This window comes from Picosynechococcus sp. PCC 73109 (assembly GCF_001521855.1).
In the GTDB taxonomy this organism is placed as follows: Bacteria; Cyanobacteriota; Cyanobacteriia; order Cyanobacteriales; family MRBY01; genus MRBY01.
In genome coordinates this window covers 57,672-111,227 of the sequence record NZ_CP013998.1, presented here as the reverse complement: position 1 = coordinate 111,227, position 53,556 = coordinate 57,672, and the positions used below count along the sequence as shown (strand labels likewise).

General features: G+C 48.8%; 71 protein-coding genes (2 of these 71 running past the window's edge). 41 read left to right on the top strand and 30 right to left on the bottom strand.

Annotation, left to right across the window (positions count from 1 at the left end):
- Both AWQ23_RS00600 and thrB read left to right on the top strand, forming a co-directional pair.
- Window positions 1-394: the end of a hypothetical protein gene (locus AWQ23_RS00600; protein ID WP_157072171.1), read on the top strand. 410 nt of this gene lie to the left of the window's left edge; 394 of the gene's 804 nt are visible here — the last part of the coding sequence; its start codon lies beyond the left edge, outside the window; the stop codon is at window positions 392-394.
- Between the two features lie 21 nt (window positions 395-415).
- Window positions 416-1,333 (top strand): homoserine kinase, encoded by a 918-nt coding sequence (gene thrB, locus AWQ23_RS00595; protein WP_062431681.1) that lies wholly within the window; start codon window positions 416-418, stop codon window positions 1,331-1,333.
- 43 nt (window positions 1,334-1,376) lie between these two features.
- Here thrB and AWQ23_RS00590 read toward each other — a convergent pair whose 3' ends face one another.
- The 4 genes from AWQ23_RS00590 to AWQ23_RS00575 are packed head-to-tail and all read right to left on the bottom strand — an operon-like array spanning window position 1,377 to window position 4,069.
- The gene (locus tag AWQ23_RS00590; RefSeq protein ID WP_157072170.1) at window positions 1,377-1,916 is read right to left on the bottom strand and encodes a Uma2 family endonuclease; all 540 of its coding nucleotides are present in this window, start codon (window positions 1,914-1,916) and stop codon (window positions 1,377-1,379) included.
- 39 nt (window positions 1,917-1,955) lie between these two features.
- Entirely contained in the window at window positions 1,956-2,453 is a 498-nt protein-coding gene (locus AWQ23_RS00585) for a 2TM domain-containing protein (protein WP_062431679.1), read from the bottom strand.
- Window positions 2,454-2,484: 31 nt separating this feature from the next.
- Complete coding sequence (locus tag AWQ23_RS00580) at window positions 2,485-2,787, bottom strand: hypothetical protein (RefSeq protein WP_030006757.1); 303 nt, start codon at window positions 2,785-2,787, stop codon at window positions 2,485-2,487.
- Window positions 2,788-2,815: 28 nt separating this feature from the next.
- Window positions 2,816-4,069: an MFS transporter gene (locus AWQ23_RS00575; protein WP_071884886.1), complete on the bottom strand. Its 1,254-nt coding sequence runs from the start codon at window positions 4,067-4,069 to the stop codon at window positions 2,816-2,818.
- A gap of 146 nt (window positions 4,070-4,215) precedes the next feature.
- Here AWQ23_RS00575 and msrP point away from each other — a divergent pair, with 146 nt between their 5' ends.
- Entirely contained in the window at window positions 4,216-5,193 is a 978-nt protein-coding gene (msrP, locus tag AWQ23_RS00570) for a protein-methionine-sulfoxide reductase catalytic subunit MsrP (protein WP_062431677.1), read from the top strand.
- Window positions 5,194-5,210: 17 nt separating this feature from the next.
- Here msrP and AWQ23_RS00565 read toward each other — a convergent pair whose 3' ends face one another.
- Window positions 5,211-5,876, bottom strand: a complete 666-nt coding sequence (locus AWQ23_RS00565) for an SDR family oxidoreductase (protein WP_062431675.1) — start codon at window positions 5,874-5,876, stop codon at window positions 5,211-5,213.
- Window positions 5,877-5,956: 80 nt separating this feature from the next.
- Window positions 5,957-6,730 carry a biotin--[acetyl-CoA-carboxylase] ligase gene (locus AWQ23_RS00560; RefSeq protein WP_062431673.1) on the bottom strand — a complete coding sequence of 258 codons (774 nt, stop codon included), beginning with the start codon at window positions 6,728-6,730 and terminating at the stop codon, window positions 5,957-5,959.
- Window positions 6,731-6,845: 115 nt separating this feature from the next.
- On the opposite strand from AWQ23_RS00560, the gene AWQ23_RS00555 reads away from it, so the two are divergent.
- The 7 genes from AWQ23_RS00555 (at window position 6,846) to AWQ23_RS00525 (ending at window position 11,398) form a co-directional block, all read left to right on the top strand.
- On the top strand, window positions 6,846-8,135 hold the full coding sequence (locus tag AWQ23_RS00555) for a pitrilysin family protein (protein WP_062431671.1): 1,290 nt from the start codon (window positions 6,846-6,848) through the stop codon (window positions 8,133-8,135).
- 38 nt (window positions 8,136-8,173) lie between these two features.
- Window positions 8,174-8,851: a peptidoglycan-binding protein gene (locus tag AWQ23_RS00550; protein ID WP_232308929.1), complete on the top strand. Its 678-nt coding sequence runs from the start codon at window positions 8,174-8,176 to the stop codon at window positions 8,849-8,851.
- Between the two features lie 22 nt (window positions 8,852-8,873).
- Window positions 8,874-9,422, top strand: a complete 549-nt coding sequence (locus tag AWQ23_RS00545; protein WP_062431667.1) for a cold shock domain-containing protein — start codon at window positions 8,874-8,876, stop codon at window positions 9,420-9,422.
- A 24-nt stretch (window positions 9,423-9,446) separates the two neighbouring features.
- Complete coding sequence (locus AWQ23_RS00540; protein WP_012305721.1) at window positions 9,447-9,641, top strand: heavy-metal-associated domain-containing protein; 195 nt, start codon at window positions 9,447-9,449, stop codon at window positions 9,639-9,641.
- Window positions 9,642-9,654: 13 nt separating this feature from the next.
- The gene (locus AWQ23_RS00535) at window positions 9,655-10,455 is read left to right on the top strand and encodes an ion transporter (protein ID WP_062431665.1); all 801 of its coding nucleotides are present in this window, start codon (window positions 9,655-9,657) and stop codon (window positions 10,453-10,455) included.
- Between the two features lie 103 nt (window positions 10,456-10,558).
- A complete protein-coding gene (locus AWQ23_RS00530) occupies window positions 10,559-10,906 on the top strand; it encodes a hypothetical protein (protein WP_030006765.1) in 348 nt (115 codons plus the stop codon).
- 102 nt (window positions 10,907-11,008) lie between these two features.
- Window positions 11,009-11,398: a hypothetical protein gene (locus AWQ23_RS00525; RefSeq protein ID WP_062431663.1), complete on the top strand. Its 390-nt coding sequence runs from the start codon at window positions 11,009-11,011 to the stop codon at window positions 11,396-11,398.
- Window positions 11,399-11,517: 119 nt separating this feature from the next.
- Here the strand turns inward: AWQ23_RS00525 and AWQ23_RS00520 are convergent, their stop codons facing one another.
- From AWQ23_RS00520 to rbfA, 4 genes are all read right to left on the bottom strand, one after another.
- A complete protein-coding gene (locus tag AWQ23_RS00520) occupies window positions 11,518-11,760 on the bottom strand; it encodes a DUF4327 family protein (RefSeq protein WP_012305718.1) in 243 nt (80 codons plus the stop codon).
- Window positions 11,761-11,827: 67 nt separating this feature from the next.
- Window positions 11,828-12,076 carry a DUF4327 family protein gene (locus AWQ23_RS00515; protein WP_012305717.1) on the bottom strand — a complete coding sequence of 83 codons (249 nt, stop codon included), beginning with the start codon at window positions 12,074-12,076 and terminating at the stop codon, window positions 11,828-11,830.
- Window positions 12,077-12,262: 186 nt separating this feature from the next.
- A complete protein-coding gene (locus tag AWQ23_RS00510) occupies window positions 12,263-13,855 on the bottom strand; it encodes a glycoside hydrolase family 3 N-terminal domain-containing protein (RefSeq protein WP_062431661.1) in 1,593 nt (530 codons plus the stop codon).
- An 11-nt stretch (window positions 13,856-13,866) separates the two neighbouring features.
- Entirely contained in the window at window positions 13,867-14,262 is a 396-nt protein-coding gene (gene rbfA / locus AWQ23_RS00505) for a 30S ribosome-binding factor RbfA (protein WP_012305715.1), read from the bottom strand.
- A 74-nt stretch (window positions 14,263-14,336) separates the two neighbouring features.
- On the opposite strand from rbfA, the gene AWQ23_RS16110 reads away from it, so the two are divergent.
- The 4 genes from AWQ23_RS16110 to AWQ23_RS00490 all read left to right on the top strand — a co-directional run bounded on the left by AWQ23_RS16110 (window position 14,337) and on the right by AWQ23_RS00490 (window position 17,266).
- On the top strand, window positions 14,337-14,540 hold the full coding sequence (locus tag AWQ23_RS16110; protein WP_198158674.1) for a hypothetical protein: 204 nt from the start codon (window positions 14,337-14,339) through the stop codon (window positions 14,538-14,540).
- A 102-nt stretch (window positions 14,541-14,642) separates the two neighbouring features.
- Window positions 14,643-15,935, top strand: coding sequence for a phosphopyruvate hydratase (gene eno, locus AWQ23_RS00500; RefSeq protein ID WP_012305714.1), 1,293 nt, complete (start codon window positions 14,643-14,645; stop codon window positions 15,933-15,935).
- A gap of 180 nt (window positions 15,936-16,115) precedes the next feature.
- A complete protein-coding gene (ylqF, locus tag AWQ23_RS00495) occupies window positions 16,116-16,952 on the top strand; it encodes a ribosome biogenesis GTPase YlqF (protein WP_062431659.1) in 837 nt (278 codons plus the stop codon).
- Between the two features lie 56 nt (window positions 16,953-17,008).
- Window positions 17,009-17,266, top strand: coding sequence for a TIGR03643 family protein (locus tag AWQ23_RS00490; protein WP_062431657.1), 258 nt, complete (start codon window positions 17,009-17,011; stop codon window positions 17,264-17,266).
- 108 nt (window positions 17,267-17,374) lie between these two features.
- Here AWQ23_RS00490 and AWQ23_RS00485 read toward each other — a convergent pair whose 3' ends face one another.
- The 9 genes from AWQ23_RS00485 to AWQ23_RS00440 form a co-directional block, all read right to left on the bottom strand.
- Window positions 17,375-17,593: a hypothetical protein gene (locus AWQ23_RS00485; protein ID WP_062431656.1), complete on the bottom strand. Its 219-nt coding sequence runs from the start codon at window positions 17,591-17,593 to the stop codon at window positions 17,375-17,377.
- The gene (locus tag AWQ23_RS00480) at window positions 17,583-18,293 is read right to left on the bottom strand and encodes a lysozyme (RefSeq protein WP_062431654.1); all 711 of its coding nucleotides are present in this window, start codon (window positions 18,291-18,293) and stop codon (window positions 17,583-17,585) included. Before AWQ23_RS00480 ends, AWQ23_RS00485 begins: the two co-directional genes overlap by 11 nt.
- A 791-nt stretch (window positions 18,294-19,084) precedes the next feature.
- Entirely contained in the window at window positions 19,085-19,363 is a 279-nt protein-coding gene (locus AWQ23_RS00470; RefSeq protein ID WP_062431650.1) for a hypothetical protein, read from the bottom strand.
- 3 nt (window positions 19,364-19,366) lie between these two features.
- Window positions 19,367-19,732, bottom strand: a complete 366-nt coding sequence (locus AWQ23_RS00465) for a hypothetical protein (protein WP_198158673.1) — start codon at window positions 19,730-19,732, stop codon at window positions 19,367-19,369.
- On the bottom strand, window positions 19,732-20,091 hold the full coding sequence (locus AWQ23_RS00460; RefSeq protein WP_062431646.1) for a hypothetical protein: 360 nt from the start codon (window positions 20,089-20,091) through the stop codon (window positions 19,732-19,734). Before AWQ23_RS00460 ends, AWQ23_RS00465 begins: the two co-directional genes overlap by 1 nt.
- Before the next feature lie 41 nt (window positions 20,092-20,132).
- Window positions 20,133-20,486 (bottom strand): hypothetical protein, encoded by a 354-nt coding sequence (locus AWQ23_RS00455; protein WP_157072168.1) that lies wholly within the window; start codon window positions 20,484-20,486, stop codon window positions 20,133-20,135.
- Between the two features lie 117 nt (window positions 20,487-20,603).
- Entirely contained in the window at window positions 20,604-21,401 is a 798-nt protein-coding gene (locus tag AWQ23_RS00450; RefSeq protein ID WP_062431642.1) for a hypothetical protein, read from the bottom strand.
- A gap of 2 nt (window positions 21,402-21,403) precedes the next feature.
- On the bottom strand, window positions 21,404-23,194 hold the full coding sequence (locus AWQ23_RS16280; RefSeq protein WP_157072167.1) for a hypothetical protein: 1,791 nt from the start codon (window positions 23,192-23,194) through the stop codon (window positions 21,404-21,406).
- A 194-nt stretch (window positions 23,195-23,388) separates the two neighbouring features.
- Entirely contained in the window at window positions 23,389-23,757 is a 369-nt protein-coding gene (locus tag AWQ23_RS00440; RefSeq protein ID WP_062431638.1) for a hypothetical protein, read from the bottom strand.
- 214 nt (window positions 23,758-23,971) lie between these two features.
- On the opposite strand from AWQ23_RS00440, the gene AWQ23_RS00435 reads away from it, so the two are divergent.
- Window positions 23,972-24,562 (top strand): site-specific integrase, encoded by a 591-nt coding sequence (locus AWQ23_RS00435; RefSeq protein WP_062431635.1) that lies wholly within the window; start codon window positions 23,972-23,974, stop codon window positions 24,560-24,562.
- Here AWQ23_RS00435 and AWQ23_RS00430 read toward each other — a convergent pair.
- From AWQ23_RS00430 to AWQ23_RS00415, 4 genes are all read right to left on the bottom strand, one after another.
- The gene (locus tag AWQ23_RS00430; protein ID WP_062431633.1) at window positions 24,551-24,832 is read right to left on the bottom strand and encodes a hypothetical protein; all 282 of its coding nucleotides are present in this window, start codon (window positions 24,830-24,832) and stop codon (window positions 24,551-24,553) included. The genes AWQ23_RS00435 and AWQ23_RS00430 overlap by 12 nt on opposite strands.
- A gap of 56 nt (window positions 24,833-24,888) precedes the next feature.
- Window positions 24,889-25,185: a hypothetical protein gene (locus AWQ23_RS00425; RefSeq protein WP_062431631.1), complete on the bottom strand. Its 297-nt coding sequence runs from the start codon at window positions 25,183-25,185 to the stop codon at window positions 24,889-24,891.
- Window positions 25,176-25,433: a hypothetical protein gene (locus AWQ23_RS00420; protein ID WP_062431629.1), complete on the bottom strand. Its 258-nt coding sequence runs from the start codon at window positions 25,431-25,433 to the stop codon at window positions 25,176-25,178. Before AWQ23_RS00420 ends, AWQ23_RS00425 begins: the two co-directional genes overlap by 10 nt.
- Before the next feature lie 105 nt (window positions 25,434-25,538).
- Entirely contained in the window at window positions 25,539-25,784 is a 246-nt protein-coding gene (locus tag AWQ23_RS00415) for a helix-turn-helix transcriptional regulator (protein WP_062431627.1), read from the bottom strand.
- 139 nt (window positions 25,785-25,923) lie between these two features.
- Between AWQ23_RS00415 and AWQ23_RS00410 the strand changes: the two genes are divergently transcribed.
- The 8 genes from AWQ23_RS00410 (at window position 25,924) to lpxB (ending at window position 31,674) form a co-directional block, all read left to right on the top strand.
- Window positions 25,924-26,814 (top strand): hypothetical protein, encoded by an 891-nt coding sequence (locus tag AWQ23_RS00410; RefSeq protein ID WP_062431625.1) that lies wholly within the window; start codon window positions 25,924-25,926, stop codon window positions 26,812-26,814.
- A complete protein-coding gene (locus tag AWQ23_RS15930) occupies window positions 26,786-26,941 on the top strand; it encodes a hypothetical protein (protein ID WP_198158671.1) in 156 nt (51 codons plus the stop codon). Before AWQ23_RS00410 ends, AWQ23_RS15930 begins: the two co-directional genes overlap by 29 nt.
- A complete protein-coding gene (locus AWQ23_RS00405; RefSeq protein ID WP_062431623.1) occupies window positions 26,931-27,164 on the top strand; it encodes a hypothetical protein in 234 nt (77 codons plus the stop codon). The genes AWQ23_RS15930 and AWQ23_RS00405 overlap by 11 nt, the downstream gene beginning before the upstream one ends.
- On the top strand, window positions 27,154-27,429 hold the full coding sequence (locus AWQ23_RS00400; protein WP_062431621.1) for a hypothetical protein: 276 nt from the start codon (window positions 27,154-27,156) through the stop codon (window positions 27,427-27,429). The genes AWQ23_RS00405 and AWQ23_RS00400 overlap by 11 nt, the downstream gene beginning before the upstream one ends.
- A gap of 291 nt (window positions 27,430-27,720) precedes the next feature.
- Complete coding sequence (locus tag AWQ23_RS00395; RefSeq protein WP_062431619.1) at window positions 27,721-29,061, top strand: transposase; 1,341 nt, start codon at window positions 27,721-27,723, stop codon at window positions 29,059-29,061.
- Between the two features lie 119 nt (window positions 29,062-29,180).
- Window positions 29,181-29,648 carry a 3-hydroxyacyl-ACP dehydratase FabZ gene (fabZ, locus tag AWQ23_RS00390; RefSeq protein WP_062431617.1) on the top strand — a complete coding sequence of 156 codons (468 nt, stop codon included), beginning with the start codon at window positions 29,181-29,183 and terminating at the stop codon, window positions 29,646-29,648.
- A gap of 43 nt (window positions 29,649-29,691) precedes the next feature.
- Window positions 29,692-30,495, top strand: coding sequence for an acyl-ACP--UDP-N-acetylglucosamine O-acyltransferase (lpxA, locus tag AWQ23_RS00385; protein ID WP_315862069.1), 804 nt, complete (start codon window positions 29,692-29,694; stop codon window positions 30,493-30,495).
- A 6-nt stretch (window positions 30,496-30,501) separates the two neighbouring features.
- Window positions 30,502-31,674, top strand: coding sequence for a lipid-A-disaccharide synthase (gene lpxB, locus AWQ23_RS00380; protein WP_062431615.1), 1,173 nt, complete (start codon window positions 30,502-30,504; stop codon window positions 31,672-31,674).
- 2 nt (window positions 31,675-31,676) lie between these two features.
- On the opposite strand, the gene AWQ23_RS00375 is transcribed toward lpxB, so the two are convergent.
- Complete coding sequence (locus AWQ23_RS00375; protein WP_062431613.1) at window positions 31,677-31,856, bottom strand: PCP reductase family protein; 180 nt, start codon at window positions 31,854-31,856, stop codon at window positions 31,677-31,679.
- 283 nt (window positions 31,857-32,139) lie between these two features.
- Between AWQ23_RS00375 and AWQ23_RS00370 the strand changes: the two genes are divergently transcribed.
- The 6 genes from AWQ23_RS00370 to AWQ23_RS00345 all read left to right on the top strand — a co-directional run bounded on the left by AWQ23_RS00370 (window position 32,140) and on the right by AWQ23_RS00345 (window position 36,427).
- Window positions 32,140-34,566 carry a dynamin-like GTPase family protein gene (locus tag AWQ23_RS00370; protein ID WP_062431611.1) on the top strand — a complete coding sequence of 809 codons (2,427 nt, stop codon included), beginning with the start codon at window positions 32,140-32,142 and terminating at the stop codon, window positions 34,564-34,566.
- Between the two features lie 83 nt (window positions 34,567-34,649).
- Entirely contained in the window at window positions 34,650-35,051 is a 402-nt protein-coding gene (locus AWQ23_RS00365) for a KGK domain-containing protein (protein WP_062431609.1), read from the top strand.
- A 1-nt stretch (window position 35,052) separates the two neighbouring features.
- Window positions 35,053-35,403 (top strand): KGK domain-containing protein, encoded by a 351-nt coding sequence (locus tag AWQ23_RS00360; RefSeq protein ID WP_062431607.1) that lies wholly within the window; start codon window positions 35,053-35,055, stop codon window positions 35,401-35,403.
- Between the two features lie 21 nt (window positions 35,404-35,424).
- Window positions 35,425-35,781, top strand: coding sequence for a KGK domain-containing protein (locus AWQ23_RS00355; protein ID WP_062431605.1), 357 nt, complete (start codon window positions 35,425-35,427; stop codon window positions 35,779-35,781).
- Between the two features lie 8 nt (window positions 35,782-35,789).
- Window positions 35,790-36,185 (top strand): KGK domain-containing protein, encoded by a 396-nt coding sequence (locus AWQ23_RS00350; RefSeq protein ID WP_062431603.1) that lies wholly within the window; start codon window positions 35,790-35,792, stop codon window positions 36,183-36,185.
- A complete protein-coding gene (locus AWQ23_RS00345; RefSeq protein WP_062431601.1) occupies window positions 36,185-36,427 on the top strand; it encodes an HNH endonuclease in 243 nt (80 codons plus the stop codon). Before AWQ23_RS00350 ends, AWQ23_RS00345 begins: the two co-directional genes overlap by 1 nt.
- Before the next feature lie 6 nt (window positions 36,428-36,433).
- Here the strand turns inward: AWQ23_RS00345 and AWQ23_RS00340 are convergent, their stop codons facing one another.
- A complete protein-coding gene (locus tag AWQ23_RS00340) occupies window positions 36,434-37,864 on the bottom strand; it encodes a YdiU family protein (protein ID WP_083500667.1) in 1,431 nt (476 codons plus the stop codon).
- 37 nt (window positions 37,865-37,901) lie between these two features.
- On the opposite strand from AWQ23_RS00340, the gene AWQ23_RS00335 reads away from it, so the two are divergent.
- Complete coding sequence (locus tag AWQ23_RS00335; protein WP_062436418.1) at window positions 37,902-38,156, top strand: chlororespiratory reduction protein 7; 255 nt, start codon at window positions 37,902-37,904, stop codon at window positions 38,154-38,156.
- An 86-nt stretch (window positions 38,157-38,242) separates the two neighbouring features.
- Here the strand turns inward: AWQ23_RS00335 and AWQ23_RS00330 are convergent, their stop codons facing one another.
- The 3 genes from AWQ23_RS00330 to AWQ23_RS00320 all read right to left on the bottom strand — a co-directional run bounded on the left by AWQ23_RS00330 (window position 38,243) and on the right by AWQ23_RS00320 (window position 43,403).
- Entirely contained in the window at window positions 38,243-39,751 is a 1,509-nt protein-coding gene (locus AWQ23_RS00330; RefSeq protein WP_062431599.1) for a bifunctional UDP-sugar hydrolase/5'-nucleotidase, read from the bottom strand.
- 105 nt (window positions 39,752-39,856) lie between these two features.
- A complete protein-coding gene (locus tag AWQ23_RS00325) occupies window positions 39,857-42,859 on the bottom strand; it encodes a UPF0182 family protein (protein WP_062431597.1) in 3,003 nt (1,000 codons plus the stop codon).
- A 43-nt stretch (window positions 42,860-42,902) separates the two neighbouring features.
- Window positions 42,903-43,403 (bottom strand): hypothetical protein, encoded by a 501-nt coding sequence (locus AWQ23_RS00320; protein ID WP_062431595.1) that lies wholly within the window; start codon window positions 43,401-43,403, stop codon window positions 42,903-42,905.
- Window positions 43,404-43,492: 89 nt separating this feature from the next.
- Here AWQ23_RS00320 and rnc point away from each other — a divergent pair, with 89 nt between their 5' ends.
- Window positions 43,493-44,218, top strand: a complete 726-nt coding sequence (rnc, locus tag AWQ23_RS00315) for a ribonuclease III (protein WP_062431593.1) — start codon at window positions 43,493-43,495, stop codon at window positions 44,216-44,218.
- A 107-nt stretch (window positions 44,219-44,325) separates the two neighbouring features.
- Here the strand turns inward: rnc and mutT are convergent, their stop codons facing one another.
- The gene (gene mutT, locus AWQ23_RS00310) at window positions 44,326-44,724 is read right to left on the bottom strand and encodes an 8-oxo-dGTP diphosphatase MutT (protein ID WP_062431591.1); all 399 of its coding nucleotides are present in this window, start codon (window positions 44,722-44,724) and stop codon (window positions 44,326-44,328) included.
- A gap of 151 nt (window positions 44,725-44,875) precedes the next feature.
- Here mutT and AWQ23_RS00305 point away from each other — a divergent pair, with 151 nt between their 5' ends.
- The 10 genes from AWQ23_RS00305 (at window position 44,876) to AWQ23_RS00260 (ending at window position 51,030) form a co-directional block, all read left to right on the top strand.
- Window positions 44,876-45,085, top strand: coding sequence for a hypothetical protein (locus tag AWQ23_RS00305; protein ID WP_012305700.1), 210 nt, complete (start codon window positions 44,876-44,878; stop codon window positions 45,083-45,085).
- A 26-nt stretch (window positions 45,086-45,111) separates the two neighbouring features.
- Window positions 45,112-46,071, top strand: coding sequence for an acetyl-CoA carboxylase, carboxyltransferase subunit beta (gene accD, locus AWQ23_RS00300; protein ID WP_062431589.1), 960 nt, complete (start codon window positions 45,112-45,114; stop codon window positions 46,069-46,071).
- A 217-nt stretch (window positions 46,072-46,288) separates the two neighbouring features.
- Window positions 46,289-47,188, top strand: a complete 900-nt coding sequence (locus AWQ23_RS00295; RefSeq protein ID WP_232308926.1) for a hypothetical protein — start codon at window positions 46,289-46,291, stop codon at window positions 47,186-47,188.
- 96 nt (window positions 47,189-47,284) lie between these two features.
- A complete protein-coding gene (locus tag AWQ23_RS00290; RefSeq protein ID WP_012305697.1) occupies window positions 47,285-47,524 on the top strand; it encodes a FitA-like ribbon-helix-helix domain-containing protein in 240 nt (79 codons plus the stop codon).
- Window positions 47,525-47,527: 3 nt separating this feature from the next.
- Window positions 47,528-47,950: a type II toxin-antitoxin system VapC family toxin gene (locus tag AWQ23_RS00285; RefSeq protein ID WP_232308925.1), complete on the top strand. Its 423-nt coding sequence runs from the start codon at window positions 47,528-47,530 to the stop codon at window positions 47,948-47,950.
- Complete coding sequence (locus tag AWQ23_RS00280; RefSeq protein ID WP_062431585.1) at window positions 47,947-48,639, top strand: ComF family protein; 693 nt, start codon at window positions 47,947-47,949, stop codon at window positions 48,637-48,639. The genes AWQ23_RS00285 and AWQ23_RS00280 overlap by 4 nt, the downstream gene beginning before the upstream one ends.
- A gap of 68 nt (window positions 48,640-48,707) precedes the next feature.
- Complete coding sequence (gene efp, locus AWQ23_RS00275; RefSeq protein WP_012305694.1) at window positions 48,708-49,265, top strand: elongation factor P; 558 nt, start codon at window positions 48,708-48,710, stop codon at window positions 49,263-49,265.
- 85 nt (window positions 49,266-49,350) lie between these two features.
- Window positions 49,351-49,848, top strand: a complete 498-nt coding sequence (gene accB / locus AWQ23_RS00270; protein ID WP_062431583.1) for an acetyl-CoA carboxylase biotin carboxyl carrier protein — start codon at window positions 49,351-49,353, stop codon at window positions 49,846-49,848.
- 63 nt (window positions 49,849-49,911) lie between these two features.
- On the top strand, window positions 49,912-50,259 hold the full coding sequence (locus AWQ23_RS00265) for a helix-turn-helix transcriptional regulator (RefSeq protein ID WP_012305692.1): 348 nt from the start codon (window positions 49,912-49,914) through the stop codon (window positions 50,257-50,259).
- Between the two features lie 117 nt (window positions 50,260-50,376).
- The gene (locus AWQ23_RS00260) at window positions 50,377-51,030 is read left to right on the top strand and encodes a DUF3318 domain-containing protein (RefSeq protein WP_012305691.1); all 654 of its coding nucleotides are present in this window, start codon (window positions 50,377-50,379) and stop codon (window positions 51,028-51,030) included.
- A 12-nt stretch (window positions 51,031-51,042) separates the two neighbouring features.
- On the opposite strand, the gene AWQ23_RS00255 is transcribed toward AWQ23_RS00260, so the two are convergent.
- Window positions 51,043-53,556 carry the 3' portion of a hybrid sensor histidine kinase/response regulator gene (locus tag AWQ23_RS00255; RefSeq protein WP_062431581.1) on the bottom strand. 621 nt of this gene lie beyond the right edge of the window, so 2,514 of the gene's 3,135 nt are visible here — the last part of the coding sequence; its start codon lies beyond the right edge, outside the window — the gene reads right to left on this strand; the stop codon is at window positions 51,043-51,045.

Sequence of the window (53,556 nt, the reverse complement as noted above, 5' to 3'; positions counted from 1 at the left end):
AACGGCGATCGCCCCCGATCTGGTGGTCGAAACGACCGAGACACCAACCCGTAACGTTGCTTTGCCCCCGGCCCAGCCCCAGGCAGAAACAAAATCGACGCCTCCCCCCGCAACCCAAGGACCGACTAATTTCCGACCCCAAGGACTCCGGGGGGGATTTGGGGTGCTGGTAGAATACGGCGGGAATTTGGCGATCGCCAATCAGTTGCAGCGTTTAATGGGGCAAAATATTGGCTTGGTCGCCTACGGGGGACGCGGTTATCTGCTGGCGGCCCACACCGCAGATTCTGCCCGGATCACCGAATTGTTAAATCGTCTCAATCAAAATGGCCTCGGGGCGATCGCCGTTCCAGCCGATCAAGTCATTTTGCTGAAGGCCGACATTAGCCTTTGATTTGTTTTTTTGAAAAAGTTTATGACCTCTATCCACGTCCAAGTCCCTGCTACCACTGCCAATATTGGCGCTGGGTTTGACTGCTTAGGCGCTGCCCTTAGTCTCCATAACCAGTTCCAATTTCGCCTTGCGGGGGAAAGGGAGCCATTTTTCAGCCTCGAACTCGTCGGTGCGGATGTGGAAACCCAGAAGCTCGAAGCCACAGCCGACAATCTGCTCTACCGTGCCTTTGCGAAAGTGTTTGCAAGCCTCGGCCAGCCAGTCCCCCATGTAAATATTGCCATTGATCTCAAAGTGCCTTTGTCCCGTGGGTTGGGCAGTTCCGCGACGGCAATTGTGGGCGGCTTAGTGGGGGCCAATGCCCTGGCCGGATCTCCTCTGAGCCAGCAAGAAATTATGAACCTCGCCATCGAAATGGAGGGCCACCCCGATAATGTGGTGCCTGCCCTACTGGGGGGCTGTCAACTGTCGGTGAAACATCAGCAGGATTGGGTAATTTGCCCTTGGGTTTGGCATAAAAATGTGGTGCCTGTGGTGGCGATCCCTGATTTTGAGCTGTCCACGGAAGAAGCTCGCGCCGTTTTGCCCCAACAGTACGCCCGTGCCCAGGCGATTTTCAATGCGTCGCGGTTGGGTTTGTTGCCCCACGGGTTAGCCCAAAATAATCCTGAATATTTAACAGTGGCTTTGGATGATCAAATTCATCAGCCCTACCGAAAAAACCTGATTAAAGGCTATGACCTAGTGCAACAAGCTGCGATCGCCGCTGGGGCCTATGGCATGGTAATCAGTGGCGCTGGCCCGACGTTATTAGCGCTTGCTACACCAGAAAATGCCCCCAAAGTCGCAACGGCGATGCAAACCGCTTGGGAAGGGATTGGTGTAAAGGCGATCGCCCATGTGTTAGACATTGACCAACAGGGCACGGTCATCCTTTAGAGAGTGGATTACGAGGCTCGACAATTAACGGGAAAATTCAGGTTTAACGCTGCTGGGTCATGGCGATCACTGTTGCAACCGTCAGATTTTTGATTTCCCCTAGAGTCGGTAAAACGTTATCGCCAGCATAAATAATGGGTAGCTCATCCTGTTCCCAAACCCAAACCCGTTCCCGCTGAATATCAATTAACCAAGCCAATTCTGTTCCTTGCCCCAAACAATGCAGAATTTTGTTTTGGAGATCGAGGGTGCTCTGGTCGAGGGAGCGAATTTCAATTAGCCAGTCCGGTGCTCCCTGTAATGGGCCATCTTCTGTTAATCTCTCTGTTTTGGCGACCACAATATCCGGCACAGGCGACAGGGGCGGCACAAGACAACGCAACTCCTGAATCGCTTCATACTGGGTAGTCTGCTGGTTAATGGCATTTACCAAATTGCGCTGGAGACGGGAGTGGAACAGAGACGGCATCGGCTTTTGTTTTGCAGACCCAAACAGAAATTCCCAAGCAGGGGAAGCTTCGATATTTTTCTGACGTAAAAAATCCTCTAATTCAGTCGCGATGGGTTTAGGGATCTGGGTCATGGGCTTGGGTTAGCAAAAATGACTGGATTAAATGTGGCGCTAAGAAATGCCCTTAAGGAATTCCTGGGTTTTTTGCCAGAGGGTTTGGACAGATTCTTTGAGTTGCATTTTGCGGTCCCATTTCTGAAATTCTGTTTCGTAATCAGTGCCGCTGGTTTGCCACAGTCGCCAACTGCGTAGGGTAAAAAACAGCCCCCACAGCAGCAGCACATAGAGAGACCAGGAGGGATGTCCGGTATCAAGGGTATCTAAGCCAACGAGGAAGCTGTTGACGATACCAAAGCGAATCACGCGGTTTTTGAGGCGTTGACGGCGATATAAATTGAATTCTTGCTTTTTGCTGGTTTCAACCTTGAGGTCGAGCCAAGTCTGTTCGGCAGCGACGAGGTCGGTTTGGGGAATGCCCAGGTCAGCAGCAATTTCTTCGAGTTGGCTGCGGGTCAGTTCGCCATCGGTATCCCGGCGGGCGATCGCCAATTGGAGAATGGCTTGGATATCTTCAACTTGATAGGTGTCGGGCCCTTGGGGTGCGCTCATCGATGCATCGCAACGGAATGGTTTTCTTCCATTATGCCGAATGATTTTCTTCTGCGACGGGGGCGATCGCCCCAAATTCGGCTAACAGCGTTTGGGCTTGGCTTGGATTGCAATAGATCAATTCCAATAATTCATCGGGACTGATCTTGAGCAATTTGGCATAGAAGCCCACTTCTCCCATCACACGCGCTTCCCCCTGGCGCAGGTACATAGATAGGCAGTGGTGAGCTTGGGTTTCCACGGCCCGGCCTGTCCGAAAAAAAGCAAGGGCATGGAGCAAACGGTCTTCGTAGGGGGCGAGGGGAGGTAGGGAAAGAGGTTCGGGATGTTTCATCTTGAACTGTGCGAATAATTAGCCGATTTTAAAATTTTTGGGCATAGCGATCGCCTGTGCGTCCCAAGGCAAATTTGAGGGATGTACCAATTTTGGCATTTCCTTGGGTGAGAAAAATAAAGAAAGAAAACAGAGCCAACCCAGCGGCGATCGCAAAAATTCCTTGATAACCGACGGTCTGGGTCACGGTGCCAAGCAATAAACCCGCCAGGGCGATCCCCACATCAAAGCCGCCAATACAAATAGAATAAACCTTTCCCCGTTCCGCACTGGAGGAACGATCCGACATCAGGGCAATCATCATCGGCACCAGCGTACCCGCCCCCAAACCTTCCACTGCCCCTGCCAGGACAAACCAATTCGTCCCGCTGGCATTGGTGAGGATCAGCATCGTTGCGGCGTAACAGAGCAGACTGCCGCTAATAAACAAACCCCGCCCCAAGGTATCCGACGCCCGACCCACGAGGATACGACTGCTAAAACTGGAAATGGCTGCCGCCCCATAGAACAGTCCGGTATTGAAATTTAAGCCCAGTTCCCGAATGTACAGGGGGAGAAACGTCACTAACACGCCGAATACCAAGCCAATACAGAGCATAATCAAGGAGGGAATGTAGAGTCCCTTATGGCGAAACAGTTCCGGGTAATCGCGGTTGGTTTCCCCTTGGTTGGGCGTCAGGAGATTTTTAGCAACGGCGATCGCCTGGGGATTAGATTCTTTAGTTTGACTAGCCAGGAGCAAAGCCCCCACCCCACACAGACCAGACACCGCAAAGATCCACGGGTAATCGACGACGCCCAGGAGATAACCCCCCAAAACTGGCCCAATGGACATCCCCACCGGAATCGCCAAACTCATGTAACTGATCACCTCACCCCGGTTTCGTTCTGGGGCCAAATCCACTACTAGAGCACTGTAACCCGTCGTAAAAGCGGCGATACTAATTCCATGGAAGGCTCGCCACACCATCATCTGGGGAATCGAATTTAAAAAGATATATCCCCACGGGGCGATCGCCACCACCACAGCACCAATGAGAATTACCCGTTTGCGACCCTGCTCATCGACCATTTTACCGAGGCGAGTGCGGGCCAAAAGCAGACCGATGGCAAAGCAACCCATCACAAAGCCCACCTGCTGATCCGTTGCCCCCAAATCTTGGATATAGGCCGGGAGCACCGGCAATAAACTGGTCATACTCAACCAAAATCCCAGGGCCGCTAAAAATAACAAGCCCAAATTCCAGCGCATTTCCGACTGGAGCTGCAAAAAAACCTTCACCTAAATTTCCCTAACAATTGCTTGAATACATGACATATCTTTTCAAATTGTAAAGGGATGTTAACGAAGTTGGGGCCGGAGACCCTTGGCAAAATGCGTTAGATTTTTAAAACGTATAACCCTACTCGTCCTCTGCAAAACCCGCCATGGTGCTGTTTAAAGTCCCCCCCAGCTATACCCTTTCCGAAAATCTCGTCACCACCGAAAGCGTCTATTGGAACCGCCGCAAATTTATCAAAACTCTCCTTGGGGCTGGGGTCGGCATTGGTTTAGCGAGTTGTCAGTCCCAGGATCAGCAGTACAGCGCCCTCCGTGAAACTTTAGATTTGCCCAAACTAGACGCGATTAAAAATCCCAACTTCCGGAAAATTGGCGATCGCCCCATCACCAAAGAACTCTTTGCGGGTCAGTACAATAATTTCTACGAATTTGGCGGCACCAAAGGCATCTGGCAAAACGCCCAAAATCTCCCCACTAAGCCCTGGCAAGTAGAAGTGGGCGGCCTCGTGAACAACCCCCAAACCTATGACATCGACGACCTGAAAACAAAATTTCCCCTCGAAGAACGCATCTACCGCTTCCGCTGCGTCGAAGCCTGGTCGATGGTGCTGCCCTGGATTGGCTTCCCCATGCGCGAATTAATCAAAGCCGTCGAACCCAAGACCCAAGCAAAATTTGTCCGCTTCACCAGCTATTACGACGAAAATGTTATCTATGGCCCCAGTTTCCACTTGGGGAATTTGCCCTGGCCCTATACCGAGGGACTGCGCATCGAAGAAATGAATAACGAACTCGCTTTCTTTGCCCTAGGAATCTATGGCCACGATTTGCCGAAACAGCATGGTGCGCCTCTGCGGATGGTCATTCCCTGGAAATACGGCTTTAAGGGGGCAAAATCTATCGTTAAAATTGAATTTCTCGCGGAACAACCTGCCACCTACTGGAACACCATTGACGGCCACGAGTACAAATTTGAAGCCAACGTCGAGCCAAATGTGCCCCATCCCCGCTGGTCTCAGGCCACCGAAAAATTTATTGGCAATACCCCAGAATTTAGCTGGGAAATGAAGGAAACCCTACCCTACAATGGCTACGGGGAATACGTCGCCAGCCTCTACAGTTAGAAAAAATGACGCACCACTTACCAGGGCAAAATCTCCCCATTGGCGTGCCAAAACGTGCCTGTATTATCGAGATTTAGTGCTTCAATGCGGGCCAGTAACCCTTCGACTGCCACCGTGGGGCTAATGCCATCTTCCCGGAAATTAATCATGCGGGTTTTCACGAGGCCTGGGTGCACAATACCCACCGCAATTCCCCTGGGTTTGAGATCGATCGACAGGGATTTTCCGGCCATGGAAAGGGCGACTTTTGACATCCGATAGCCATAGGAACCGCCGGAGGTATTGTCATCGATGGAACCCATGCGACTGGTCATCAGGATAATTTTTGAACCAGATTTAAGATTCGCTAAAAGGGCTTGGGTGAAACGCAGCGGGGCGATCGCATTGACTTCAAATTGACGGCGAATACTGTCAACATCTAGTTGATCCAAATCGACCCGTTCTAAAGTCCCGGCGTTGTTAATCAAGACATCAATGGTTTCCCCCTGGAGATCTTGGGCAAGCTGTTTGACGGCATCGGGATTCGTCAGATCCACGTCCGCTTTTACCGTTACACCCAGTTGCAGCAGTTCCTCAGAAGGCGTCCGACAAACAGCAATCACGCGATCGCCTTGGGCGTTGAGTTGACGGCAATATTCCAGGCCAATGCCCCGGTTTGCGCCAGTAACGAGATAGGTTGACATATTCTTGAGTATTTGTTCTGAGACAACGATTTGCAGTGTGGCAAGCTCTATTGGGAAAGTCAAATTTAAAACGAGATTCTCTACAAATAGCCGAGGGAAATTTGACCAGGGGGAATTTTTACAATGCTACTGGCACCAGGAGCGCTAAGTTTAACCAGTAGTTCGCCCTTTTGATTGACCCCGGTAATGATTCCTTGATGGCCTTCGTAGGTGATTATTTCGCCTAGGTTTTTGAGATGTTTTAAATAGCCCGGCAATATATGTTCAATTGAATTTCGAGCTAGTTTTTGCGTCCCCTCTAGAATTCCGGCAATAACCAACGCAGCAAGGCGATCGCCTTTAATTTTTAGCTCCCCTTGCCAGAATTGTTCGAGGTTAATGCCCGTCGGGGGAACCGGATTTTGGTAGTTAATGCCGACCCCGACTACTGCGGCGCTAATTTTCCCCTGGGAGACTTTTGTTTCGGTTTTAATGCCACCTAGTTTCTTGCTCTGTAAAAGAAGATCATTGGGCCATTTAATTTGTGCGGGAAGCCCTTGCGCTTGCAACATTTCGACAATGCCCCAAACGCTGGCCAGGGTTAAGCCATAGGCGAATTGAGGGTCTAATTTTATGGGCAACAAGACCGACAAATATAATCCCCCTGGTGCGGAAATCCAGGTGCGTCCCCACTGGCCCCGCCCCGCTGTCTGGGTTAAGGCGATCGCCACCCTAGGCATCATGCATTGTGCTTGATACCGTTGCCACAGGAGCGCGTTGGTCGAGTCAAGCTCCGGGAAAACTTCGATGGGAAGTGTCGTTTCACAGGCAAGAAGATCGCTTAAGGCCCCTTGAATCGCGTCAGGATGAAACACAGTCAGTAAATATTTTTATCGCTTTTCTCAAATAGCGTACCTTGCAGCGTTCCTCACCCCAGGAATTTGCTAAAGTGAAACGCCAGCGTTCTTTTTCGGAAAGTTTCATCTGCCCATGGTTGCTAGCCCCACGTCTCCCCAAATGACCCACCGCACCGTCCTCAAAAATGGCATTACCCTAATTGTGACGGAAAATCCTGTGGCAGACTTGGTGGCAGCGCGCTTATTTTTTCCCCAGGCGGGCGGACGGTGGGAATCCCTCGACCAAGCGGGGCTATTTCATCTCTTGGCAGCAGTGATTACGAAGGGAACAAGCCGTTACAGTGCCGTTGAAATTGCCGAACAAATCGAATCTATCGGCGCGAGTCTCGGCGCGAGTGCGTCCAACGATTATGTGGCCCTGAGTCTCAAGACAGTCACAAAAGATTTCTACACTATTTTTAAGCTAGCAGCAGAAATCCTCCGGGAACCGACTTTTCCCCCCGAAGAGGTGGAGCTAGAGCGCAAAATTACCCTACAAAATATCCGTTCCCAAATGGAGCAGCCCTTTAATGTGGCCTATGACCTCCTCCGGAGCCAGATGTATCCCCAGCATCCCTACGGCCAATCTATTTTAGGGACGGCAGAAACGGTGGCGCGATTTACGGCTGCAGATTTACAACAGGCCCACCAAACCCATTTCCGGCCAGACAATTTGGTGATTAGCCTCTCCGGTCGGCTGACCCTCGAACAGGCAGAAGCAATCGTGGAACAAACCTTGGGGGATTGGCAAAACCCGACAACGCCGCTACCAAGCTTAGAAATTGCGCCCCTACAGCCCCAGGGAGGGGTTTGGACAAAGGAAAAAGAAAGTCAACAGGCGATCATTATCTTGGGTTATCTGACGGGAACGGTGGCCGATGATGATTTTTTTGCACTGAAACTCCTCAGCACCTATCTGGGCAATGGTTTATCGAGTCGGCTATTTGTGGAGTTGCGAGAAAAACAAGGGCTTGCCTATGACGTGTCGGCGTTTTTTCCCACGCGCTTGAGTCAATCCCAATTTATTACCTATATCGGTACAGCCCCCCAAAATACGGCGATCGCCTTGAATGGATTACACCAAGAAATCCAACGGCTGGTGACGGCTCCCCTGTCGGAAGCGGATTTGCAAATTGCGAAGAATAAACTCCTCGGCCAGTACGCCCTGGGGAAACAGACCAATGCTGAATTGGCACAAATTTTTGGCTGGTATGAGAGCATTGGTCTCGGCATCGACTTTGATCAAGCTTTCCAGCACCACGTCGAAAAGATCACAACGACGGAAACCCACCAGGCGGCCCAACGTCATTTTCACCATCCCTATGTGTCGGTGGTGGGCTCCCAAACGGCCCTTTCCCTGATCGAAGATCTTCAGCTATCGTAAAAGGCGATCGCCCCCTAAACATCATGAAGAAAATCGTCATGTCTGCGCGTCAAACCGTTTTAAATTTAGGTCTATCGACGGCTCTGATTTTAGCAAGTAGCCTCGGCCTTAGCCCTCTAGTCAGCGCCCAATCTCCCCGACCAGAATTGCGCATTGGCAGTACGGGGACTGTAGTTCAGGAGCTACAAACCACCCTCCGGTTGCTAGGCTACTACAGCGGCGAAACCACGGGTACCTATGACGAAGCGACGGTGATCGCAGTCTACCAATTTCAAAAGGCGGCCCAAATCCCCCAGACTGGCGTCATGGATCGCACCACTTGGGAGACATTATTTCCGATTTCGGCGGCGAATTTACCCGTTGCTGAGGAACAAGCCCCAACTCCAACAGCCAGTAGCCCAACAACAGCCCAGAACGAAACCCCCGCAACCCCAGCCCAGGAAGCAACTGATGCCGAGGCAGCTCCCAGCTCCAGCACAAATCAAACGGCCACCAGCACAGATCCAGATACACTGCCCCTGTTAAAGGAAGGCATGGAAGGGGATTCGGTGAAACTTTTGCAAACTCGCCTGCAAGCATTGGGCTATTACACAGGCCGTATCGATGGTATTTTTGGCCCGAATACTCGCATCGCTGTCATTGCGGCCCAAACTGCATTGAAATTAGATGGAGATGGCATTGTTGGTGCTCAAACATGGGCAAAAATTTTAGAATGATATAAATTTAGTTAAAGTTTAAATGAACAATAATCGTTATAAGGGTCGAATCATTAAATGGAAAGAAGATAAAGGCTTTGGATTTCTTAGAAGTGATTCTCTTGAAAAAGATGTCTTTCTACACATAAGTGAAATCCAAGATGCACGACGATCACCTAAAGTGGGAAACATATTGTATTTTAATGTAAAGCTTGAAACTCAAGGGAAACTTAAAGCAATCAACGCGAGCTATGTAAAGCAAATTCAGACTAAATCAAAACTTTTTAGAAAAAATACAACACAAATAACGAGCCAGAAATTTCCACTTAATATTGTAGCTCTTCTACCAAAAGCAGGAATTTTGCTTATTGTTTTTTCTGGATTATTAGCTATACTCAGATTCTCTGAAAGATATAACTGTGTGATTAAAGGCAATATTTCTCATCCTAGCGGAGAAAAGCTTTATCATAAACCTGGTTATCGAGACTATGAAGAGGTGGATATTTTTGAAAATGAAGGAGAACAATGGTTTTGTAGTGAACAAGAAGCAATTAACGCTGGATTTAAAGATGCAGCAAGACTGGCAAATTAACTGAATTGATATCGGAGTATTTTTATGGAATTTACAATTACTGTGCCGACAATCGCCTGTGAAGTCTGCGGTCAAACCATTACAAAAGCCATCCAAAATCATGATCAAAAGGCCCAAGTTGCCGTCGATATTCCTAGTAAAGTAGTTTCGATTCAGACAACGCTTTCTGAAACGGCCTTAAAAAACATTATTACCGAAGCAGGCCATACTCCCGCCTAGGAAAGAAATTCCGATGGAAAGCCAATTGCCTTGGCGATTAAGACTAGGCCGTTACCTCGATGATTTTGACAGTGGCACAGGCCGCCTTCTCAATTTGGCTTTGTGTGGACTGATTTTCATTTCGTCGGGGATTTTTGTGGCGCAAACCTATCCTTTGCCAACGGTTTGGGCACAATATTTGGATTATTTAGATACAGGCATTTTGATTTTATTTGCCGTGGAATATTGCTGTCGCTGTGTGGGCGCCGCTGAACCTCGGAAGTTTATTTTTAGCTTTTTTTCCTACCTTGATCTGTTGGCGATCGCCCCGTTATTTTTCGGCTTCCTCGACATTCGTTTTGTGCGCCTGTTCCGCTGGTTTCGATTACTACGCTTGATCCGATTTTTTCGCCTAGAAATCTCGATTTTCAAGATCAAGGCCGAAGACAGCATTATTCTTAGCCGAATTCTCCTGACCTTATTTACAATTATCTTTGTTTATTCTGGCCTAATTTATCAAGTTGAACATGACATTAACCCCGCTGTTTTTGGCAATTTTTTAGATGCTTTATATTTTGCCGTGGTGACAATGACCACGGTGGGTTTCGGCGATAAAACGCCCATTTCAGACATTGGCAAAGTCGTAACTTTAACGATGATTCTCACGGGGATTGCGGTGATTCCTTGGCAGTTAGGGGATTTAGTGCGCCAGTTTCTCAAAAGTGCAAATCAACAGGAAATCGATTGCGTTAAATGTGGCTTGGCTTTCCACGATCAAGATGCTCAATTTTGTAAGCGATGTGGCACAGCCCTCCGGCAAAATCAATTAAATTAGCATTCAGCGACATTGCTCAATAAAAGATCACAAAAAATTGGCGATCGCCCCAGGAATTCCTATGATGAAACCATCGTTATTTTTTTGAGTTTAAACTAACAGAATGTCAACGCCCCTTACTCTCAATTTATTACAAGGTTCTGTCACCTTTCGGTTCACTAGCACTGCCGCCCAAACCCTCAAAGCAGAAATCGATCAACTGATGCACAGCATGAAGGCGATCGCCGGCAATAGTAACCCCAAAGGCCGTCCCCAGCCCCAAGAATCCATGAATTATCAGTACACCGGGGACATTTTTTTAGAGATTTTTTGCAATCCGAATATTTACCCCAGTCCCTTCGCCGCCAAGGTATTGATTACCCTCCGGGATGATCGGATTCGGCTCACCAGCGAAGCAGAATTACCCCGTTTAATCGAAGATTTAGAGAATTATCTGGCCCAGGCCGATTAGTGTGAAAGATAACAGCGATTTTTGTGGCGGTGCGCTAGGCTAAACATAAATAATGCAATTTTCTAGTCCCATCTCAATCCCTCAAGCGAGAAAACTGTTGCCATGAGTACATCCACAAACTTCTTTGAACTGTTTCAAAAGGGCTTCCATGTCACCGTTGGGGCCGCTGCTACCTTAGTCGAAACGATCCAAGATCCCACCAAACGGGAAGTGACAATTTCTGAATTTCGCACAGAGCTTCAAAATCGCGCCGAAGAATGGTCAGAAAAAGGTGAAATGACCGAGCAAGAAGCCCGTAAATTCCTCGAAAAAATCTTCCAGCAAGACAAAGCCGCCAGGGAACCCGGTACCCAAGAAATCGTGACCACGGCAACGGAAGTAAAAGATAGCGATCTGCAAAACGAACTAAAGAACCTAACAGATCAAATTGTCACCCTCAAAAGCGAGCTTGCGGCGCTCCGTCAGGACAAACAAGCAAACGAACCAAACTAGGCATCGAGTGCGGATCTGTCGGTAAATCTTATGTGAGTCCAACCGCTTGGGGCAGTTAAAGTTGCTGCCCTATTTTTTGTCTATTCCCTAGAGCAAGAATAACGAGAGCAATTAATCGTTTAATCGTTCTCCCATCGCTCTGCCCCTAACAAATCCCCGATGCAGTCCCGGAGAAGAAAGCCACAGCGTTCTAGCTCGACTTCGATGCAGTGCCACTCGCGGGGAGGGATATATTCACAAAGGCTATAGAGGGGCTGTTGACGACTGATGCGATTTTGTTCGACTAATTGTTTTACTTCATCGCGAATTTGTCCCAATGAAAAAAAGAAAGGCGATCGCAATGCAAAGACAGATTGAGTCATGGAAAGTCATCCAAGGAAATGGTCGGCGTTGGGCAGTGCACCTAGATACCGACAACAGTGAATTTATTTAGTCATCAGACCAGCATTGGGCTGGATTTAGATCGGCAATTTGATCCCGGAGAAGAAAACCATTGCGTTCGAGTTCGCATTCTACACAAACCCATTCCCGGGCTGGAATGAACTGACAGAGGACATAAATGGGTTGGCAGCAGTCTACTGTTCCTGATTCGACCAACTGACGGGCTTCGTCCTTGAGCATTTCAATAGAAAAATGTTTTGGGGTAGGAGACGCCGGAGGCATTGTCGTGGTGGTCATAGGATTTACCTCTTGGGTGGCTGATGTTTGTTCCATGCCTATTCTATTGGATTATGCAAGGCATTGCTATACAGAAAACGCTGTATATTTCAATACTTATCAATAACGTTTTTAGCGAAACTTTAAGTAATGTAATCAAAGATCATTAAGGTTTGATTATCCGTTGTCCAACGTCCGACGAACTTTTTAAATGAATTCGGCGGCGCTGGGATCCGCTTGGGGCGCTTCTTCCCAGAGAGATATACAGATTTCGGCTTGGGCGATCGCCATTTGACCATAGCTAAACCACCAGGGAATTTCTGGCAAAGTCGTTTGTAAAGCTTCGAGGAAGTAGGGACTGCCGTAAAAGATAACGCCCTGTAACGGTATTTGGGCGGCAATTTTTTGGAGAACATCAATGGGATCTGCCAGTTTTTCCGTAAACGGATTACCCCGAAGAAAACACTGGATAAGGGTAGGGATCGCTTCTAACTGCAGGCGAGGGAGCGTTTTTAATTCGACAATTTCAGCGGCATAACCGTGGCGTTGGGGAATGGCGATCGCCGGACAATTGGGACGCAAAAAAGGGCTTTTTAAAACTGAATCCACCACAATTAAGTTGCGCGCAAAATTGTCAGGAAAACTTGATATTTTTACGGGGGATTTTTGATGTTTAGTCGCTCTTTCCAGCACCATGGCAACGGTTTTTCTCGTTTCCGGGCGATCCCCGCTGATCCCCTGGGGAAAAATTGATGGTGTTGCCGTAAGGATTTTTTGCTTGGCCTGCCAAATTCGTTCTACGGATTCATAGATGCGACTTTCTGAAAGTTGACCTGTTTTGATCGCCGTTTCGATGGCAATAATCGCTCCATCCACATCGGGAGGCATCAGGAGAATATCGGCCCCAGCGGCGATCGCTTGGACCGCAACGGTATCAGGAGCCGCAAACTGGGTTACTCCCCCCATGACCAACGCATCGGTGACAATTAACCCTTCAAATCCTAGCTTGTGCCGTAGTTGGCCCGTAAGAATTGCTGGCGAAAGGGTCGCTGGATATTGTTGATCCCAAGCGGGGATCATCAGATGAGCACTCATCACTGCATCTACGCCCCCTTGGATGGCGGCCTTAAAGGGAGGCAGTTCGACGGTATTTAAGCGCGTGTCATCGTGGGAAATGGTGGGGAGCGCGAGGTGGGAATCAGTTGCCGTGTCCCCATGGCCAGGGAAATGTTTCGCCGTCGTTAAAACAGCGTATTGTTGCGCCCCCCGGATAAACGCAGTACCCAAGGCACTAACTTGATCCGGCGTTTCCCCGAAGGCACGGATGTTGATCACCGGGTTGTGGGGATTGTTATTCACATCCAGCACCGGGGCCAAAACCCAATTGATACCAAGGCTGAGAGCTTCCTGGGCCGTAGTTGCGCCCATGGTTTCTGCAAGGGCGATCGCCTGGTGGGGATCTGTGCGCCAAATCTCACCGAAAGCCATGGGAGGCGGGAATTCCGTCGCACCGCTAAACCGTTGGCCGACCCCTTCTTCGATATCTGCGGCAATCAGGAGGGGAATTTCGGCCCAACTCTGCAATTGCTTGGTTTTCTGGGCTACCTCGGCGGCACTTCCCCCCAAAAGGATTACGCCACCGATCCCCGCCTCGATCCAGCGTTGTAGGGTCGTTTGATCAGCTTCCCACTGGGGGTAGGGGCGTTCGTAGTCAAATAGATAGCCAGCCCCCCGCACGACGATCATCTGGGCAATCGCCTGGCGGAGAGACAAGGATTCAACCGGGGGGAGGGGAGCCATCACCAAGGGCGCTACACCATTTCCTCGGATTCTTGGGCTTCTAGTTCCTCTGGATCCTTAATTTCTAGTTGGTTAATGAGATGGATCATCCGGTCTCCCTCTTCAAGGGAACGGTCTTCGATGAATAAAACCTCTGGCGATCGCCGCAGACGAATCCGTTGACCTAGGGTACGACGCACAAACCCTTGGCTGGCCCGCAGTCCTTCCATCGTTTCAGCCCGGGCTTCCTCGGAGCCATAGATGCTCACAAAAATCTTGGCATGCTGCAAGTCCCCAGACACTTCCACTTCAGTAATGCTCACCATGCCCGCCCCAACTCGGTCATCTTTAATATCTTGCATGAGCATCAAACTCACTTCCCGCTTGATTAGCGAAGACACTTTTGATACCCGTCGACTATTTGCCATGACTCTATTCGCCTCCTAAAATCCTGTACCGCGTTCCAGGCACTTACAACCCCAGTCGCTTCTTAGCCATTTCCTTGAGTCTTCCATTGATTCAAAAAGCTGCAAAAAAAATGTGGCGATCGCGGTGGCGGCTTGATGTGACTCGAAGTCGGTTTGGCGGTGTGACAACGCCCTCAGTGTATCTTGAAAAAACCCTACCCTTCAACTCCCTGGCTATCTTCCCGTTGGCGATCGCCACAAACCTAAAGAAAATATCAAGATATATCCCTGAACCTTGACAACGGACGATTGTTCCCAAAATCCCCCCTAAAAAAAGCAACAAATCCACCAGAACAGGGTATGTTTATACCTGAATATCAATGGTCAGTGAGTAATCCCAAATGCTGGACAAATCCGAAGCAATCATCGAAGCAATAGATGCTAGAGAAATTTTAGATTCCAGAGGTCGCCCCACCGTCGAGGCAGAAGTTCGTTTAGAAAGCGGTGCAGTAGGTCTCGCCCAAGTGCCCAGTGGAGCCTCTACCGGTAGTTTTGAAGCCCATGAACTGCGGGACGGAGACAAAGCCCGTTATGGCGGCAATGGGGTACTAAAGGCCGTGCGCAATGCGAAAGAAAAAATTGCCCCGGAACTGATCGGTAAAGATGCCCTTGACCAAACGACAGTTGATTACGCCATGATTGCCCGGGATGGCTCTGACAACAAATCTAATCTAGGGGCCAATGCCATTTTGGCGGTATCCCTCGCGGCGGCAAAAGCGGCAGCAGCGGAACTCGCCCTGCCCCTCTATCGTTATCTCGGTGGCCCTTTGGCTAATGTCCTCCCCGTGCCCTTGATGAACGTGATCAATGGCGGTGCCCACGCAGCTAATAACGTTGATTTCCAAGAATTTATGATCGTGCCGGTGGGGGCCAGTTCCTTTAAGGAAGCACTCCGTTGGGGAGCGGAAGTTTTTACTGCCCTGAGCAAGGTACTTGACAGCAAAGGTTTATTAACGGGTGTCGGTGATGAGGGAGGATTTGCCCCTAACCTAGGCTCTAACGAAGAAGCCCTCGAAATTCTCGTGGATTCGATCAAAGCGGCGGGCTACGAACCCGGTACGCAGGTGGCCCTCGCCCTCGACATTGCCGCCAGTGAATTTTACGCCGATGGTCAGTACACCTACGATGGTACAGCCCACAGTCCGGCAGAATTTATCGACTACCTGACGGCGATGGTCGAAAAGTACCCGATTGTTTCCATTGAGGATGGCCTCCATGAAGATGATTGGGATAGCTGGACAATTTTGACCGCGCGCATCGGCCACAGGGTACAACTGGTTGGAGATGACTTGTTTGTCACCAACAAGGTGCGACTCCAACAGGGCATTGAGAAAAAAGCAGGGAATGCGGTACTTATCAAGCTCAACCAAATCGGTACCCTCACCGAAACCCTCGAAACCATCGATCTGGCGACCCGCAATGGATATCAGTCCGTGATTAGTCACCGCTCTGGGGAAACGGAAGATACCACCATCGCTGATCTGGCGGTGGCAACCCGTGCCGGCCAAATCAAAACCGGTTCCCTCTGCCGCAGTGAACGGGTAGCAAAATACAATCGCTTACTCCGCATCGAGGATGAACTTGGCGATCGCGCAGTTTATGCCCCTAAAGTTGGTCTTGGCCCCCAATTCTAAGAGTTCTCGCCGAACAGACATTCAGCCTTAACTTTTTCATACTCCCATCCGGATCACAGTGTTCTATCGCTGTGGTCTTTTTTGTGGTGGGTCGCCAAAAGCACTGCCAATTTACCCCTAAGCAATTTTCGACCCAACCCAAGGCAGTATGATAAAAAACACCGTTTTGACTTCGTTCCCATGCCCCAACCGATCCAATGGTATCCCGGCCACATTGCCAAGGCCGAACGCCAACTCAAAGAACAGCTCAACCGCGTTGATGTGGTGTTAGAAGTCCTCGATGCCCGCATCCCCTTCGCATCCCATCACCCCCAAGTCGATGAATGGATTGGTGAAAAACCTCGGGTCGTCGTGGTCAATCGGCGGGATATGATCCCCAGCGAAACCCTCAGTCAATGGCGCGACTGGTACCAAGCCCAAAAAATTCAGCCCGTCTTTACTGATGCCAAAAAAGGGACAGGGGTTAAAGGCGTGATTAAAGCCGCCCAATTAGCTGGAAAAGCGATGAATGATCGCCGTATTTCCCGGGGGATGCGGCCCCGCCCCGTAAGGGCAGTAGTCATGGGTTTACCCAATGTCGGGAAATCAGCCCTGATTAACCGTTTAGTTGGTAAAAAAGTCGTAGAAAGTGCCCGTAAAGCTGGGGTGACGAAACAATTGCGCTGGGTAAGAATTTCCGATCAAATTGAAATGCTTGATGCCCCGGGAGTGATTCCCTGGAAACTCGACGATCAATATAATGCCGTGAAACTGGCCATTTGCGAGGACATTGGCGCAGCCTCCTATGACAACCAACTGGTTGCGGCGGCAATGGTGGATTTGCTCGTGAAACTGAATTTAGAGCAACATCTTACCGAACGCTATGACCTCGATCCCCTCGATATGTCTGGCGAAGATTATGTCATTGCCCTCGGAGACCATCGTTTCCAAGGAGACAGAGAGCGTAGTGCAGTCACGTTGCTCAATGAATTTCGTAAGGGCATTTTGGGACAAATTCCCCTCGAATTACCAAACTAAAGATTTGCGCTACAGTACAGCGTGAAACTGATTTAGATAGAACGTTAAAGGTAACGATGGATTTTGAGGCGCTAGATGAGACCATCATTGACCGGGTGATCGAGATGGCCTGGGAAGACCGCACCACCTTTGAGGCCATTGAGTTGCAATTTGGACTTCAGGAAAAGGAAGTGATTCAAATCATGCGGCGCTATATGAAACGCTCTAGTTTTAAGATGTGGCGCAAGCGGGTGACAGGAAGAAACACGAAACATCTCCAAAAGCGAGATTTCATAGAAGGGCGATTTCGTTCCGCAAACCAAAAGGGTTCTTAATCGGGGCCATGGACTGACCTGGTTTCCATCAGAATGGGGTACTAGTACAGATCCGCCGTGGAGAAGCGCTGCAGAATTAACATTTTGTAGTATCCCCTATCCGTTCCGCTATGGTTTGCGCTTCAACACCTGCGTGGTGGCAATGGTAGACCCGCCCAATAGGAATTTAATATCGCTGGCTACTTCCCGCGAAACATCACCCCATATCAAGGCCCAGATACAAACACCGCTGATTGCTACAGGGGCGATCGCCTGTAGAAAGTAAATCCAATCATAGAGATCGGTTTTCCCGTCACCGTGAGCAATTTCCAGCAATTTATCGGGCATTCCAGCTTCTCACCTCATCTTCGCGGCGGGCCTGTAAACCTTTAAGCACCTTGTTTCCCGCGCGGTTATACAGTCTCAAGGCACGGGGAACACCTGACCAATCCTTATCGCGTAAGGCCCGCGTGATGGAATTAAAATTTCCGTTCCCATAGAAGTGAGCGCCAAGGTTCCAAGCGAAAGAAGCCAAGGCCGCTTGCTGACCACCGCTCATCTGTTGCCAATGGGGGATTTTTTGCAGCTTCGGCAGAAAATCACGGGTAAACACCTGATCTAAAAGTTGTTCGGCTTCTGCCTTGGAATTTAGGCGATCGCCTTTTTTAACCCGCGCTCCATTGGCTAAGTATGTGCAGCCATAACCAATCGTCCAGACCCCGGCCGGGCATAGATAAGCCCCAAGGCGTAACCCTTCCCACTTTTTGATCAGTGATAGATCTACTTTGGCGGGTGATTTTGTCGGGTCTGTTGGCGTTCGCAAATTTTCGGCGATCGCCTCTACCAGAGCGTCTAAAGTTGTTGGCCCCATCTCCGAGGGACGGGTTAACTTTTGGTCTTTCTTGAACTGAGAAAATGTCTGTTTCGTTTCCGGGCCTAATATCCCATCAATTGTGAGGGTATAGCCCGCTAGATTAAGGGCTTTCTGTAATCCCCCAATCTGCTCAGAATTTAGCTCTGTAAGCTTTGTCGCTGTCGTTGGAAACATGATGATTTAGCTCCTAATTCACAATCTAATTTTTTTAATGACTTGCCCATTACTGCCAATGCAGCACCGAAAGCGCGGGTGATCACAAGTGCAAGACCCCGGCGGGCATTGGCTGTCATCTTCAACGCGAATAAAACCGGGGCAATCGCTTAAATTTATTGCTTGACTGCCGTCTGTATAAGTGATTGTGAGGAAACAGCCAGCAGTCAACAATGAGACAGTCGGTGTTTTGTCTCCTGCTCTAGAAGAAGATTGCCCTGTATTCGTTGTAACCGTACTGTTTGCGACAGTTTCGGTTAAAGAAACCAGATTAAAAACAGGATTACAAGACGTCCCTGACCAGGTAAAAAGATAACTAAATGGCCCTTGAGTCGACGAGCCAGAAACATAATATCTATTATTTGAGCCAGGAATCTGGGGCGTGCAGGCAGATTCCTCAAAGCCTGTAGCAAAAATAACAGGGTGAGGGGGAGAATTCCGAAAAACGCTAGAGCTTAACGAGACCCCTGATCTAGAGATTGTAAGACAGCAATTCCCTGCCCCCCCACTAGGGCGACGAAACCAACTAGGGCAAGTCCCGGGAGAATAGTTAGCGACAATTTTTGTTTGAATTTCCCTATCAAAACTCCACGTTTGACCAGGCAAAGTAACAACATCGCCACCACCCCAATCAACCCTAATCCCCCCAGATTGAGGGATAGCCTCAGCACTGACCGCAGTTTTCCCGGCGGGAACCTTAAACCGCCCCGTCACTGTATCGCCATTGCCCCAGACCACCACTTGACCCATGGTTACGACTCCTCAAGGCTGACCGGGACAGGCCGAGCCACCGCAGCGGCGAATTTTTCCAACTGGGAAACCATCGCCCGCACTGACCGAGCTTCTTGGTTCTGATTGTTTTCGAGGCGCACGATCCGGCCTTCTAATCCCGGCATTTGGGAGGCGATCGCCAATTCGATTTTGTCGAGCCTCTTATCTAACCGCCGCTCCATTGCCCCTATCTGCTGAAACAACGCCGCCACCGTCGAACCAGAGGCGATCGCCACCGTAATCAATATGCCGAAATCCATGATTTATGTGTAATAAGTGAACGGGTTCAGGTAGGGGCGGGCCTCCACCACGAGGGTATATGGCCCTAACCATCCCGGCGGCTCGTACCTAATCAAGCTTTGGGCCACGGGTTCTACTTCGATCAAAGTCGGGGTATCGAGGTTAATCCAGTTATTCCGGGAGAAAACGAAAATATCGCCCCTGTCCCAGGCTTGGAACACCCGACCACCCCGAACCCAGGGCTTTTCCTGCTGATTAATCACCGACGCAATAATTAGATCCGCCGCAAAACTGAGGGGAATTTGGGCCTCATAGCCAAATTGATCCGGGGGGCTGTTCACCACCCCGATCACCTGAAAATTCCCCTCAGTCGCCGGAAGTCTAAGCACTACGCAAAGGAGGCAGACTGACGGGTGACAACGGCCTCAACCTCTCGGCCCTGTACCGTTTTGCCGATGATGTCAGCATCAAACGTATCTTTTTGGTCAGAGTGCAGAATTTTGATGTACCGGGTACGCCCGCCAGGGGTTCTCACCCGCAGATACTTGCGTTTAACCTTGCCAGACTTGACCAGTTCTTCAACCTTGCAGGTAGGCATATTCACCTCAGCATCAGTCAAAGTTGCATCAACGCCCGTCTCCGTGGCTAGCCCGGTGTAGCTCCCTTCAGGGGCAAGGAAAAAGAAATCATACGGTTCGGCAGGAAGAACCCCAGAAACCGTTACTTTATGTTTTACAAAACGTGCCATTAGAACAAAACTCCTATAAAAGATAAATCCCGAAACAATCCCTAACCCAAGCGGCGGCGACGGGGAACCCCAGCAGACCGCACGGCGTTTCCTCGGTAGGTCAAACCAGGGAGCCGACTGATCGCGGTTCTTACCTCAGTTACCGAGCACAAAACCCGCGCCGATTTAGACCGACCAGTAGTCGCATCCCGCACCGTCAAACGCAGGCGCACAAGCTGACCATCTTTCAGCCCCTCAGAAACGCCCATGCTGTTTGTAATGTCTGCTGCCTGTTCCGGCGTAATTTCCGTAATCCCAACCGCTGAACCGATGCCGTCATAAACGTCAGGGAGCCAAATTTTGGCGTTCTCACCATCCAACTGGACGACGTGCCATTTCTTCTCAAGGCTTGCCATAGAACAAATTCAAAAAACTACGCCCCCATAGTGGGGTTAAAAAAATCTGTTGTAGGCGACTGGCAAACCTTAAGGGTTCGCCTCTCGCAGCTAAATTCCAGAACCCACCCAAACGCCCTAGAAAAATGTGGCATTCTGCCGGGGGCTGCCATTGGTATAAAGGATCTTGTTTTTCGGCATTCCCCAGACCGATAACTCTGCTGTCTGGAAATAAACCCGCCCCGATGGTCGCTTTTTCGGGATACGGTGCAGCTCACCCCCTACGCGCACCGTCCCTTCGAGCAGGGGCAATGGTTCGGTGTACTCAGACTTGGTGAGATTGTCCCAATCTGGAGTATCAAAGTTCAGATCCAGCAGTTTATTAATCACGTCCTTGGCATCGGCCTCACCTGCCGCCGCGACTACCAGGGAATATCCTTTTTCTGGATCTCGGTAGCTGAACTTAAAACGGCCTTTATCAAAATAGTGAGTCGGTGTGTCGAAAATCTGGAAAATGCGGTTTTCCAACAGGGCAATATCTGCCGCGCTGGTAACATCGCCCCGATAGCGGACCGCGTACCTTGCCCGCAGGGGATAGCGGTTATTTGCCCGGGCAATATCGTTTCTTTCCCGATAGTGAATGATGATTTGGGGCAGATATCGCACCTGCTCTTGAAACGTTGTCACAGGGAGGCCGAACACGGCGGGCTTTAGATGCACCTGCTGGACGACGTAGCGAAAGGTGAGAATTTTTAGGAGGGCGCGGTTTTGGGACTCGTTAGGGAGAATCAAACAGGCCCGCTTGGTGGCATTCCGGCCCGTGGTGTTATCGCCAATGAAATCAGGGTCGATATCCCGGAAATATTCATTTACCTCCCTATTGTGGGTACGGCGCAAAAATGACCGGGTAAAGCTCCACTCATCAGATACAGCCATGGTTATTCCTCCGGCTCCGGTTCAAATTCTGCTAAATCTTCCACGCTAGGGGTAGGGCTTTCGCTTTCGGTTTCCTTGGTTTGCTGCTCGGTGGCTTGGGTGTCGGTGTCGGTCTGGAGGGTCTGGTCAAAGTTGGCTTTTGCCTGCCTTAACTGGGCCACCTCAGCGGCGATCTCTTGCCCGCTGGCTACCGTGGCGTAAATGTTTTCGGTAATTTCCTCGGCGCTCTCTAGGGTGTCGGTGATTTTGCTTAACCCGCTGATTTTGGTAATGCCCACGTTTTCCCGCATCCAAGGCCATTTATTATCGGTAACTACGCCATCGTCTTCGAGGCCGTTACCAATGCGGGCCACCCAGGTATTTAGGTTCTCCACTCCCTCGGCGATCGCCCATTGGATATTTCTGAGGGACATCACCACCCCAGCACCCGCGCTAATGATCCGGTTCCAATTGCGCCAATCTTCAGACAGGTTATTAAAAGCTTGCTGCCCAATCATCCCCACGATTAGATCCTGAGCAGAACGCCCTAGGATTGCGTTTAGGTTGTAGGGTTGTCCGTCGGGGTCTTTTAGGCCAATAATCCCCAGGGTTTCCCCAATGGTATCGAGCAAGCTGGCGGCTAAATTGCGGGAAAGCATCGCGGCATTATGGACGCTGGCGGCGGTGTTGATTACATTGAGAATCCGATCCATTTTCATGTAATCCCAGAGCTTATTAAATCGGTCTACCAGTTTGTTGTAGGTCTGATCTAGCTTGCTCTGAATGCCATTGAGCTTGGGTAATAAATTCCTTTTGTTCCAGTCCACCACCTCTTTTGAGATGTTCTGGTAGGACTGCCCAATCCGTGCGGGAATGGCAAAAATCGCGTTTCTAGTAATGCGATGCTCATAGGTGACGTGGCTTCGGGTGCTGCTATGTTGATTTCTGACCTGAGTGTTAACGGCACTGACTCCGGTACGGGTGACTCGATGCTCATAGGTGACGTGGCTTCGGGTGCTGTTGTGTTGATTCCTGACCGTGGCATTTACGCCGCTAATGCTCGCCCTTGTGGTGCGGTGTTCGCTGTTTACGTTCCCATTGATTGAGCTTCGCGTCTGTCGATGCTCTGACCGGATCAGACCCTTAATGCTGGCGGCGTTGCGATTGTTCATGGCTTCTAGTTGGTCAATCCTGCTTAATGCTCTAAGGGCCCGCGCTCCGGCAATTCCAAGCCCTGCTTGTAAGGCTAAAATTGCGCGTTCTGCGTTGCTCATGCGGCGGGTAAGTTGAATGAGTTGGTAAACGCTAATACCAGTGATTAGGATATCTAGGAATCTCAGAAATGGGGCGATCCGACGCAGTAGGCCACCAAATTTCCCAAGCAACCCGTTAAGCCTTGACTTTAAGACCTGGTTTGACTTTTGTAGCTGAAAAAACTTATTCCGTGAATAGGTGACGGCATCTGATGCCCTTTTGCTGACATCGGTCAATCCATTGCTTAACTGCTGGTAAAGCCTCCGCTGATCTCTAGTCGCGGCCCAAGCTCTCCCAGCTTCTGCACCTGCGTTTATAGCCCGCCGATCTGCTTTGCTGGCTAGTCCCGTTGTGACCTGTAGGCCACGCTTAACGGCTTCCCCCTCTCCTCTGGAAAAAAATGAAGTGGGGCTATATTTCGCCCAAGGGGAAACTTTTTTGTAAATCCTCTCAAGCCCTGCGACCGTTGCTGCAAGACCAGCAACACCCCCTTTAACCGCCGTCCCTACTGCCGCCTTGAATGGGGACGTAGCAACAACTCCAAGGGCAATAGAAGACATTGCTTCTCCCAAGACCCAAGATTTAAGCAGATCAAGGATTTTGCTCTTTTCTGATTGGTCAAGCTTGGTTTTTTTTAGCTGGGTGATTTCGCCCTTTAGCTTTTTAATTTCACTGGTAAAGACAGAATACGGGACAAGATTTTCGCAGGTCATATTTTCACACAGGGAGAAGGGCGATCGCCTTTTGGTGAGGCTTAGTCGTTATCGTTTACGGCGTTGGTGGCGTTCACTACATCAGCCTTCATCCACAGGCGCAAATTGGGGATGTATTCGAGTTGAGTTTCCGTTACCGTGGCGTCTGCATTTTCCCGGCTGACAAACTGGTAATTCGGGCTGTCAATGTCGAGGGCATCGGCATTACTCACCGGAGCATCGAGATCCGTCCGTTTTCCGGCGGCGGCGGCTTCGAGGGCAAGAATAAACCCGACTTCGATCTGTTCTTCATTGGTGGGAACCGCTGGGATTTTGTCGGTATAGGCGGCATTGGTGCAATCGATGGTCAGTTGCCGGGAAACATCATCGAAAGTGGCGGCGGGAATAGAAACGAGATTGAAAGTAGCCATTGTATTTTTTTGTGGGATGGGGTAGGACTTTATTAAGCACCAATTTAGCGGTTATAAATTGGCTTTGAAAGTTCTACTAATACCTATTTCCAGAACGTAAGTAAAATCGTTGCAATGCTTGTTATCCTTTAATTGTGGCTCGATTACCTATTGTTTTTATGAGAGAAAGTTCCGGTTAATCCCCCATTTCATCCTTTAATGAGAACCTAGAAAAATGGAAAAGTCTACCCAAGGAAAAGCGGCTTATATCAGCAGAAAAGAAGCGGCGAAAATTAGATCCTTCCTCACCTTGGATAGCCATCGGCTCATGTGGGACATTGCCAGGTACACCGGAGAGAGATGGGGGGCGATCGCCCAACTGAAGGTGACGGATATCTGGAGTGACCCGGTAAGGCGATATTTACGGGAAACCATTGTTTTTAGAAAGGAAACCCGGAAACGGGGCGGCGGGAAAGAGGCGATCGCCCGTGAGATTGAGATTCACCCGGAATTACATCGAACCTTATCGGCTTACCTTCCCCCTACGCTGGGATGGTTGTTCCCCTCACGGGCTGACACGCTGAACCATATCACCTTGAGAAGTTGCGATAAGTTCTTGCGGCGGGCGGTGACATTGGCGGGCCTGAGTCACAAGAAAATCAGCACCCATAGCACCCGGCGATCGTTCATCACTGACCTTTCCCGCAATGGGGTGGATCGGCGGGTGATCAAGGAACTGACCGGGCATGGTAGCTATGAAATGCTGGATAAATACATTGAGAGTGACCCGCAAGCGCGACGGCGGGCCTTGGCTTCATTGATTTAACTCAGTTGGCGGGTACGGGACGATGACGGGTTGGGACGATGGCATATTTGCCCAAAGTAAACACGCCCCAATGGTTAAGCCTACTAACCATAGGAAATAAGTCCCGCCTACTGCGTTTAAATTTTCAATGTCTTTATTGTGCTCAAGGAAAGCCGTCATCAATTGCTCTATAGTTTCTTGTTGTTTTTGAATAACCTTTTCTTGCTCTTCAGTGATTTTTTTAAGCTTGTAAATATATTGGGAGAACTTATCAGGATCGTGATTTTTCATACTGTGCAAAAAAAAATTAGGGAGCATCCCCCCTAAACTATTGTTTTAACTTGATTCTAGCGGCTAAGTATTTTATCTTTGCTCCCTAAATATTTTGATTTTAGGCGGCCATTTTCTCTCCATCGCTCATACAGATACAGGCGGCCGTTGATTTTCTTTTCCTCAATGTATCTGCCTTTGATTTTTTGGCGGCGATCACCTTTTGGCTTGGGGCGGTTACCGGGAAACATATAAGCCGGATCATCAATCTCCCTGCCATCATGCCCATCCTCCCTAGCAATGATTGGGAGTTCATAGCCCAGCATCTCGAATAATGGCTCTGTCATAATTTCCGCTCCATAACTTAAAACCATAGGCCGCTGATAAATGCCCGAACCGGGTTAAGGCGGGCTTCTTCAGGAAGTTCTCCTAAAAAGCAACCTATCCTGATTGTTTTTCCTATGTCCCAGGGTGATGGGGACTGAATATCAGGGGCGATCGCCTCCCAGAAATTCCATGATCGATTTTCGTAGCTGGCCTCATCAAGGAACCAAGCGATATCGCTACCATCCGATAGCCACAGGGTAAGCCACCATAGAAACGTTTCATAAATTTGGGTCATAAATTGGATCCTCACTGTGCCAATTGGCTAAGTTATTAAGAGAAGGGATATACAAACTAACCGTTGCGATCACAAAGCCACCCCAGGTCATGAGGTGGCTATTTTTTATTGATCGTCAGGGACTCCTGCTATCTCAAATCCCAACATCTCGAAAATTCCTTTTAACGGAATCTTGAGGGTTTTAGACATGATCAGTAGTTTCGACGCGGTTGGCTCTTTGGCTCCTGCCATATATTCATACAGAGCAGCTTTAGAGATTCCAGTCTCTTTGCAGAATTCCGCTATCGTGTACCCAGCTTTTCTAATTTCATCACTCAAGGCCTTGTCCCCTCGTGAATCTTTGTTGCTCATAATATTTTATCAATATTCTGCTATAGCAGATTGACTCTCAAGAAAGAGTCCGCTATAACAGACTAAAGAATAAAGGACATTCCCCCTCACCGTGCGAAAGGAATAGGGGACTGTCTCAAGTATCTATCACTGAATAACTATGACTTTTGTTGACCTGATACAAGGAGCGGATCTCGAATACGCTCCCCAATGGCTAAGGGACTTTTGGGACGAATGCCAATGGCTCAAAGAAGAGTCTGATGATTGGCAGGATCTCAATGGGGACTATTCCGCCATGGATTTTGTAACTGAATTCCGTAAGCAGTCCTACGGCTATATCAAAGCTGGCATTATCGCCCATCAGATCCGAACCAAACGAGTGTACGCAAAAATTAGCCAATCATTCACGGCCTTCTGTGAAAAATGGCTAGGCCGTTCGATCTGGCAAGTGAATCGGATTATTGATGCCGCTGGCGTTGCGATCCGGCTCATTGGCATGGGCTTTACTGAACTCCCCGCAACTGAATCTCAATGCCGCCCCCTGGTAAAGCTGATCGACTTTGATTTAGAAAACGTTTGGAGTCGAGTATGTCGGTTCATCCCAGAGAAAGATCGCACTGCGAAAAACATAGAGGCGATCGCCTGTCGATTAAGCGATGTTGACCCCGATTACCAGGGAAAAGCACCCTCTAAACGCATCGAACTCCCTAGGGAACAATGGGATCTACTCACCGAGAAAGCAGCTAGATACGGCATGAAGCCCAAGAAATATCTTGAAATTTTGCTTCAAAAGGACTTAGGTGACGAACCAACAGAACCCCTAGAAGAACCCGCCCCACAACCTAAAAAACGCTCTAAAGGCTTTGGGGGACAGGCTTTTACTGGAATGCTCCCTAACTTGCTCCCTAACATTTTCCCGAACCATGCCGACAAAATTGACGTTGAGACAGTACAACTCAAGAAGAGTGATTCTGAGAATGCTGAAACCAGAAATCGTAAAGGCGATCGCCACTGGAATGAAGATGCTGAACCTCGACCAATACCAACATGAAGACCTTTGCTATTTGGTGGTAACGGCCATTGCCGAACGTAACCGTAGCGTTAAATATTTCTTTGAGGCGATCGCCACCGCCGCCGCCAATGTCACCGCCCATAAATTAACAAGCCATGAACCATAGCCCTGCCTTGCTCACCAAAGCCACCATCAGATTTAATTCTGTCCTGCATGAGATGGATCTGCCTATCCAATTCGAGATGGTTTTCGAGTTACCGCCGGATGATCCAGTATTGGCCTATCAACAGGCTAAAGAAGCGGCGATCGCCTGCTTGATGGATGATGGCGCTCAGATTGACTATTCCTATCCCACAGTGGAACCACGGGAAAACCACCATGTTCACTAAAATCCCCTCGGTCTATCCGCTATTCTTGCCCGCCATCGAACGCGATCGCATTCCAGCTCGTTGGTTAAACCTTGCCCTGATAGAAGAAATCACCCGTAGTAAAGCCAGCGGACAATACGTGATTTTCCTATCCAGCGGGCATTCCAAGGAAATCCCGAACCTGTGGGCAAAGATGATTTTTGCTGAATTCAAGCGGCTTGAGATGGCCCGCCACACAAAAGGCGATCGCCCCCACATCAAGAAACGCAGTTCAACCCCCACCTGATGAGATTGACTCACTACCAATCGAAACCGGGTAACTTATCCCGGTCGTGGGAAGTGTCCAAAGCTTTTCACCCCTTATCTTTGATGAGGTTTCGGGCTGTGTTGTAGTAACAGGCTCTTAAGGGCTTTCTAGATTACGTCGGCTCATCCCATCTCAATAAGGGTTTAATCCATGGACGGCCTTTGAGCCGTTTACTGCTGTGACAAGGTATATGGCTCACATTGTTCGGGCTATCGGGTGATACGTCGGCTTTTCTATGGATTTTTTGGAAGTTCACCTTTTTAAAGCACCATGAAAATTTTAGGAATTGATATCGGACGTGGTTTAGCCACTTGTTGCCTGTTGGATCACTTTCCAGAGAACCCACGGCAATATGCCCTAGATGGGGCACAGTACCGCCAATTTACCGCCGATCCAAAAGGCATTAAAGAGATATTGGCCTATGGAGCAGACATCGCTGTTTTAGAGCCTACCGGAACAAATTACAGTAAGCTTTGGGGCACTCACTTAGCCCGCAATGGCGTTGAAGTGAGGCTAGTTGCTCACCATAGCCTTAAAAAACATCGTGAGTTCTTGCGCTTTCCCGATAAAGATGACGAATTCGACAGTTTTGCCCTAGCCCATTACGGATGGACACATTTACATGACCCCCAATGGTTCCTACAGATGAGAGATCAAACTATCGTCAAACTCAGGGAGAAAGTTTTAAGACTGGCTCACCTTAACCGCGTACAATCCCCCATCATCAACCGCTTAAAACAGGATCTGGAATGGCAATTCCCAGAGATAGCCAACAAAGACCTGTTAGCCCGCCGTAGCAAGTCTGTCCCACGCTGGATCAGATGGATTGCCGGGGAATACAAATCATCTGCCTTTGATCGCAAATATGCCAAAACTTGCGGCCTAGGCTTAACCGACGATGCCAGAAGCCACGCCCGCCGCTTAGTCAGGATTATTGAAGAAGAAATTCAGATAGAAATTGAAACCGAGAAGTTTAAACAGGATGAACGGTTTAAGCCTTACTTGGTGGTCTTTGATGTTTTCGGTATGGGCGATCGCCTGCAATCCGTTATCCTTACCCAGATTTTCCCCATCACAGGGTTTTTGGATGAAAATGGCGATCGCATTGTGATTTATAAACGGGGTCGCTACTCCAAAAAACAGACGAAACGCGAGATATCACGCCGCCGCTTTGAGAAGTGTTTAGGCGTTGCCCCTAGTCGTGAGGCTTCTGGGAAAAAAGATAACCGTCAAATCGTAGGGGGGTCTGATATATCTCGATCAATGCTTTGGCTATGGGTTTTTACCCGCGTTTCCATTGCCAAACAGCGAGACTCTAACGCAGTAGCTCAACTGATCTATCTTTGGATGAATGCCCCCAAGCGACAAGGTATCCCGATCCGACTTCTCAGAACCAAAACCGCCGCCCATGCCACACGATTACTATTCAAAGCTCTAGTCGGCTATGTCCAGCGCGGTGAGTATGTGGATTTAGTTCATTACCACGCCAATGAATTAGGGAACTGCTCCCTATGTGGCGGGCCTCTAACCGATGGGGAATGCTCTCACTGTGAATCCATCCGGGCTAGGCTCTTATCGTCATGGAAAGCCGCAGAAAACGCCCTTAAATAGGAAAAATAACCCAGCAAGATTGACCTAATCATTTTGCTGGGTTTTAATGCTGGCTTATAACTCCTTTACAAGGTAATCTAAACTAGCCGCGCAGACTGTTATTACATTGATCACCGTCTATGACCACAGAACATCCCGGAACTTTGGCCCAGCCAATCCCCGTTGAAGAAATTCAAAAATTATTACCCCACCGCTATCCTTTTGCGCTGGTAGACCGCATCCTCGAATATATTCCTGGTGAAAAGGCTGTGGGCCTGAAAAATATCACCTTTAATGAACCCCATTTCCAAGGTCACATCCCAAATCACCCGATCATGCCGGGAGTGCTAATGGTGGAAGCGATGGCTCAGGTCGGCGGGTTTATTTTGACCCAAATGCCGGGGATGGAAGATAGCTTTTTTGCGTTTGCTGGTATTGATAAAGTCCGGTTTCGGCGACCGGTAGTCCCTGGCGATCAGCTGATTATGACGGTGGAAGTAATCACGGTAAAGGCCAAGCGCATCGCAAAAATGAAGGGCTTTGGCACCGTTGATGGTCAAGTGGCGGTGGAAGGGGAGATGCTCTTTTCCCGTCTGGATTTTGAATAATTGGCCCTGAGGCCCACTACATTACTATGGAGCAAACTGGAGAATTCTTTTGAGTACTCTGATTCATCCGACGGCGGTGGTTCACCCCAACGCTCAAATTCATCCAACGGTTCAGGTTGGCCCCTATGCAGTGATTGGTGAATATGTCACGGTTGGGGAAGGTACGGTTATTGGTGCCCATGCAATTTTGGATGGTTATACGCGCATTGGTCAGGGGAATCGGATTTACCCAGGGGCGGCCATTGGTTTAGAACCACAGGATCTCAAGTATCAGGGAGCAGCCAGTTTAGTTGAAATTGGCGATCGCAATACGATTCGCGAATATGTGACGGTGAATCGGGCGACGGCGGCGGGAGAAAAAACGATCATTGGGAATGATAATCTCCTGATGGCCTATGTCCATGTGGCCCACAATTGCATTCTGGAAAACAACATCATCATCGCGAACAATGTGGCGATCGCCGGCCATGTGGAAATCGAATCGCGAGCGGTGATTGGTGGGATGTTGGGCATTCACCAGTTTGTACATATCGGCAAGATGGCAATGTTGGGGGGCATGAGTCGCATTGATCGGGATGTGCCACCTTTTATGCTGGTCGAAGGCAACCCGTCGAAGGTGCGTTCTTTGAATTTGGTGGGCCTCAAGCGCAGTGGTTTAACCCCGGCGGAAATGGGTCTACTCAAACAAGCATTTCGTTTACTGTACCGCTCGGATCTCAAAACCTCCGAGGCGATCGCCCAACTTGCGACTATCGGCGACCATGAACATCTCCAACATCTCCAACAGTTTCTCGAAAAAGCCCTCGATCCCAGCCGTCGGGGTTTAATTCCGGGGAAACGGAGCTAGGCGATAATGCATATTTTCATCAGTACGGGGGAAGTGTCCGGCGATCTCCAGGGGAGTCTCTTGGTGGAAGCGCTCTTTCGTCAGGCCGAGGCGCTCAATATTGACCTAAAAATTACGGCCCTCGGTGGCGATCGCATGGCCGCAGCGGGAGCAACCCTCCTGGGTAACACTACAAAAATTGGCTCCATTGGTCTGATCGAATCCCTGCCCTACATCATTCCGACCCTCCGCATTCAACGGCAGGCGAAACGCTATCTCAAAGAAAATCCGCCGGATCTGGTGGTGCTGATCGATTACATCGGCCCGAATATTGGCATCGGTAACTTTGTTCGCCGTCAGTTGCCCCAGGTGCCAATTATTTACTACATTGCGCCCCAGGCCTGGGTTTGGTCGTTTAATGACAACAATACAAAGGCGATCGCCCGCATTACCGACCGGATTCTTGCCATTTTCCCGGAAGAAGCCCGTTACTTTGCAGAATACGGCATAGACGTAAAATTTGTGGGCCATCCCCTCGTGGCGAAAATGGCCACCTGTCCCCGCCGTGCCACCGCCCGGGAAAAACTGGGCCTCAACCAAGACCGCCCCCTGATCACCTTGTTGCCAGCCTCCCGCCGCCAGGAGCTGAAATATCTCTTACCTGTGATGGTGGAAGCGGCCAAAATTCTCCAGCGTCAGGTGCCAGAGGTGAAATTTTTAATTCCTGTCGCCTTGCCCCACTACCGCAACATTCTAGAAACAGCGGTTAATGAGGCGGGTTTAAATGCAATTTTGATTGATAATCCGGCCCAAACTCCCTTGGCGATCGCCGCTGCGGATCTAGCGATCACAAAATCGGGCACCGTAAACCTCGAAATTGCCCTGTTAGACGTCCCCCAGGTGGTGCTGTACAAAGTGCATCCAGTCACCGCTTGGATTGCGAAACATCTGCTGAAATTTTCGATTCCGTTCATGTGTCCAGTGAATTTGACCCTGATGCGGCGCATCGTTCCCGAATTACTACAAACAGAAGCGACCGCCCCCCGCATTGCCCAAGAATCTTTGGCATTACTTCAGGATGGCGATCGCCAAGCCCAACTCCAGCAAGATTATCAAGAAATGCGGGCAGTGATGGGCGATGGCAAAGCCTGTGATGTGGCGGCTGTCGATATTCTTACCTTCCCCAGTCACGGGCGATAAAATTAGGCTTCCCCCGATTTTTTGGGGTCATTAAATTGAGCTTTAGCCTGGATATAAATCTCCTTATCGATAATTTTTGCCCCCATTTCTTCGGCAAGTTTTTCAATTTTCTTTTTAGCAAAGGGCCGCACAAAAAAGGGAATTTTTTTAAAGAGTTCTTTAGCTTCGTCTGTCCATTCCATCGGAATTTCTCCTGTGCTCAATTGTTTGACTTCGTACTTTAATACTATTATCCGACAAATCACTATCAGCAAGTCCTCAAGCAATTACCAGTTTTATGTCAGTTAAATAATAGTTGCATTGGTTTAAAAAAATTAATTTTCCTATCTTTTTCGAAGCGATCGCCTGATATTTATGCTCCGGGTACCAAGCAGAAATTCATTTTGTCATATATTTTCGAGTGCATCGGCATTTTTTTTAATTCTTTTGATAGATTGAGAGATATCCTATCAAACTCAGTTATCAATGTCCGAGTTAATCCCTGCCTGTCAATCCCTGACCACCAATGTCAATGCACTCCTCGATTTATGGCAGCAAGAACCAACACTTCATTTCCAGCAGGATACAACGGCGATCGCCACATCCCTCGAAAAGGCCACCTCTCCAAAGTTTGAAATTGTCTTTGCTGGGGCTTTTAGTGCGGGTAAGTCTATGTTGATCAATGCCTTACTCGAACGGGAGCTACTTTACAGCGCCGAAGGCCATGCCACAGGCACCCAATGTTACATCGAATATGCAGCCCCAGATCAAGAGCGAGTAGTACTGACTTTTTTGAGTACCGAAGAAATTCAAGGGCAGCTCTACCAACTTTGTCAACGACTCGCATTAAAAATTGAGACTTTAGATGACCAGCAACAACTTGTTGTCCTCCAAGATAATTGCCAACAAATTTTGCAAGAGGAAGGGGGTGAAAACAAGTCCGACAAAGCCAAAACAGCCAAAGCTCTTTTTCTTTTACTCGAAGGCTATCTTCACAATCAAGAGCGGATTCATCCTAGCCAAAATTCTACTTATTCCATGGAGCAGTTTAATTTTGCCAATCTAACGGAAGCAGCAAATTTTGCACGACGGGGTAGTAACAGCGCTGTTTTGAAAAAATTGCAATATTATTGCCATCATCCATTGCTAGAGGATGGTAATGTTTTGGTCGATATGCCAGGGATCGATGCTCCAGTTAAACGGGATGCCCAGTTAACCTATGACAAAATTATTCATCCAGATACTTCAGCGGTAATCTGCGTCCTCAAACCCGCTTCGGAAGGGGATATGACCAGTGAAGAAACAGAATTACTGGAAAAAATGCGTACAAATTTAGGCATTCGCGACCGTGTTTTTTATGTTTTTAATCGTATCGATCAAACTTGGTACAATACGCAACTACGGCAACGGCTTGATAGTTTGATCCAAAGTCAGTTTCAAAGGGATGAAAGAATTTACAAAACAAGTGGTTTGTTAGGTTTTTTTGGTAGTCAAGTTAAAGATAGTGCCAGCGGCGATCGCTTTGGTATTGATAGTATTTTTGCGGACAGTGTTAAAAATCTTGGTGGCGAAGAAGAAACGCCTCAATTCGTAAGTGAATTTAACAATTATTGTGCCAACTCTGGCAAATTAACACGGACGCCATTTAAAGTTTATGTCAACAGTTATGAAACCCCTAATGAAAACTACGTCCGCATTTTAAGTGAATGGGGAAGACCGTTAATTGAGCAACTTGTTAAAGACAGTGGTATCGAAGAATTTCGCCAAGGTATTACCTGCTACCTTAAAGAAGAAAAACGGCCACAATTATTTGCTGCGTTAGCAGATGATCTTCAGCCTTTATGTATTGCTTTACGGAAACATTTACTTTCTGAATATCGAGAGTTAGAAAGCCAGCCCCACGAGATCGAAGCGATGAAAGCTCAAGAGTTAACTCGCCTCAACCAAGAATTACAAGAGGTCGGTATTCAATTTCAAAAACACATTACTGAAGAAATCAACAATATCATCATCAACCAAGATTTTTCCTTTGAAGAGGATTTTCAGGCCCTTAAAGCAAAAATGGTCAGTCGTTTAGATGAATTGCTGCAAACTTTTTCTGTCAAAAATGCTTACAGTCAAGCCACTTTTTCACATCCCCGCAACGCAACCGCACCTCTAATTGCAATTTTAGTAGAGGCTTTGTATTATTTGGCAAATGAGTTAGAAGATGTTTTGATCGAATTTTCAGACATTCTCATCCACAATTTTTGTCAACGCTTAGTGAAGCGCATTCAACAATCTGATTATTATCGAAAACTATATCGTTTATTAGGAAACGATGGAGGTCTTGAACAATCCATTTCAACTCTCGAAGGTCAACTGATTTATGCACTCCAAAGTGAAGCGAGAACAGAATGCGATCGCTATGTGCGAGAAAGTCCAAGATTTTATGATGAAGGAACTTTTTCGATTTATCAATTTCGACAAACTCTCCAGCAGACTTCTCAGGCCTATGATTGTGAAAGTATGGTGGAAGCAGAACCCGCGATTCGTCAACTTTTAAAGTTAGATTTCGAACCCAAAGTTAACGCTACCATTCGTCAAAATTTTCGACAGACGATCAACCAAACCTTAAAAACTCAGTTGTTACCAATGGCAGCACAACAGTCAGAGTTTATTTTAGAGCAATATAATGTAGCTCGGCGTTATTTGGAACAAACTCTAGAACAGGAAGCCCGTGAAAAAATCGCTCGGAATTTTCAGCTACAACGAGAATATAAACATAAAATTGAGGCCTATAATCAAGCTGCGACAATAATTAATCAATGTCTTCAGGAAATGCAAGTTTATGAGCGACAATTACCGAGCATCCTTGAATCAGACTTGAACATTTCTCAAGGAATCATTAATAAAAATTTAGACAATGAATAATTTCTCTTCAAGTCAAGACAAAACACTATTATTGAGGAACGATATCAAACATAAATTTCGATAACCTTTGGCAAATAGTTGACATGAAAAATAATAAATTTCAACCAATAGAAAAAGTTCTTCAAGCGGACGCAGTAATTGATTGTAATCACGAAGGAAATGTTTATACTCTACAAAAGTTAACTCAATACATCGATCAAATTCTCAGAGAAGTTTTGGCTTCTAAGTTGATCTTATACTTTCAGCATAAAGGTGTTGTCTTCTCAAAAGATACTTCTAATGACCAGTTTATCAAAGAGTTTATTGAAGAGGGTATAAAGTGTAAGGTACTAGACCCTTCCGGTGGTGGATGGCAGAAAGCAAAACTTCGTTTTCGAGTCGTCATGGAAATCGAATTGGAAGATTCATCTCAAAACTCTGATTTTGCAGAAGCTTCACCACTAGATGACATTCGGCAATCAATCAATAATTCTGAGGAATTCTAAAATGAAAAGTAATTTTCAGCCGATTAACGATATTGTCAATCCAGAAGACGTCATTGAATGTAGTTCTAAGAGTCAACTCAAAAGAGGCTCCGAACTTTTAGAGATTATTCGAGCATGTTTATATCAAGGACACTCCAGGATAAAAAACCAAGCTTCGTCTGAATCCATCAAATATCTAAGAGACTCATTGCAAGAGGGTGTGATTTTTGAAGTTAATGTTCTTCAACCTGGAAAAACTGAAGGATGGCAAAAAATGCAGATAAAATTCAAAACCTCTGTTGAAGCTTGTCTGATCCAGCCTGAAGTTCAAGAACCAGAGTCACCACTCGATGATATCCGCCAGTCAATTTAAGAGAAAACAGAAGATTAAACTATGTCACCTACTCAAAAAAAATTACTCACACAAGAATCATCGGTTATTCATTTTCTCGAACCAGTAAAAGTATCTTTTATGAATCAGCCGATGGCTAAAGTTGGCGACTTTCTCAAAGCACTCAAATCTAAACTATTGGGGTTTTCTCCAAATGACTGGGACAAAGAACATTATATCCCTTATCAGCAATGGTTCACTGATGGCTACGAAGCTGAAATATTAGATGTGGCTGGCTCTGGTTGGAAAAAGGGAAAAGTTAAAATTAAAATTTCTCTTGAATTTATCCCCAATGCTACGGAAAGGGGGAATGCAGAATCTCCCTTAGATGATATTCGTCAATCTATATCTGAACCGTAAAACTCACTATGTCTGAAAATTTTGATGCAATTGAAAATGTCTTTGGAGAGAACACAGTCTTTGAGATCAACTCCGAAGCTGACATCATGAAGAGCAGCACTTTTTTGAATATTATTGATGAAATTTGCACGGAATCATTATCTGCTATCGAAAACGAGATCGATAATGTTTTTAGTAATGAATCTATTGAATTACAGAAAATCAAAAATTCTACGGACAATTCAATTGTTTACGAAATCAAAAGCTTAATCGCAGAACATAGTGAATTAGTTTGGAAAAACAAAAAAATCCGGTTTCGCTTAATTGTCGAAGCTTCAGAAGACAGCAAAAATTTTATTTCTGAATCTCCTCTGGATGACATTCGCCAGGAAATCACAAAAAAATCAGAGGAAGAATCAATTTAATGGCTAAAACACCACGTCTCCCAATTCCCGATTCTGTCCGAAAATACGTTTACCAACGGGATAATTATCAATGTCAATGTTGCGGTTCACGACTTCACGAAACCCAACTCAGCATTGACCACATTATTCCCCTAGCCAAAGGTGGCAGTAACGACATTAGCAATCTACAAACGCTATGTTTAAACTGCAATCAAAAAAAAGGTACCTGTCGCGATCGCCGCTTCCAACGTCGCTTTACTTGAGGAATTTTATTGACGTTGCTGAATTGTAGTAAGCAGATCATAAAAGGGTTGCCAGTTATTTTCTGTGGTGATCGGTTCCCAAACAGATTCAATCACCGGACGCAGCAAAGCTGTTTTCGGGTTTTGGGAGATTAGGCGATCGCCAATTTGTGCCAACTCAGGTTCAGGGATTTCCTGTAAAGCCCGTTGGTAGAGCCCTTGCCATTGCTCAAAGAGGGGCCCAGACAGATCACTATTTTCCAAAATGGTGCTGGAATGCGATCGCCAAGCGTGATTAAACTGAACTCTCAACTGATAGAAAAAGTCATGGTAGCCCGTTTGGGTTTCCTCCAACAGTGCCAGGGTTGCGGCAAACAGATCGGCCCCTAGATCTTCTGGCAAATCTCGCAGCCCCAATTTTTCGAGCATTAACTGGCGATAGGTTTGCTCATATTCGATTTCATAATTCACGAGGCCCGTCGCCAAATCCCGCTTATCCATCACCAGCGCCAGGGGCATTTGCAACATTTCCAAATTCAGGCGGCAGATCATTGGTTGGTTGCCGTAGCTATACCGACCACTGTAGTCAAAGTAAGCCGCCGTAAACTTGCGGTCATAGCTGGGAATAAAGGCATAGGGGCCATAATCAAAGCTTTCTCCCGTAATTGCCATATTGTCCGTATTCAAAACCCCGTGGCAAAAGCCCGCCGCCATCCACTGAGCCTCTAATCGTGCCACCCGCTTCACCAAATCAGCGTAAAACAGAGCGTAGGCATCCTCGTCTTCAGCATATTCGTCGTAGTAATGTTCCACCACATGGTCGAGGAGCTGCTGTAATAAGTCCCGCCGTTGTAGGTAGTAGAGCCGCTCAAAGGTGCCAAACCGAATATGCGATCGCTGGAACCTGACCATCACTGAAGACCGAGTGGGAGAAGGCTCGTCCCCCCGCCAGAGGGATTCCCCCGTTTCGATCAAGCTTAGACAGCGGGAGGTATTTACCCCCAGTTGATGCAATGCTTCTGCCGCCAAAACTTCCCGGACACCACCTTTGAGGGTTAAACGCCCATCACCATTGCGAGAATAGGGGGTTTGACCAGAGCCTTTTGTGCCGAGGTCATAGAGTAAGCCATCCTGGGCGCGCACCTGCCCGTAGAGAAAACCCCGTCCGTCCCCTAACTGGGGATTGTACTGACCGAATTGATAGCCGTGGTAACACATGGCCCGCAAGGGATGGGGCGCTTGGAACTGACCGAACGCTTCGAGAAAATCTTGATCGTCTACTTGTTTCGGTTCGAGGCCCAATTTTTCTAAAACGGCGTCATTGCGGAAGCGTAGCTCATGGTGGGGAAAATCTGCCGCTGTTACTTCATCAGAAAAGCGATCGCCTAGGCTTGCAAAGACCTGTTCATAGGGCAGACAAACGAGGGGATTTTGGGTGAGCTCACTGATGGGGGCCATGGGCGTACAATTAAACCAAAAAGCATTAAGGCATATTATGGCAGATCCGATTATGTACCAAGTGGATGGTTATGTGGTGTTGCGCCACGACCACCCAGAACAATTGATGGAGCCCGACGAGATCCGCACCTTTTTTGAAACGCTCCTCAGTACCCAGCCGGATCTATTGCCCGCCGATTTGGCCAAACTCCCCTCCCAAGCTGAGCAAATTGATCAACTCCTCGCAGATTATTGCGAACTGGAAATCGAGGAGGGTTTTTTGCAGTGGTATGCGGTGCGCTTTGAAAAATAGGGTATCCACATCCCCACATCCCTCTAAATCTCCCTTATGAAGGGAGACTTCTTGTTCCCCACCGCTGGAGGGGCTAAGGGAAAGTTCTAATCGGCCCATTGCTGCTGGAGTTGTTGAATGAAGGCAAAGCGCACATCTTCTCCCGTTTCGAGCAAAGTCACATCGGGATGTTCAGGCGTCAAGAAATCGAGGCCCGTTTCCCGCCCGGAGATGAGAAATTCCGTCGCTGCGACCCGATAAATGCGTTCGGGATCTAAAGGGCGATCGCCAATTTGCCAGGTTTGACTTTCCGGAACAAAGGTCACCCCCGCCGTTTGCAAATATCCCCCCGTGCCGCGATTGGCCAAGCCCTGATTCAGAATTCGTTCCAGAGTTACCCCCTTAATCTCAACGGTGGCTAAATTTCCCCCGAAGGGCAAAATCCGAATCACATCATACTGAGACAAAGGGCCGGGAGGCAGCACATCATCAACACGGATCGAACCGCCATTAAAAATGGCTAATTCGGCAGCGGGTGTCGCCGTTAACATTGACTGGGCAATGATTTCCGTTAACGCCGTCGGTTGGTTGCGCACGGAACTTTCCAAACCATCTAGGGCGATTGGACTTTCGGTAATGATTTGCTCTGGTTCAAAACCATCAGCCCGAAAACCATCAAAGGCCAGTTGCTGCCAATAATTAACCTCCTGCTCTGTTTCTGGATCTGCGGCGATCGCCTCAGTAATCGGTTGCAAGTGCGATTGAACTGTAAGCTGCTCCGTTTCTGTGTCGTAGCTGAGATTGTGGAGATAAACCGTGCGAGCATTGGCATCGGCCTTGAAAATCGGCGTAAAATCCGCACCACGCCACTGTTGAATATTTTCATGGTCGTGACCTCCCAGGATTAGGTCAATTTCCGGGATATTTTCCGCAAGATAATGGTCATCCTGCATCGCCAGGTGAGTGACCGCCACAATAATATCTGTCTGCGCCTCTAATTCTGCGACGAGGATTTCCATCTGTTCTAGGGGGTCGAGGTAGGTGACGTAATCCACGGGATTGCTCGGAATTACCACCCCCACAAAACCAATCCGCACCGGAGTTTCCGCCTCACCATAAATGGTTTCAATCACGTAGGGAGGCACATTATCCCAGGGTTCCCCCGCCGCCGTCAGGACATTCCCCGAAAACCACTGGAAGTCTGATTCTGCTAGGCGTTGCTTGAACTGGGATTCACTAATGTCAAATTCGTGGTTACCGAAGGTTGCAAGATCCAAGCCCACTTGGTTCATCACCGCCACAATTTGTTTTCCTGCGAGGCGATCGCCATCCACCACCGCAGTCCCCAAGGCCGACGGACTAAATAAATCCCCAGCTAGAACGGTGAAAGTGTGGGGATTTTCGGCGAGCAGTTCCTTGCGTAGGGTCGCCAGCCGTGCCAGCCCCCCCGTTGCCCCACCACCCAGGGGCGTAATTTCATAGACATCATTGAGGTGAAGCAGTTGCAATTCTACCGTTTCGGCCCAGAGAGATAGGGGGGCGATCGCCAAACTGACCATGGCCCCAGACACCAGCACCGTAGAACGAACGACCTTCCCAAAGCAATCAAAAAACATGGGTCATTACCAAATCCATCACTAATCCCTTCATGATGGTTTAGGTCACCGCCGCAGAAGGCGATCGCTCATAAATTGTGATATTTACGCTGAAGGGCAATTTCCCTAGACAGGTGGTGGAACGACCACATCTGTTTCTAGATCCCGAAAAATCGTCTCCTCCTGGGGCGCTACTTGCTCCGGACGAAAAATCGTGTTGAGGGCTGTTTCCAAGGTGCGGGACATCACAATTTGGTTGTTATAAACCACGATCACCCGTGCCAAGGTCGGGACGCTATTTTCTTCGGCCTCTAGGTAAAGGGGTTCCACATAGAGGAGCGACTGTTCAATGGGAATTACCAATAACTTGCCCTGCACTGCCCGGGAACCTTCTCGATTCCAGAGGGAAATTTGCTGGGAAATAACCGGGTCTTGTTTAATGAGGGCTTCAATTTGATCCGGCCCATAAATCAACTTCTGTTTCGGGAATTGGTAAAGTAACAGCTTGCCGTAATGTTCTCCATCGGCGCGACCCGCTAACCAAGCAATTAAGTTAGGGCGACTGGTGGGGGTATAGGGATGGAGCAAAATAAATTCCTCTGAAGTGGCCGTGGGTAGCCGCATGATCAGATAGTAGGGGGCGATCTCCTGGGGTTCATTTCCATAAACTTCCTGGGGAATTTCCCACTGGTCTTCGCGGTTATAAAAAACCTGGGGATCCTGCATGTGATAGCTCAGGAGGCGTTCGGACTGCACATTAAACAAATCAGTTGGATAGCGCAGGTGTTCTTTTAAACCATCGGGCAATTCGGCAAAGGAACGAAACAATTCTGGAAAGGCCCTTGCCCAAGTTTGGATCATCGGATCGGCGGCATCGGCGATATAAAAACGCACTGTGCCATTGTAGGCATTGATCACCACCTTAACGGAGTTGCGGATGTAGTTGAAGGGATGTTCCCCCGGATCGGCATAGGGATAATGGTCACTGGTGGTGTAGGCATCCAAAATCCAATAGAGGTAATTTTTTTCACCGAGGCGGTTGGTCTCACCAATGTCGGCTGACACGAGGTAGGGATCACGGTCAAACCGCAAAAATGGGGCGATCGCCCGCACCCGTTGATTAATATTGCGCCGCATCAACAAGCGAGTATCACCGGTGAGATCATTGGATAACAAAATCCGCCAATCCCGGAGATATTGCGCGAAAAACAAACGTTTCAAAGGATTCCCAAAGGCAATGCCCCCCGTCCCGTCATAGGTGTTGTAGCGGTTATCTTCCCCACTGGGATAGTCCAATTCCTGCACCTTGGTATCGGTCATCACGTAGTTATTGGTCAGCTCACCGTAGTAAATGCGCGGTTGACCAATGGGAATTGCCTCCCGTACCGCTGGGGTTAAGGTGGTCAAATTGCCATTATCTGCCGTCGCCCCGGCCCCAATATCCTGTACATAATATTGCGGTAAGCCAGTCTCCTCAGCCCGGTTGACTGGGCTCACCGTAAAGCCATAGCCATGGGTATAAATGAGATGCTTGTTCACCCAAGTCTTTGCTTGTTCTGGCACCGCTTCATAATCTAGCTCCCTGGGGGCAATGATCACCTGTTGTTGGCTAGGATTTTGGTCTGGGTTTAGGCGTAGGGTATAGCGATCAATATCAGCATCCGAAAAGCGATAATACAGCCGGATTTGCTGCAATTGGCGGTTAGTTTGCAGGATGGGGCGACTGTCCCATAGGCGGATGTTGTTGATGGTTAGGGGATTGCTGTCAATATCGCTGGCGGTGAGTTCTCCTTCTGGGTTAAACACCCGTGATTCGATGGCATCCAGCCCAAAGGCCCTGCGGGTTGAGGCGATGCTGTATTCCAGATAGGGACGCTCCCGGGCTAATTCATTCGGTTGCACGATGAGACGTTGAGTCCCGGCAGAGAGAATGGCACCGATGGCCATAACGCCGATATACAAAATAATGCCCTTTAAGACCTGGGGCTGTTGGCGACGGATAGAAACGGTACGGCGGTGGGGATAACGCCAGAATTGCCCTAAACACCAAGCGGCGATCGCCAAGGCCAAAACTGTGAGGAGAATTTCCACGTGTTGATCGACGTTGAGATTGGTATAGCTCACCCCATAAACCACCCCAAGCTTGGAGTAGAGCAGCTCATAACGTACTAACCAATGGCGTCCGGCCACGGCAAGGAAGAGGAGGCCCGCCAAGAGATTGAGATGCCGTAACTGGGCTGGACTAAAGCCCGGAAACTGTCCCTGGGAAAAACTATCGCCAGACAGCAGATAGTACAGGGTCACACTTACCAAGCCATAGAGAAATAAACCCTCAAACCAAAAGTCGAGGATTTGCCACAGGGGCAGGGTAAAAACATAGAAACCAGCATCATGGTTATAAATCGGATCGATTTGACTGAAGGGCACTCCAAACCAACCCTGGAATATCCGCACCCAATTATTCGCCAGGATCGTCCCGAAACAGAGACTTAAAACCACGGCGATCGCCCGCAAGGAAAACCACCGTCGCCAAAGGATGCCTCCCAACACCACCGCAGCTAACCCCAAACGCCAAATTTGCTGTTGGGTAAATTGCCACAAACTGCGCAATGATTTGAATGCCAGGGGATCCGGTAAAGCAGGGGTAATTAGCGGCAGGCTCATGTCCCGTTGTCCCATCTCCCAGACCACCGAGCCGTAGTGGAACAAAATCAAGACAATCAACAGGCTAAACCCGGCCATTAACAGCAGTAATCCCCGAAAATTGATCGCCGGTGATTCGGGAATTTTCTTGTGATAGGGGATGGGTTCGAGGAAAAATTTTTGCCACCATTGCAACGGAGGCCGGGGCACATTGGTTTGGCGATCGCCCCCCGACTGATCCGGGATTATTTGCCATTCCTGGCGGTCAACCACCCGGTAATTTATCCAGAGGAACACAAAGGAGCCACAAAAACCAAGGCTCCACAGGCCGATGCGTAGGGAAACCTGCTTCAAAAAGACAGAACGATATCCTAGCTCAGCGAACCAAAATTGTTCAACGAGGAAACGGGAGACTAATTCAAATAGACCCCAGCCGGCGGTGATCGCACAGCATAGATAGATAATTAGTGACCATTTTTTATCCATGGTGCCGATTGTATCGACTTGCTGGCCTAAAAATCACGCTCGATCAATAATTCCGGAAAATTGGCCGCCCGCACTTTTGTAAGATGCCTGGGGGAATCGGTTTACCGCTGGCGAGGCGTTGTTGTTGGCCCGGAGGGAGGCAGCGGCGATCCACGTCGTAAAAGTAATAGCCTTGGGAAGTTTGGGAACGGGAGCCATTCAGCAGCAGATCGACAAGAATTTCTTGGATGGTGCGGCGATCGCCCGTTTGGCCCCAAAACAAAGAAAAAAGCTGATTCCGAAAAAAATCATCCCCCTGTAACTGGGTAAAGTGGCTGTCTGGAATGGTTTGATATTGACTACGAATATCGGCCAGGATGCCTTGCCACGTTTGGCGGCCAGGAAGCCCCTGACTAGACCCCGAAGATTGCTGCACGATTGTCGGTTCGGGTTTGCGATCTGGTTTGGCGATCGCCCCAGGGCTGGGAAATAAGCCCGCCGCGACCAAGGCAAAGCCTAGGGTTAACTGAGTGAGCCGTGTGATCCGTTGCCCAAAAAAGCCCATAATTCTCCGCTGATGTTGCCTCAAATTGCTATGGTGTAGAGAGTAGACGAAAATCACCAAGCAAAGTTCCCTGATTTTGCCATCTTAGTATTTCCATGGTTCCTCCCCAACGTCAAAAAAGCCTCCGTCGCCTCATCGATCGCCTCGGCCTCCCCGATTACCATGGTATGCGCTGGGATTTACTGGATCTGGCCCTCACTCACCCCAGCATTTCCCCCGACAAAAATTATGAACAGTTAGAATTTATCGGCGATGCGGTGGTGCGTCTGGCCGCGTCTGAAGTGCTCTACGCCGAATATCCCGCTGAACCCGTGGGAGAATTTGCCGCCATTCGGTCGATCCTCGTGAGCGATCGCACCCTGGCAGAATTTGCCCACCGCTACAATCTCAAAAAATATTTGTCCTACCACGGCCATTATCACGGTGCTGGGGAAATTTCCCTGTTGGCCGATGCCTTTGAAGCGATGTTGGGGGCTTTATTTCTCACCACCAACGATTTAAGCCTTGTGCATCCTTGGCTCGACGAACATCTCCGCCACAAAGCTGCTGAGATTAAACAAGATCCAGCCCGGGAAAACTATAAAGATGCCCTGCAAACCTGGAGCCAAGGGGAATACCAAAAACTCCCCACCTACCAAGTGACTGAAAATCCGGAATTTCGCCACGAAGAAGAACGATTTTTGGCGGAAGTGAAGTTGGGAGATACTTTGCTTGGGAAAGGGGTTGGTCGTTCTAAAAAAGCCGCTGAACAAGCTGCCGCCCGCATGGCCTTTGAGGCGATCGCCCCCCTCGAAAATTTCACGCCCCAGTCATAGAAAAGCGCCCGGAGATCTGGCCTGAGTTACGATCCCCCGACGCCCTTCTATTGTCCTCACACCCAAACTAAGATTCTTAGACGATTAGCCCAGATTGAGGGTTCCATTTAGCTTTCTTGAATTGCCTCGATGATCGCTTGATTGGCTTCTGGAAACTGATATTGCCCCAATTCACCGGGATTGACCCACAAAATCTCTGCACATTCAAGGGGTTTGGCCTCTCCGGCCAGGACACTGCACCAATGCACATGGAGTGAAACTTTGAATTTCGGGTAATCATGTTCAATTAAAATAAGGCGATCGCCCACCTCGACCTGGAGATTAATTTCTTCTTGGATTTCCCGCGCAATACAGGCTTCTACTGTTTCCCCTGGTTCGATCTTCCCCCCAGGAAACTCCCACAGGCCCGCCATTTCCCCTTGGTCTAAACGGCGATCAATTAAAATTTTTCCTTGGCGATCACGAATAACGGCGACACCGATCTGCTTATGGGGCAAAGGCGACATTTTTTTTACTCCGCACACAAGATAAACTCGATCATTATAGGAGATGGCTCCCGCCGCATTTGCTCAGATCAATTGAGGTTTTTGTTGAAATAAACCATTTAGAATTGTCCTTGTGCTTTGGGCACCTCTACCTTTTGTCTTTTTCTAAACTGTGACTTGGATTACAATTAAAACCACAAAAGCCCGTTGGGAAGCTGAGATGATGGGAGAAATTCTCACCGCCCACAGTATCCCCAACCGCGTTTTAGATATTGGACTGGGCATTTATTTTGGGCAAGGAAGCCAAGCTGCCCTCCAGGTGCGATCGCCTGATCAATGGACCGCCTTACTCCTGCTCAGTCCCCCAGAAGATGACCCCTAAACCCTTGTGTTTCGCCCTAATCGCCTATGTCTCTTTTTGATTGGTTTGCCGCAAATCGCCAAAATTCTGAAACCCAGCTCCAGCCCCAACAGGAGCGCGAGATTGCCGATGGCCTCTGGACGAAATGCAAATCCTGCGATGCCCTCACCTACACTAAAGACCTCCGCAACAATCAAATGGTCTGTAAGGAGTGTGGCTTCCATAACCGGGTCGGCAGTCGGGAACGGGTACGCCAATTGATTGACGAAGGCACCTGGACAGAAATTGGTCAGAATGTCGCGCCGACCGACCCCCTCAAATTCCGCGACAAAAAAGCCTATAGCGATCGCCTCAAAGATTACCAAGAAAAAACAAGCCTCACCGATGCTGTAATCACTGGCACAGGACTGATTGACGGTTTGCCCCTTGCTTTAGCAGTGATGGACTTTGGCTTTATGGGCGGCAGCATGGGATCCGTCGTCGGCGAAAAAATTTGTCGCCTCGTAGAACATGGCACCGCCGAAGGTTTACCCGTGGTGGTTGTTTGTGCTTCTGGTGGAGCGAGGATGCAAGAGGGCATGCTCAGTCTGATGCAAATGGCGAAAATCTCTGGTGCCCTCGAACGCCATCGCACCAAAAAATTACTCTACATCCCTGTCCTGACTAATCCCACCACTGGGGGCGTCACCGCTAGCTTTGCGATGTTGGGAGATTTGATTCTTGCCGAACCCAAAGCAACCATCGGTTTTGCTGGACGCCGCGTCATTGAACAAACATTGCGCGAAAAACTTCCTGACGATTTCCAGACGTCTGAATATTTACTCCAACATGGGTTTGTCGATGCGATTGTGCCCCGCACTGAATTGAAAAAAACCCTCGCCCAAATGATTAGTCTCCATCAGCCCTTTCACCCGATTTTGCCGGAGCTACAATTGGCTCCCCATGTGGAAAAAGAAAAAGTCTACGAGCCCATTGCCTCTACCTCGACCAACGACTTTTACAAGTAGACAAAGTAAGTAAAAAACATTGCCGTGATTAGCATAAACAATGGCACCCTTTAGGGATTTTGTTGCTAAATGTACTGTTATTACTGGCATTCATGTTAACTTTGATTAAACATCTCTTTGCATCGACCCAAACAATGGCTTGATAGGGCGTCGCGGAGAGACATTTTTCTTTAGGCATCAATTTAGGTTGAGCGGGAGTCGGGATATGGAAAATGTCATGAATCAGACTTGGCAAAAGACAGCTCTCAGCTGGGAATATCACAAGGCAGCCAATCCGCGTTTAGCAGATGTACCCATTCGTGCATTTCCAGCCAGTCTCCATGAATCCGGTGAAACACGGGTCATCCCCCTCGACCTTGCGGTGGAACTGGGGACAAAATACCCCGCCACGACTCCGAATCTTCTCGCCAACTACATTCGGATTAATGCTGAGGAACAGATTCCGGCGATCGCCGCTTCCAGTTCTGAAGTTTTTTATGTGATGCGCGGTGCCGGGCGTACCGAAACTGAATATGGCGTGCTCGAATGGAAAAAAGGTGACTCCTTTACCCTGCCAATGAATGCAGGCGTTACCCACTATGCCGATGAAGATAGTGCGCTCTATTGGGTTCACGATGCGCCGATGTTGGCTTATCTTGGCGTTCGGCCCACTGCCCCCCGCTTTGAACCGGCTTTCTACGCTAGCGAATATCTCAACAGCGAAATTGAACGTATCCGGGAAGAAGGCATTCGCCGCAACCTCAACCGTAACGGTGTAATTTTAGGCAACCCCGAAAGCGAAGCAACCCGCACCGCCACCCACACCATGTGGTCTTTGTATAATCTGGTGCCGCCCCATTCTTCCCAAAAGCCCCACCGTCACAATTCCATTGCCTTAGATTTAGCGGTTTCAGCGAAAGAAAATACCTACACGTTGATCGGCAAATCCCTTGATAACGATGGCAATATCATCAACCCAGTGAAAGTAATGTGGCAGCCCAATAGCGTTTTTGTAACGCCGCCGAGCCTTTGGCATTCCCACCACAATGAGTCTGACGAAGATGCCTTTGTTTTTCCGGTACAGGATGCAGGGATGCAAATTTATATGCGTACCCTAGACATTCAATTCGCCAAGTAATGAAAAACACTCGTTAGTGCAGATTACTCCTTCTGTCTGAGGGAGTTTTTTTATGACACATTACAATCGAAGTTAGACAATTACGCCTAAAAAAATATGGCCAGCATCTCAATTCACGATTTAGATCGGCATCTCAGCGAGCGTTTACAAGAACGTGCCCAGAAACATGGACGTACCCTCGAAGCAGAAATTATTGATATATTGCAAAAAGCTTTAGTTGCAGAGGAGTCATCACAAAATTTGGTGGAGGCGATCGCCCAACATTTTCAAGAATTCGATGAATTTGAAATTCCCTTACCCCCCCGGGAAAAAATTCGCGATGTCTTTCTCGCTTGAAGCATGGTGATTATTTTAGATACAAATGTTCTTTCTGAGCTCATGAAGCCCCAAGGCTCTCATCTGGTGAAAGCTTGGATTGCCCAAAAAAACCGTACAGAACTTTTTATTACGGCGATCACTCAAGCAGAAATTCTTTATGGTATTGCCACTTTGCCAGAGGGACAGCGACAGGAGCAGCTTACTCAATCGGCTCGGAATATGTTCCAAATGGAGTTTCGCCATAAGATTCTCGCTTTTGATGATGAGGCCGCTATTGCTTTTGCAGACATTTCATCTGCGCGGCGAAGACAAGGAAGGCCAATATCTCAGTTTGATGCTCAGATTGCGGCGATTTGTTTGATCAACCAAGGTATTATCGCGACTCGCAACATTGACGATTTTCATCATTGTGGCATCGATGTTGTTAATCCTTGGCAATCATGAAACTTTTTCAAGATTTCTTTTCCCTATTTCTTCAGGATAAATGTCCCCTCTGCGATCGCCCTGGAGAACATATCGTCTGTCGGGACTGCGATCGCCAATTACAAAAAACAAAGCTCATCAATCCTAAACGCCACTGGCAAAACGATCTGCCGCTATTCGTCTGGGGTCAGTATGACGGCAGCCTCAAACGGGCGATCGCCACAATGAAATACGACAATTGCCCTCAACTGGGACGCTGGCTCGGTACCCAATTGGGTTCACAATGGCGAAAATCCTTTCCCAACCAGCAAAAATTAACCGTTATCCCTATCCCAATGCACCCCGCAAAACAACAGCAACGGGGTTTTAACCAAGCAGAAATTATCGCCCGTCAATTTGCCCAAGTCACCGGATTGCGCTACGAAGCCCAGCTTCTCCAACGCCCAAAAGCGACCCAAGCCCTCTTTGAACTGACGGTGGCACAACGACAACGGGAACTGCAACGGGCTTTTTCCCTTAACCCTAAAGTCATATCCCAAGGATTGCGCCAGCCTATTTTGCTGATCGACGACATTTACACAACGGGGACAACGGCCACCGAAGCCCAACAAACCCTTGTGCGTGGGGGCTTAGAAGTTTGCGGCATTGCGGCGATCGCCACGCCTAAAACTGGAAAAACACCTCCCCCCGAAAGCAGTGGAGGAATTTAGCCGGAAATTTCCCTATCAACGGTAGAATATGGTTTGATTATGCAAGCCCGTAATGTTGCTAAAGCTCCATGATTTCAAGTAATGACTTTCGTACTGGTACATCCATCGAATTAGACGGTTCAGTGTGGCGCGTCGTCGAATTTCTCCACGTTAAACCCGGTAAAGGTTCCGCCTTTGTCCGGACAAAACTAAAAAACGCCCAAACAGGCAGCGTCGTTGAAAAAACATTCCGCGCTGGTGAAACCGTTCCCCAAGCGATCCTCGACAAACGCACCATGCAACATACCTATAAAGAGGGCGAGCAGTTTGTCTTTATGGATATGGAAACCTATGAGGAAGTCCGCCTAACGGAAGCGCAAATTGGCGATCGCGTTAAATACTTGATGGAAGAAATGGAAGTTAATGTCCTCTTCTGGAACAGCCAAGTCATTGACGTTGAACTCCCGAATACCGTTGTCCTCGAAGTCACGGAGACAGATCCTGGTGTGAAAGGCGACACGGCCACAGGGGGCACCAAACCCGCCATTGTTTCCACAGGGGCTCAGGTCAATGTGCCTCTTTTTATCTCGATTGGTGAGCGCATTAAGATCGATACCCGCACCGATACTTATCTCGGTCGCGAATAAAGCCCCAAAGCTTTTTTGGAGATCCGCACTAATCCTGGCTTGGATCTCCCCCCTACCCATGCAGTTGTGAGGAATAACCTGTTCTGTGGCTATTAATTTACAAGAGATCCAAGAACTTCTATCCACCATCGGCCAAACCAATGTCACCGAGTTTGAACTCAAAACCGATGATTTTGAACTCCGTGTGAGCAAAGGTACTGTTGTGGCTGCTCCCCAGACGATGGTGATGCCCGAGGCGATCGCCCAACCAGCGACGTCCACTCCCGTTGTTTCTCAACCGACTGCAACCCCAGAAGCCCCCCAAGCGGAAACCCCGGCTCTCAGTGCGAGCATTGATGATAAGTGGGTCGCCATTACCTCTCCCATGGTGGGAACGTTTTACCGCGCGCCGGCCCCTGGTGAAGATCCCTTCGTTGCCGTCGGCGATCGCGTTGGCAATGGTCAAACTGTTTGCATCATCGAAGCGATGAAATTAATGAATGAGATTGAGGCAGAAGTCAGCGGTGAAGTTGTTAAAATTGCCGTTGAAGACGGCGAACCCATTGAATTTGGTCAGACCCTAATGTGGGTCAACCCAACCTAAGCGTTCCAATAATCAATTGATACAATAGTCTTAAACTATCTATTCCTTTTTCTGAGAAAACCAATGCCTGACGACCATCAGATGCCCCCAGAAGTTCTCCAACAGGTAGCTTCGTACTTTAGTGTTCTGGGAGAACCGATGCGGTTGAGGATTTTAGGTCTTTTACAGGACGGGGAACGCTGCGTCCAGGATTTGGTTCAGGCAACGGATACAAGCCAAGCAAACGTGTCTAAACACCTCAAGGTGATGCTCCAGGCAGGAATTTTACAGCGACGGAGTGAAGGAACTTCTGCCTATTATCGGGTCAGTGATGAGCTGATCTACGACCTGTGTAATTTAGTTTGTAATCGCTTGGCTGAGCGCATTGAAGAACAGGCAAAGAAGTTTCGCAATGCCTCTTTGACTTCCTAGGCGATCGCCTTTGTTGATGCTGTCCAAGGTTAACAAAAGGATTAGGTCACGAAAGTTTACAATTGTTATAACGAAGCAAGAATTTATTCCCTAGCCCACCTACAGATTGCCGATCCTATGACTTCCTATTCCACTTTTTCTGCCAGAGCCGAAATGAGTGAGCTGCGTCGCCTCAAGACGCTGTTGCCCCCTGAGTTGCAAAGTTGGGTAATGGTTGAGGGCACCACAGAAGTCAATCCCCCCCTCATCCGCTGCGAAGAATTAGGCAAAGATGAAGTCGAAATCCAAATTGATTTGGCGAAGTGGGAAAATCTCGCCATTGACCAACGCAACCTCTTGTTTTGGCATGAAGTCGCGAAGATCCAGAACGATACGATTCCCCGGGAAGGCTGGGAAATGGCCGCCCTCGCCATTGGTCTGGGGGGGGCTGTGGGCGAGCTTTGGGTTCAGGATGGTTTGCTCTTGGTTTTGGCGATCGCCCTTTGTGGTTTTTCGGGCTACCGACTATGGCAAAAAAATAGCGGTGAAAAACGGATGACCATCGCCATTGATGCCGATGAACAGGCGATTCGCCTCGCTACTCGGTTTGGTTATACCCTGCCCAATGCCTACAAGAGTTTGGGGAGTGCCCTTAAAGCCCTGATTGAGCAAACCCCCAACCGCCGCAAACGCAAAGATTACGAAACACGGCTCCAGTTCTTACGGAAGAGTGCCGCCAAAGCCAAGGCCCAGATGGAAGACCAACAGGTACGCCGTCCGAAAATGAGCTAATTCCTGTAGTAATTAAGGGGTGGCGATCGCCGCTGGTTTAGCCTTTGTTTCGGCGATCGCCCCTTGGAGGGTTTCGATTAACTCTTGATCTAAATAGGGCTTCGTTAAGTAGCCATTTGCCCCCAACTGCTGGGCCAACTGCCGGTAGCGTTTACTGCCCCGGGAAGTCAGCATTAGCACCGGAAGTTCCGCTTTCGGATGTTTTTTGCGACAGCGGCCGAGAAACTCAAAGCCGTTCATATTGGGCATTTCCACGTCACAAATAATCCCGACCACTTCAGGGTGAAGCTCCAGTTGGTTGAGGCCATCGGCACCGTCTTGGGCCTGGATGACACGATAACCGGCCTTTTGCAGGGTGGTGGAGAGGGTTTGTCGGGTCGTTAGAGAATCATCAATGGCGAGGACAGTCGGCAAGGTTAATTTTGGCTGGCGGGTCTGGAATTGGGGATTAATGATGGTTGTGTTGTGGCTATCTTTTTGGCAGACCCGTTCAATGAGGGCGGCACTATCTAGGACAGGAACCAGGCGACCATCCCCTAAAATAGTGCAACCAGAAATATACCGAGGTGAGGCGATCGCCGTCCCAAAGGGTTTGATCACCAGATCTTGTTCGAGGAGAATTTGATCGACCCGCAAACCAATCACTTCATTGGCCTGGGCCATGACCAAAACCATCTGTTGGCCCACTTGATTCCAAATATTACTAATATTGCCCTGGGCTAAAGAGCCAATTTGTTGCCGACTGGCAATGGCCGAAGCGGGATAATTAAAGCCACTCAGGAGGGCTTGGACGAGGGGCACTGTTTTCTCTTGCCAGCGGAACTGTTCTTGGTGACCATCTTTTGTGAGATCTGCTTTTTCGGCAGCGGCGATCGCCAACAAACTATTGATAGGCACCGCAAAGACACTCTCCTGACAACGGAAAATCAACAATTTTGTAATGGTCATACTCCAGGGGAGCCGGAGGGTAAAAGTTGTCCCTTGGCCTAGCTCAGAGGCCAGGGAAATATTCCCCTTGAGGGCGCGAATTTGCAGACGTACCGCATCGAGGCCCACCCCCCGACCCGATAAATGACTGACTTTTTCTGCTGTCGAAAAACCCGGAACAAAGAGTAATTCATACAGTTGTGACCGAGATAATTCCGCCGCTTCAGTGGCACTGACTAAGCCTTTGCGCACGGCTTTGGCACGGACTTTCTCAATGTCAATGCCGCGACCATCATCCTGGATTTCAAGGTAAGTAGAGTTGCCCCGGTTGTAGGCTTTGATTGTAATCGTGCCCGCTTCTGATTTATTGTGGGCAAGGCGCTCTTCGGGGGAGTCGATGCCATGGTCAAAGGCATTACGAACTAAGTGAACCAGAGGATCATAGAGCTTCGATAAAATCGCTCGATCCACAAGGGTATCGGTTCCTTCTAGGTTCAGGCTGACGGGTTTATTACCCTTAACGGAAAGATCACGCACAGTGCGCGGAAAACGGTTCAGAAGCTCCCCAATGGACAACATCCGCGCTTGGATTAGATTATTTTCTAGTTGTTTGAGGGTTTGTTGTCGTTGTTTGAGGGCCTGCTGATCCTGCTGAGCAATAAGAGTGGTGTCTTCAATGGTTTCACTGAGCTGGGCCATTTCCTCGGTCATGGTCGAAGCAAAAATGACAAATTGCGCCAACTGAGCCCGGGCCTGGGGATTTTTGACCACCAGTTCTTTGGCATATTCTTGGAATTGCGCGGTAATTTTATCGAAGCGACCATACCAGCGTTTGAGGGAATCGAGGGCGTCGCTGCTTTGTTTATTCCGGAGTAGGGCGCTGTTGTCCTGGGTGACTAATTCGCCGACCAGGCTGTTGAGGTGATTGAGGCGGCCCATGTCGAGGCGCACGCTGAGGCTATTGGTGTCGATGCTTGGTAGAACGGGATTGGCAGGGGGGGCGATCGCCTTTTCTGGAACCGGAGCCTTTTCTGGAATCGGAGCTGCTGCTGCAGAATTTGGAATTAACTTGGGTTCTAACGCCTCAGTCTGAGGAGGGCTGGGGGGAGTCTCGTCCTCGGTGGAAACAATATCATTCTGGATGATCGGTTCGCTGGGTTCCGGTTCATCCATGAGCACCAAGCTCGTGAGATCTACATCGACCTCCCCTAAGGCATCATCGGCCTCTAGGATCAGTTCAGCCAGATCAATGTCACTCAGGACGGGTCGCATCTCGGCTTTTGGTCGGGCATTTTGGGTTAAAAATTGGAGGGCGGCCAGTTCATCGGCATCGAGGGAAAGACCGTTTCCTAAATCTTCGCCATTGCCGTTATTCACGAGGTCATTGACCGTCTCTAGGGGAAGAGTTTCTGGTGCCATTGACGGGGAGGGAGTCTGGGTTTGGCTGAGTTGGTGGAGGGTGGCACTGGGTTCTCCTCCCCGGGTGCGATCGCCAGCGAGGACAGCAGCTTGACCCGCTTGAAAATCAGTAAGGGCGCAGCGGGCAATCTCCAGATACTGTTCAGCATTGGCTGCGAGGGCCGATTGGGCCACCTGGGC

Bases quoted from the DNA above. Each gene is read 5' to 3' on its own strand.
- AWQ23_RS00370 (WP_062431611.1), top strand. From the start codon at position 32,140: ATGTCCGAGTTAATCCCTGCCTGTCAATCCCTGACCACCAATGTCAAT.
- ylqF (WP_062431659.1), top strand. From the start codon at position 16,116: ATGCCCCAACCGATCCAATGGTATCCCGGCCACATTGCCAAGGCCGAA.
- AWQ23_RS00540 (WP_012305721.1), top strand. From the start codon at position 9,447: ATGGAATTTACAATTACTGTGCCGACAATCGCCTGTGAAGTCTGCGGT.
- AWQ23_RS00355 (WP_062431605.1), top strand. From the start codon at position 35,425: ATGTCACCTACTCAAAAAAAATTACTCACACAAGAATCATCGGTTATT.
- AWQ23_RS00460 (WP_062431646.1), bottom strand. From the start codon at position 20,091: ATGGCACGTTTTGTAAAACATAAAGTAACGGTTTCTGGGGTTCTTCCT.
- AWQ23_RS00480 (WP_062431654.1), bottom strand. From the start codon at position 18,293: ATGTTTCCAACGACAGCGACAAAGCTTACAGAGCTAAATTCTGAGCAG.
- AWQ23_RS00530 (WP_030006765.1), top strand. From the start codon at position 10,559: ATGTCAACGCCCCTTACTCTCAATTTATTACAAGGTTCTGTCACCTTT.
- AWQ23_RS00470 (WP_062431650.1), bottom strand. From the start codon at position 19,363: ATGGATTTCGGCATATTGATTACGGTGGCGATCGCCTCTGGTTCGACG.
- AWQ23_RS00365 (WP_062431609.1), top strand. From the start codon at position 34,650: ATGAAAAATAATAAATTTCAACCAATAGAAAAAGTTCTTCAAGCGGAC.
- AWQ23_RS00415 (WP_062431627.1), bottom strand. From the start codon at position 25,784: ATGAGCAACAAAGATTCACGAGGGGACAAGGCCTTGAGTGATGAAATT.
- AWQ23_RS00515 (WP_012305717.1), bottom strand. From the start codon at position 12,076: ATGACCACCACGACAATGCCTCCGGCGTCTCCTACCCCAAAACATTTT.
- lpxB (WP_062431615.1), top strand. From the start codon at position 30,502: ATGCATATTTTCATCAGTACGGGGGAAGTGTCCGGCGATCTCCAGGGG.
- AWQ23_RS00525 (WP_062431663.1), top strand. From the start codon at position 11,009: ATGAGTACATCCACAAACTTCTTTGAACTGTTTCAAAAGGGCTTCCAT.
- AWQ23_RS00550 (WP_232308929.1), top strand. From the start codon at position 8,174: ATGTCTGCGCGTCAAACCGTTTTAAATTTAGGTCTATCGACGGCTCTG.
- AWQ23_RS00440 (WP_062431638.1), bottom strand. From the start codon at position 23,757: ATGGCTACTTTCAATCTCGTTTCTATTCCCGCCGCCACTTTCGATGAT.
- AWQ23_RS00430 (WP_062431633.1), bottom strand. From the start codon at position 24,832: ATGAAAAATCACGATCCTGATAAGTTCTCCCAATATATTTACAAGCTT.
- AWQ23_RS00375 (WP_062431613.1), bottom strand. From the start codon at position 31,856: ATGGAATGGACAGACGAAGCTAAAGAACTCTTTAAAAAAATTCCCTTT.
- AWQ23_RS00260 (WP_012305691.1), top strand. From the start codon at position 50,377: ATGACTTCCTATTCCACTTTTTCTGCCAGAGCCGAAATGAGTGAGCTG.
- AWQ23_RS00435 (WP_062431635.1), top strand. From the start codon at position 23,972: ATGGAAAAGTCTACCCAAGGAAAAGCGGCTTATATCAGCAGAAAAGAA.
- msrP (WP_062431677.1), top strand. From the start codon at position 4,216: ATGGTGCTGTTTAAAGTCCCCCCCAGCTATACCCTTTCCGAAAATCTC.
- AWQ23_RS00450 (WP_062431642.1), bottom strand. From the start codon at position 21,401: ATGGCTGTATCTGATGAGTGGAGCTTTACCCGGTCATTTTTGCGCCGT.
- AWQ23_RS00330 (WP_062431599.1), bottom strand. From the start codon at position 39,751: ATGTTTTTTGATTGCTTTGGGAAGGTCGTTCGTTCTACGGTGCTGGTG.
- AWQ23_RS00545 (WP_062431667.1), top strand. From the start codon at position 8,874: ATGAACAATAATCGTTATAAGGGTCGAATCATTAAATGGAAAGAAGAT.
- AWQ23_RS00345 (WP_062431601.1), top strand. From the start codon at position 36,185: ATGGCTAAAACACCACGTCTCCCAATTCCCGATTCTGTCCGAAAATAC.
- AWQ23_RS00425 (WP_062431631.1), bottom strand. From the start codon at position 25,185: ATGGTTTTAAGTTATGGAGCGGAAATTATGACAGAGCCATTATTCGAG.
- AWQ23_RS00535 (WP_062431665.1), top strand. From the start codon at position 9,655: ATGGAAAGCCAATTGCCTTGGCGATTAAGACTAGGCCGTTACCTCGAT.
- AWQ23_RS00455 (WP_157072168.1), bottom strand. From the start codon at position 20,486: ATGGCAAGCCTTGAGAAGAAATGGCACGTCGTCCAGTTGGATGGTGAG.
- AWQ23_RS00360 (WP_062431607.1), top strand. From the start codon at position 35,053: ATGAAAAGTAATTTTCAGCCGATTAACGATATTGTCAATCCAGAAGAC.
- AWQ23_RS00325 (WP_062431597.1), bottom strand. From the start codon at position 42,859: ATGGATAAAAAATGGTCACTAATTATCTATCTATGCTGTGCGATCACC.
- fabZ (WP_062431617.1), top strand. From the start codon at position 29,181: ATGACCACAGAACATCCCGGAACTTTGGCCCAGCCAATCCCCGTTGAA.
- AWQ23_RS00420 (WP_062431629.1), bottom strand. From the start codon at position 25,433: ATGACCCAAATTTATGAAACGTTTCTATGGTGGCTTACCCTGTGGCTA.
- AWQ23_RS00585 (WP_062431679.1), bottom strand. From the start codon at position 2,453: ATGAGCGCACCCCAAGGGCCCGACACCTATCAAGTTGAAGATATCCAA.
- AWQ23_RS00395 (WP_062431619.1), top strand. From the start codon at position 27,721: ATGAAAATTTTAGGAATTGATATCGGACGTGGTTTAGCCACTTGTTGC.
- AWQ23_RS15930 (WP_198158671.1), top strand. From the start codon at position 26,786: ATGCTGAACCTCGACCAATACCAACATGAAGACCTTTGCTATTTGGTG.
- AWQ23_RS00265 (WP_012305692.1), top strand. From the start codon at position 49,912: ATGCCTGACGACCATCAGATGCCCCCAGAAGTTCTCCAACAGGTAGCT.
- AWQ23_RS00565 (WP_062431675.1), bottom strand. From the start codon at position 5,876: ATGTCAACCTATCTCGTTACTGGCGCAAACCGGGGCATTGGCCTGGAA.
- AWQ23_RS00335 (WP_062436418.1), top strand. From the start codon at position 37,902: ATGGCAGATCCGATTATGTACCAAGTGGATGGTTATGTGGTGTTGCGC.
- efp (WP_012305694.1), top strand. From the start codon at position 48,708: ATGATTTCAAGTAATGACTTTCGTACTGGTACATCCATCGAATTAGAC.
- AWQ23_RS00285 (WP_232308925.1), top strand. From the start codon at position 47,528: ATGGTGATTATTTTAGATACAAATGTTCTTTCTGAGCTCATGAAGCCC.
- AWQ23_RS00350 (WP_062431603.1), top strand. From the start codon at position 35,790: ATGTCTGAAAATTTTGATGCAATTGAAAATGTCTTTGGAGAGAACACA.
- mutT (WP_062431591.1), bottom strand. From the start codon at position 44,724: ATGTCGCCTTTGCCCCATAAGCAGATCGGTGTCGCCGTTATTCGTGAT.
- AWQ23_RS00485 (WP_062431656.1), bottom strand. From the start codon at position 17,593: ATGCCCGATAAATTGCTGGAAATTGCTCACGGTGACGGGAAAACCGAT.
- accD (WP_062431589.1), top strand. From the start codon at position 45,112: ATGTCTCTTTTTGATTGGTTTGCCGCAAATCGCCAAAATTCTGAAACC.
- AWQ23_RS00295 (WP_232308926.1), top strand. From the start codon at position 46,289: ATGAATCAGACTTGGCAAAAGACAGCTCTCAGCTGGGAATATCACAAG.
- AWQ23_RS16280 (WP_157072167.1), bottom strand. From the start codon at position 23,194: ATGTCTTCTATTGCCCTTGGAGTTGTTGCTACGTCCCCATTCAAGGCG.
- eno (WP_012305714.1), top strand. From the start codon at position 14,643: ATGCTGGACAAATCCGAAGCAATCATCGAAGCAATAGATGCTAGAGAA.
- AWQ23_RS00555 (WP_062431671.1), top strand. From the start codon at position 6,846: ATGGTTGCTAGCCCCACGTCTCCCCAAATGACCCACCGCACCGTCCTC.
- AWQ23_RS00340 (WP_083500667.1), bottom strand. From the start codon at position 37,864: ATGGCCCCCATCAGTGAGCTCACCCAAAATCCCCTCGTTTGTCTGCCC.
- AWQ23_RS00400 (WP_062431621.1), top strand. From the start codon at position 27,154: ATGTTCACTAAAATCCCCTCGGTCTATCCGCTATTCTTGCCCGCCATC.
- AWQ23_RS00590 (WP_157072170.1), bottom strand. From the start codon at position 1,916: ATGACCCAGATCCCTAAACCCATCGCGACTGAATTAGAGGATTTTTTA.
- AWQ23_RS00405 (WP_062431623.1), top strand. From the start codon at position 26,931: ATGAACCATAGCCCTGCCTTGCTCACCAAAGCCACCATCAGATTTAAT.
- AWQ23_RS00520 (WP_012305718.1), bottom strand. From the start codon at position 11,760: ATGACTCAATCTGTCTTTGCATTGCGATCGCCTTTCTTTTTTTCATTG.
- thrB (WP_062431681.1), top strand. From the start codon at position 416: ATGACCTCTATCCACGTCCAAGTCCCTGCTACCACTGCCAATATTGGC.
- AWQ23_RS00290 (WP_012305697.1), top strand. From the start codon at position 47,285: ATGGCCAGCATCTCAATTCACGATTTAGATCGGCATCTCAGCGAGCGT.
- rbfA (WP_012305715.1), bottom strand. From the start codon at position 14,262: ATGGCAAATAGTCGACGGGTATCAAAAGTGTCTTCGCTAATCAAGCGG.
- AWQ23_RS00280 (WP_062431585.1), top strand. From the start codon at position 47,947: ATGAAACTTTTTCAAGATTTCTTTTCCCTATTTCTTCAGGATAAATGT.
- AWQ23_RS00580 (WP_030006757.1), bottom strand. From the start codon at position 2,787: ATGAAACATCCCGAACCTCTTTCCCTACCTCCCCTCGCCCCCTACGAA.
- AWQ23_RS00320 (WP_062431595.1), bottom strand. From the start codon at position 43,403: ATGGGCTTTTTTGGGCAACGGATCACACGGCTCACTCAGTTAACCCTA.
- AWQ23_RS00410 (WP_062431625.1), top strand. From the start codon at position 25,924: ATGACTTTTGTTGACCTGATACAAGGAGCGGATCTCGAATACGCTCCC.
- AWQ23_RS00490 (WP_062431657.1), top strand. From the start codon at position 17,009: ATGGATTTTGAGGCGCTAGATGAGACCATCATTGACCGGGTGATCGAG.
- AWQ23_RS00510 (WP_062431661.1), bottom strand. From the start codon at position 13,855: ATGGCTCCCCTCCCCCCGGTTGAATCCTTGTCTCTCCGCCAGGCGATT.